We start from the raw sequence: 47,377 nt of genomic DNA, 5'->3' as shown, positions 1-47,377 counted from the left end.
CTCGACCGCCGAGACCGATGCCGCCAACCAGCTCAATGCCACCGGCGGCTTCGCACCGCTCACCTATCAGCTGGCCAGCGGCGGCAATGCCGCCACAGCCGGAACCTACGGCACCATCCAGGTCCACACCGACGGCAGCTATGTCTACACGCTGACCGCACCCGTGCACGGACCGGCAACCGCCGGCACCGATACCGTCAATGCCGCCGAGAGCTTCACCTATCAGGTCACCGACGCAAACGGGAACACCACCACCGGCACCATCAACATCGCCATCGTCGATGACGTACCGACAGCCCATGACGACACATGGGGTTCGACCATCACTGGACCCACCACTCTTACCGGCCTGCTCGGCAACGACGTCTTCGGTGCCGATGGCGTGGATACCGACAACAGTCCGATCAGTGGCCAGGTCACAGTCACCACAAACAGCGCCCACGGCACGGTGGTCTACAACAATGATGGAACGTTCACCTATACGCCAACGGGCGTCTACGTTGGATCGGACTCGTTCACCTACACGATCAAGGACGGCGACGGCGACACGTCGACGGCAACGGTAACGCTGAATGTCCAGACCAATACGGTCCCGTCAGGCGGCGGCACCGCCTCGCTTACATTGAACGAGGCCGCGCTCGACACGACGCAGGATGCCTCGTTGCCGGCGGATCTTCATGCTGGTATCGTGACCGGCACCAACCCAGGCAGCCGTGGCGAGACGGCGCAGGCAAACAGCGGGATCACCTTCACCTCATCAGGCGAAGCGATTTCCGTTGCCTTCGCCGACCCGACCGACGCTTCAAAGTGGGTGGCACCGACGGTTTCGGGTCTGGCTTCCGGTTACACGCTGTCCTGGAGTTTGGTCGGCGGGGAATTGGTCGGACACTTAATCCAGACGGTTGGCAGCGTGGACCTTGGCGCATTCGTCTATCTGGCCTTGTCGAATACAAACGCAGCCGCCAACAGCTCACTCACTCCGGTGGTGACCGCAACGTTGACCGATCAGCTCCAGCATGCCGCGGGCTCCGGCAACATCGCCATTAACGGCCTCCAGGTGGTGGCAACCGACACCAGCGGCGATCACGTTTCCGGCGCGGTCAACCTGACGGTTCTGGACGACGCTCCGCTGCCGTTCAAGCCGGATACAATCTTCGTGGACAATGCCAGCCACGCAACGCTCACGGAACAAATCAATTTCGGCCCGAGCGCCGGCGCGGATGGAATCGGCAGCGTCGTGTTCAATGTGACGGATGGTGGTGCCGTCACGGACACGACGGGCTTGAACATTTTCCTCAATGGCGAGCAGGTCTTCTTCCATGTCACCGATGCGCATACGGTGGAGGGACGGACGTCTGCCGCGAACGGAAGCGACCTTGCCTTCACGGCGACACTCGATCCAGTGACGGATACCTGGACATACGCTCAGACCGGGTCGCTGTTTGCAGGTAGTCAGTTTAGCAGCGCCAGTTTTTCCAATCCTGGCGGCAGCAACAACGGGGCAATCGTTCTGAATGGGCCAGATGCCACACAGAACGACCTTCTGGTCACAGCTAACGGAGGCAATAGCGTAAATACGAACAACAGTGAGTTTGGCGTTGCCGACGGCAATAGCATCAAAAGCGGCGAGACGATCCGATTCGATTTCGTCCACAACGCGACGACAGACGGTACCGTCGCCGGAAGCAACTTCACCGACCACTACGAAGTTAGCAGCTTCACAAGCACCGTTGACGCCGGTGGCGGCGGCGTCGCCACGCTTATGATACGGGGCGTGAACGCAGACGAAGACCACATATATGTCGGTGACGGCAACGAGGGTACAGCCCACTTCCTTACAGTAACAGTGGCAAACAATTCCGGAGGCTCCGCACCTGTCGTTAGTTACAACGCAGATGGTACCATTACCCTGACAAACGTCGGCAACGGCGACACATTTACGGTGACGGCGAGCAGCGACGCGTTCAGCGCAATGGAGATTTCGGGGCTAAGTGGGACCAACACGTTCAAGTTGACTTCGCCGCTGTTCACGACGGCCAATGCCGCGACACCGTTTGACATTTCGATGCCTGTCACCGCGAAGGATGGCGACGGTGACTCGATCACAAGCACGCTGACGGCACATCTTTCGCCCGATGCAAGCACCTGGCACGGTACAGCTGGTGCCGATACGCACGCGACAACGACAACCGAGTCTTCCCTGTTTGGCGAAGACGGCAACGACATCCTTACCGGTATCAATGGACACGATGCCATCCTGTCCGGAGGACGGGGTATCGATACACTCACAGGTATGGACGGAAACGACACGCTTTATGGCGGCTCTGGCAACGACACGCTCATCGGCGGCTCCGGCAACGACACGCTCGTCGGCGGTTCGGGCCAGGACACCATGACCGGCGGCACGGGCGCCGACACGTTCAAGCTCGACGGGCTCGACATAAAGGATCTCATCGTCGACTACAACGGCGGCCAAGGCGACAAGATCGACCTGACAGCCCTGTTCGATACGGCGCCAGGGGACAATATTGCTGACTTCGTGAAATACGATTCGACGTCGCACACGCTCAGCGTCGATGCCAATGGTGCAGCCGGCGGTGCCAATTTCGTGGACGTTGCCGTCTTGCAGAACGCGCCTGCAGCCGGCACCATTAATCTGCTTTACGACGACACGGCACACGTACAACACCCCATCACGATCTAACGCCATGGCACACGGTTGCATAACTATGTTATACATTGAGAATATAGAGGGGAGCTCATCATGAAACGTTCTGCAAGACTGCTGGCTTCGGTGGCGGGGCTGTTGTTGACGGCCGGGTCGGCCGGCTATGCCGCCGATATCATCGAAGGCCCGACGGCCGATTATTGCCGCACCGTTGGAACGTCCAATCTCGTGCTGACCGACAACACGGTCGACCTCACGAAACAGGTCGTGAAGCTGATGGACGAGTCGGTCGCCGTCGCCAACAGCCCGGAGTGGATCCATTCATCCCGGCCGGTCTTCGTCTGGGCATCGGAAGCCAAGGTCGCCTGCGGCATGGCTTACGGCTACCTGAAGACCAACTACAAGGACGAAGACACGCTCAACAAGTGCGAGTGTTTTCACGATCGCATGGTCGAGTACATGAACTGACCGCAGCGAGAGCGCGCCGGCGGGTCCGATGATTGGCGATCGCGCATCGCTCGCCGTGATCGCCGGGGCGATTGCGCTGACCGGTTGGCTGGTGCCGGCGGCGCCAGCCAGGGAATTTGAGCCGTCTTCCGTCGAACAGGCAAAATCAGACATCGCAACGCGGCGGATGCACTGCAGCGCCGCAGCCCAGTGGTCGCGTGAGACCTACAAGGCGTTCGCGACCTGTCAGGCATCGATCTACGGTCTTGAGCCGGCACTGGCGCATGCCGTGATCGAGATCGAAAGCGGCTTCGATCCTGACGCACGCGGGGGTGCTGGAGAAATCGGACTGATGCAAGTCATGCCGGCGACCGCGCGCATGCTCGGTTTTCGCGGTTCGCTCGAGAATCTCAGCGCGCCCGCGACCAATATCGCGTTTGGCGTCGAGTATCTGGCGCTCGCGAACAAGCTCGCCGGCGGCGATCTGTGCACGACCGTGATGAAATATCGCGCTGGCCACAACGAGACCCGGTTCTCGGCACTTTCCGTTCGCTATTGCGAGCGTGCGAGAGCCATACTGGCAAGGGATGGCCTGGAGGTAGCCGGGCCGTTGCCTGTGGCGACATTCGGGTTTTCCGCCCTTTCGCAGGAAAGCATTCCGACGGGGGCAAAGCGTGTCTGTGTGCGCAGGTTTTTCGTGCCCGGCCCACGCTACATGAGATGTGCCGACTATCGAACCGTGGAGCAGGCCAGACGCATCAAAGCGCTCAGGGCCGAGCTGTTCCGTGACTGAGCACTTCGGTCGAATGGGGCCGCCATGATATGTCATGCGGACGAGACCGGGAAAGACATGTCGTCGCCATGCGCGGCAGACAGGGTGGGAGCAGAAAATGGAATTTGACCGGCCGGTCCACGGCCCGCGGACATGGGTGGTCGCTTCCATGCTGGCTATGTCGTTGCTCGGCTGCCAATCGAAAGGCGCGGTGTCCGACGCGCTCGATCCCGCTGCCATCCAGGCCCCCAATCAGCCGGCTGCCGTTGCTGTCGCCAATGCAAGCCTGGCAACGCAGTCGCTCGGCACCGGCCCCACAAAAGTCGCCATGCTGCTGCCCCTCTCCGCCTCCGGACCCGCGGGCGAAAACGGCAGAAAGATGCTCGACGCCGCCAAGCTCGCGATGACTGATCTCGGCAACCCGCTGCTGACGCTTACCATCGAGGACACAAGGGGAGACGCGACCTACTCCCAGCAACTGGCGGTAAAGGCGATAACTTCGGGAGCGAAAGTGGTCATCGGGCCGACCGAACTGGCTGCGGCGCAGCATGTCGCCAAATTGTCGGGCTCAAACCGGCCGGTGGTCCTGGCCCTTGCGGATAATTTTGCCGGTGGCCCGGGCGTCTATGCGGTATGCCTTAGCGAGGCGGACAGCGCGGCCGCGGGAGCTGGCGCGATCGCGGCCAAGGGCGCCAAGAAGTTCGTTCTGCTGGTACCAGCGGGCGCGAGTGCCGATATCATGGAAAAGCGGGTCGCCAACAGCCTCAGCGTGTATGGAGCCGCCCTTGCAATCACCATACCCTATACGAGCGCCGACAGCGCGGCCAAGGCGGTGGCGGACATGGGCTCGCTGGTGGACGTCCCCGATGCCGTGGTCGTTGCCAGCGGCGACAGCAATCCGTCGCCAATCCTGATCGCCCTGAAGGCAAAGGGCATTCCTGGAAAATCGACCTCCGTGATTGGCACGAACCGCTGGCTGGAGCACCCGACCAGTCCACTTTTGGAAGGCGCCTATATCGCGACGCTCGACCAACACGAAACAGGTCCGATTTCGGATCGTTTCAAGGCAACCTTCAACTACCAGGCCGACGTCAATGTCGCTTATGCCTATGACATGGTTGCGCTGACCGCGGGGATCGCGAGCGCTGCCGGACCTAACGGTTTCAACAGGCAGGTTTTCGAGAACCGGAGTGGATTTCGCGGATCGACCGGCTTGTTCAGGTTCCGCGCGGATGGATCCAGCGAACGCTCGATGCCGTTTTACCGGATTGAAAAAGGCGCGCTCAAACCGGTTGCCAAATCGACGTCCAGCTTCTAGCGAATTGGGCGCGGCGGCCTGATGGGACAAGCGGGGCGCCTTCGCATGATGATCGCGGTCGCAAGCGTCGAGCTTCTCGTCGGCATCCTGCTGCTGGTCAAGGCAGCGACCCTGTTCCCTGTCGAACGGACCGTCACCAGCCCGGCCCCGGATGTCGGCGATCAAGTCGCGCAGCACCCGGTTCGATCGATCGTCAATTCAGCCCGCAAGATTGCCCAGGATCTCATCGCACCGCCGCAGGTCGAGGGGACCGACGTGGAGCGGGTGGAACCTCGCTTGCCCCTTGGCGATCTCGGCCTCGCCCCACAACCCAAGCCATCGATGCCCAAGGATTGGCAGGAAACACCGCTGTACCGTCCGGTGGCCACGTCGTCGGCTGGTTTCGAATCCATGGGGCGGAAATTGTTCATCAGCGGAACCCAGAGCATTGACACCGACAGGGTCTGCCTGTTTCACGAGAGTGCCTGGCCTTGCGGGCAGCGGGCGCGCGCGGCTTTCAACAACTGGATGCGCGGGCGGGCGCTGACCTGTTTCGTGCCTCCGGCGGTCGACCGCTTCCCTGTCGCGGCGACATGCAGGCTGGGCAAACAGGATGTCGGCGCCTGGCTCGTATCGAATGGCTGGGCGCTGGCCTTGCCGAGCGGCATCTATGGCAAGGCCGAAGCAGCAGCGAGGACGGCGGAGATGGGAATCTTCGGCCCCCCGTAGGCGGCAGCAATCGGATTCGCCACAAAGGGCCGCATCGTCTGTTCAGAAAGCTGGCGATACGTCTCAAATTGTATTGTTCTTCGAAACCGAAATCGTAACTTGCCGGTCTTATGCTTGGCGTTCGAACGGAGATCGACGATGAGCAATGCAGCAGCTGATGTCCCGGCCCATCACGCATGGAAGAATGTCGCCTGGTTGGCTTTCCTTGGGACCATCGGCAGCCTGTGCGTCTCCCTTACCCTGAACTATCTGCTGTTGTTCAGCGAGACGCTGACGCCTTTCGGGCGTGGCATGATCACCGCAACGCTTTTGCCTTTGGTGATCTGCCTGCCGCTTTTTGTGTTCATAGGCCTGAAACTGGCCGAGATCCGTCGCTATAGGCGGGAACTCAACAGGGCCGCAACCTTCGATGCGCTGACCGGTTGCCTGAACGGCAAGGTTTTCACGTCGCTGATCGAGAGACGGGCAATCAGGTCTTCCCCACCTGGCGAGCGATCGGGCGCCTTCCTGGTCGTTCATCCTGAACATCTGAACGCCATCAATCTGCGCTTCGGCCTGAGTTGGGGCGACGAAGCCTTGCGCCTCATAGCCTCGACCATCCGGTCTTGCGTGCGCTCGCAAGACGTCGTCGGCCGCATAGGCGCGTCCATGTTCGGCGTCTTCCTTCCCGGAACGAGTGAGGCCGAAGCCAGGACGGTTGGCGAGCGTATCCGCGCCAGTGTCTCGCAGGTCTATTTTGCCCCTCAGGGCGCCGAGGAGATCCTGGCCGTCACCGTCGGAGGCGTGGTTTTCGAGCAGGACCTGGACTTCGAGGACATGTTCCGGCCGGCGGAAGAGAGCCTGTCGGGCAAAGGCGGTTTTGCACTGTCGCGCATTCAACCCGCTTCAGCCTGACGCCCTCCAAGACTTGTTCGGTTTTGCCGCGACTTTTGCGATAATCGGGAAAGTCGATGCCAGGATGTGTGGCTTACCGCCCGCGATCCCTTCGCTACGATCCTTGGCTGAGGGCGAACGCGCAGATCCTACTTGGTCACGGCGCTGTCGGCGTCAGCTCGCCTCGCGCATCGCTTCGGCGGCCTGCAAGTCGACGGAGACCAACTGACTGACCCCCTGCTCGGCCATGGTCACGCCGAACAGCCGGTCCATGCGGGCCATGGTGATGGGATTGTGGGTGATGATGACGAAACGTGTCTCGGTGGTCTTGGCCATCTCGTCCATGAGATCGCAAAAGCGCTCGACATTGTGATCGTCGAGCGGCGCATCGACTTCGTCGAGCACGCAGATCGGCGCCGGATTGGTCAGGAACACGGCAAAGATCAGCGACATCGCCGTCAGCGCCTGCTCGCCGCCCGACAGCAGCGTCATGGTCTGCGGCTTCTTGCCGGGCGGACGGGCCAGGATTTCAAGTCCCGCCTCCAGCGGATCCTCGGATTCGATCAGTTGCAATTCCGCCGTGCCGCCACCGAACAGATGCGAGAACAACCGCTGGAAATGGCTGTTCACCACATCGAAGGCGGCCAGCAGCCGCTCGCGGCCTTCACGGTTGAGGCTCTGGATCGCTTGCCTGAGCTTGCGGATCGCTTCGATGATGTCCTCGCGCTCGGACACGATCGTCTCCAGGCGATCGGAAAGCTCCTTCTGCTCTTCCTCGGCGCGCAAATTGACGGCGCCGAGCCGTTCGCGCTCGATTTTCAGCCGATCCAACTGACGTTCGATCTCGGGCATCTCGGGCATCGGGTCGCCGGCTTCCAGGCCGGTGTGGCGGATGACCAGATGCGGCGGCGTGTTCAGCGTTTCCTGGATGCGCGCCTCGACCTCCAGCCGGCGTTCGTCCGCCGCCGTCAGCCGTTCCTCGGCGCGGGCGCGGGTTTCGCGCGCTTCGGCCAGCGACTGGATGGCTGATGTGGCCGCCTTGTCCAGTTCGGCCTGCCTGTTCTCCGCTTCCTGCAGCCGGTCGGCGGCCGCCTTGCGCAAGGTCTCGGCCTCGGTGAGCTGCGACAGCAGCGCACGGCGTTTGGCGTCGATCTCATCGGGCGCATCGGCCAGCCGTTCGCGCTCGGCCTCGGCCTCGGCCTTGCGTTCGCCGAGCGAGGCGATCTGTGTCGAGGCGTTTTCGGCACGCACCAGCCAGTTGCTGCGCTCGGCGCCGATGGCGTCCAGCCGTCGGGTGCGGGCCTCGGCTTCGCGCCGCAACCCCTCATGGACGGCACGCGCGTCGGCAAGCGTGGCGCGGTCGCGAGAGACATTGGCCGAGGACTGTTCGAGCTGCAATTGCAGGTCGCCGAGATCCGGCGCGTCCTGCAGCAGCATCTCGGCCTCGACGAAAGTCGCCGATGTCTCCTCGTGGCTGTCGACGATGCGGGCGCGCGCTTCGTCCAGCGCGGCACGCCGGCTCGACAGTTCACCGCCGGCCTTTTCGGCCTCGGCCAGCGCATTGCGGGCGGCGTCCAGCCGGTGCTGGGCTTCGCGTCCGGCCTGGCGTGTGGTTCGCTCCGCTTCGCTTGCCTGGCGCAGCGCCTGCTCGGCCTGTGCCAGCGTCTCCTCGGCCTGGCGCAGGACGAGCGTCGCCTGCACCGCTTGGGCATCGAGTTCGGCAAGCCGGTTCTTCTGCGCCAGCCTTTGTGCCGCGGCGGTCGGTGCATCGGCGCTGGCGGTCAGACCGTCCCAGCGCCACAGCGCGCCCTCGCGGCTGACCAGGCGCTGGCCGGGAGCCAGAAGCCCCTGCAACCGGCGGCCATCAGCGGCCTCGACGATGCCGATCTGCGCCAGGCGGCGGGCAAGTTGTGCCGGCGCGCGAACCACGCTGGCAAGGCTCTTGATCCCTTCCGGAAGCGCGGCGTCGCCGGGCTGGATTTCGCTTTCGCCCCAATGCGCCGGTGCGCTACGGTCGAGCGGCACGTCGAGGTCTTCGCCCAAGGCCGCGCCCAGGGCCGTCTCGAAGCCGCGCTCGACGCTGATCTGCTCCAGCACGGAAGGGAAGAGATCGCCGCTGGCCGCGTTCAGGATCTTGGCCAGCGTACGCGCTTCGGTCTCGATCCCAGCCAGTTCCGCCCTGGCGTCCTGAAGCGGGGGCCGAGCGGCACTTTCGGCGCCACGAGCGTCGATGACCGACTGCTCGGCCTGCGCCACCGAGGCCTCGGACTCTTCCAGCAATGCCATCGCCTGTTCGACCAGGATCCGTTTCTCGGCCGGATCGGGCAGGCCGGCCACCTTGGCGAGGATGTCCGATAACTCCCGATCGACATCGGCGAGCTGACGGGCGAAGCGATCGCGCCGCTCGGCGGTTTCGCGCAAAGTCCGTTCGATCTGATGGCGCGAGGCGGCGGCCTCGGCGCGCTCGGCGGTCAGCGCGGCGAGCTTGGCTTCGCTTTGCGCAAGCGTCGAGGCGGCTTGTTCGAATGCCGCGCGGGTAGTGGCCTCTCGCTCCGCGGCGCCGGCGTTTTCGGAGTTCAGCGCGGCCTCTTCCGCGCGCAGGCGCTCGAGTACGTCGGCATTGTCGCGCACCATCCGCTCTTCGCGGGCAATGTCACCGTCGAGTTGCTGCAACCGGCGCTCGAGTTCGGCCTGACGGGTGCGGATGCGGCCGGCTTCTTCCTCGATCTGCGACCTGGCGATCGACAGCCGCTGGAAGGCCGCGGCAGCCGCGGCTTCCGCGTCGCGCAGGTCGGGCAAGCGATGGGCGGAGATGCCCTGCTCCTTGGCCGCGTTCATCTGCGTGGCGGCGCGATCGCCGACGAGCGCCGTGGCCGTCGCCAGCGCCGAACGCGCCTCGCCTTCCTGCGTCTTGGCCAACGTCCAGCGCAGATGCAAGAGCGTTGCTTCGGCCTTGCGAATGTCGGCCGACAGATTCTTGAAGCGGGAAGCCTGGCGCGCTTGGCGCTTCAGGCTTTCGATCTGGCTTTCCAGTTCGCCGACGACATCGTCCAGGCGTTCGAGATTTTGCTCGGCCGCCTTAAGCCGCAGTTCCGCCTCGTGGCGGCGGGTGTGCAGGCCGGAAATGCCGGCCGCCTCTTCGAGCAGCGCGCGGCGCGCCTGCGGCTTGGCCTGGATCAGTTCGCCGATACGGCCCTGCCCGACCATCGAGGGCGAGCGCGCGCCGGTCGACTGGTCGGCGAACAGAAGCTGCACGTCTTTGGCGCGCGCTTCCTTGCCGTTGATGCGGTAGAGCGAGCCGGCCTCGCGCTCGATACGGCGCGACACCTGCAGTTCGTCGGCATCATTGAAGGCTGATGGAGCCGAGCGGTCGCTGTTGTCGAGGAAAAGCGTAACTTCGGCGGTGTTGCGGGCGGGGCGCGTGCCCGAGCCGGAAAAGATCACGTCGTCCATGCCGGACGCGCGCATGTTCTTGTAGGAGCTTTCGCCCATCACCCAGCGCAGCGCCTCGACGAGGTTCGACTTGCCGCACCCGTTCGGCCCGACAATGCCGGTCAGGCCGCGTTCGATGACGAACTCGCCGGGTTCGACGAAGGACTTGAAACCAAGGAGGCGGAGGCGCGAAAACTTCATTCACGCGCCTCATACACCGGTCCCGCAAAACTGTACCGAGGTTTTGAGACAGGGCGCATAGCGCGCGAACAGATAGAGAGGCAAGCAGCGCCGGAGCGCTGCCGCTTCGGCGCTGAGCTGATGTCAGAGCAGAGGGTCGATGATGGCCGACATTTCCTCAATCGACATCGCCCCTTTGTAGGTCTTACCGTTGATGAAGAAGGTCGGTGTCGAGTCGACCTTGAATTCATTGGCGCCACGCTTCTGGACCGATCTCACATCGTCCAGAAGTTTCTGGTCCGTCAAGCAGGCCTCGAAGGACTCCTGTGTAAAACCGGCAAGCTTGGAGATTTGCAGCAGCGCATCCTTGGTGTTGGACACGCCGACCCAGTTCGCCTGCTGCCGGAACAGGACATCGACCATCGGGAAATAGTTGTCCTTGGCGCAGCGCGCCAGCATGAAACCGGCTTCGGCGCTCGGATCGAACGGGAATTCGCGCAGGATGTAACGGGCCTTGCCGGTATCGATGTACTTGGTCTTCAAATCCGGAAAGGTGGTCTCGGCGAAATGCGCGCAGTGCGGGCAGGTCATCGAGGCATATTCGACGATGGTGACCTTGGCGTCATCCTTGCCGAGCTGCTTGTCGGGCAGCGCACCCGGCTTCATCAGTTCGGTCATATCCACCGTGCCTTGCACCTCCGGCACCTGGACCGCGGCGGGCGTGGCCGGCTTTGTGGGCGCCGCCGGGTCCGCGGGCTTCACATCCGCAGCCTTGGCCTGTTCGCCGGAATCGCTGCAGGCGGCGAGCAGGGCCACCGCCGGGATGGCGGCCAGCGAAGTCAGGACGTTTCTGCGAGAGAAGCTTTGGCCAAACGGGGTGCGGCTCATACGAATCACCTGATAAGGGTTGGATTTTGCAATGCAATGGCACGAAAAAGCGAGAGTTGGCGCGAATTAAGGCATCCCTGTCCCCAATCCAATCGCGAAACCTGACGAGGGTGATCACGAATGCGAGAGATTAACGACAAACCTATGACCGTTGCCAGTCATAACTAGGCTTTCCTTGCGCCCAGAATGGTCGCACCCAGCCGTTCCAGCGAGGCGCGCAGCCCGTCATCCTCGATCAAGCCGACAGTATCGGCCAATTTCGCCTTTTCCGCCGCGCTCAGCGGCCTGAGGGCAGGTTTGGGCCGGGCTCTTCCCGAGCTTACCGGCTTCTGCACGATCCTGATCCGGCCTATCGCCCTGAAACCCAGGAAGGCGTTCACCCGGTTGATGATCTCGCCGGTCTCGTGCTGCAGATGAAGCGCGGCCATACCTTCGCAGGCGATGACCAGCACGGCCGGCTCGAACGGATCGTCTTCGTGCAGGCGGCGGGGCCACTGGATCTTTTCGGGCCGCGAGTGGATGGCCAGGCGCGGTCCGGCAATCTCTTCCCAGGACTGGACAAGACCGATCGATATGCCTGCCCGCTTGCGCAGCACCGGGTCGAGGATCTCGGTGGCGAGGTCGCTCACCGGAACGGGATTGCCGAAGGGCCTTTTCCCTGCCATGTGCGTTCTCCAGCCACGACCCAGCAGATACCGGCCAGGCCAACGCAAGATCAATGGCACCAGCAGACCAGACCCGCAAGGCCCCGACCAGCAAGGCCATCTCAGACGATACGGCGTCACGCCTGCTCGCCTGGTACGACGCGCATCATCGCGAATTGCCGTGGCGCGTGACGCCGCGAGAGCATGCACGCGGTGTGCGGGCCGACCCCTACCGCATCTGGCTGTCCGAAGTGATGCTGCAGCAGACCACCGTCGAAGCGGTGAAATCCTATTTCCGCGCCTTTGTCGAGAAATGGCCCGACGTCGAAGCGCTGGCAGCGGCGCCGACCGAGGATGTGATGAAAGCCTGGGCGGGGCTCGGCTATTACTCCCGCGCCCGCAATCTCAAGGCCTGTGCCGATCTGGTGGCGGCACGCGGCGGCCGGTTTCCAGATACCGAGACCGAACTTCGAGAATTGCCGGGGATCGGCGCCTATACGTCGGCGGCCATCACGGCAATCGCCTTCGACCGTCCCGCGGCGGTTGTCGACGGCAATGTCGAACGCGTCATCTCAAGGCTGTTTTCGATCACGACGCCGCTGAGCGAAGCCAAGACCGAGATACGAGCCCATGTCGAGCGCATGGTGCCGGCGACAAGGCCCGGCGACTTCGCCCAGGCGATGATGGACCTCGGCGCCACGATCTGCACGCCGCGCCGGCCGCGCTGCATGCTGTGCCCGCTGCGCGAGGACTGCAGCGCCGTCATTGCAGGCGACCCCGAGAATTTCCCGGTGCGGCCGCCAAAAGCCGACAAACCGCTGCGGCGCGGCGCGGCTTTCGTGGCCACACGTGAGGACGGCGCCATTCTTTTGCGCAAGCGGCCGGAAAAGGGCCTGCTTGGCGGCATGACGGAAGTGCCTACCACCGCCTGGATGGCGCGGGCGGACGGAGCCACCACGCAAGCGGCGGCGCCCTTTCCCGGCAACTGGCTGCGCGCCGGAAAAATCACGCATGTCTTCACCCATTTCGCGCTCGAACTCGAAGTCTTTCGCGCCCACATCAAAGGTGATGCACCGGCAGGGTATTTCTGGTCGCCGGCCCATGAGATTTCAGGCGAGGCGCTGCCCACTGTCATGAAAAAGGCAATCGAGGCTGCGATACCCGGCGCGACGAAAAAGCCGTCGCCATTGAGTGCAAAGAGGCCCCATGACTGAAATCCGCCACATCGTTTTCGACATCGGCCGCGTGCTGATCCATTACGATCCGAACATTCCGTTCAGCCGCCTCATTCCCGATGCCGAAGAGCGAAAGTGGTTCTTCGACAATGTCTGCACGCATGACTGGAACATCGAACAGGATCGCGGCCGGACGTGGGAAGAGGCCGAAGCGCTGCTGATCGCGGAGCATCCCGAGCACGCCGAAAACATCCGCAATTTCCGCCGCCACTGGCACGAGATGGTTCCGCATGCCTATGACGACAGCGTCGCCATCATGCTCGGCCTGATCGACAGCGGCCACGATGTGACGATGCTGACCAACTTTGCCTCCGACACGCTGGCAGAAGCGCGCGAACGTTTCGATTTCCTCGATCGTCCGCGCGGCGTCACCATTTCCGGCGAGATCGGCAAGATAAAGCCGGACCGCGGCATTTACGACCACCACGTGGCCGCGTTCGGCCTCGAACCGTCGGCGACACTGTTCATCGACGACAGCCAGAAAAATGTCGACGGCGCCAAGGCCGCCGGCTGGCAAGCGGTGCTGTTCACCGATGCCAGTACGCTTCAGGCAGATCTTGAACGCTTTGGAATCAAGGCGTGATCTCTATCGCTTGCGGCGATCCGTTGAGAGTTTGAATCAACGAATATGATGCAAGCGGCAGGGGGTCAGCCCCCTGCCCGTTCCATGCCTAGGCGGGCGATGCGACGCAGTTCGTCGATCGGGGTCAATCCGCCGCTGCGCTCATAATGCCAGAAGGTCCAGCCGTTGCAGGCGTCCAGCCCCTGCACCTCGGCGCCGATCTTGTGGATCGAGCCGGCGCTGTCGCCGATCGCCACCGTGCCATCGGCGCGAACCTTGGCGGCCCAGCGCTTCTTGGCGTCGTAGAGCGTGGCGCCGGGCGTCACCAGCCCAGTGTCGATCAGGCTGACGAAGGCGACGCGCGGCTCGGCGCGTTTGCCGGTAAGCACGGTAAGATCCGCTTCGTCGAATGGCCGCACGGCATTGATGCGCTCATTGGCGGCGTCGATATAGGCCTGCTCGCGCTCGATGCCGACGAAGTGGCGGCCGAGGCGCTTGGCCACGGCACCCGTCGTACCGGAGCCGAAGAACGGGTCGAGCACGACGTCACCCGGCTTGGTCGAGGCCATCATGATACGGGCAAGCAGCGCCTCGGGCTTCTGAGTCGGATGCAGCTTGTCGCCATTGTCGTTCTTCAGGCGCTCACCCCCAGTGCAGATCGGGAACAGCCAGTCGGAACGCATCTGGATATCGTCGTTCGACGCCTTCAGCGCTTCATAGTTGAAGGTATAGCCCTTGCCCTTCTGATCGCGGGAGGCCCAGATCATCGTCTCATGCGCGTTCTGGAAGCGGCGGCCGCGGAAATTCGGCATCGGATTGGTCTTGCGCCAGACCACGTCATTGAGGATCCAGAAGCCGAGATCCTGCATCTTGGCGCCGACCCGGAAGATGTTGTGGTAGGAGCCGATGACCCAGATCGTGCCGTTGGGCTTCAGCACGCGGCGCGCCGCCAGCAGCCAGGCGCGGGTGAAGGCGTCATAGGCCTCAAAACTCTCGAACTGGTCCCAGTCGTCATCGACCGCGTCGACCTTGGACTGGTCGGGACGGTGCAGATCGCCGTCCAGCTGCAGATTGTAGGGCGGATCGGCAAAGATGACGTCGATCGACTTTTCCGGCAGGCGGTCAAGGGCCGCGACGCAGTCGCCTTTCAGGATGGTGTCCAGCCATTCGGACTGCTGGGGAGCGTGGGAGAGCTCGTCGAGAAGACGCACGGCTGACATTTTTACACCCAAAGCACGCGTTACTGTTTACTCCCCGTTATGGTTACCGATCAGCGTAAATATTCGGTGAAGGCGCGCGGATGGCCACCAGATTTGCGAAGGTCCGGCCGTTGGTGTATGCCGCGCCGCTTGGGCCCTGAGTGGCCATCCCCTCCATCCTCCATCGTCCGGATCACCATGCCCCAGCCAGATCTTGTCATCTTCGATTGCGACGGCGTGCTCGTCGATTCCGAAATCATCGCCGCGCGGGTCGAGGCCGAATTGATCACCCTGGCCGGATATGAAATCTCGGCGGAGGAGATTGCCGAAACCTATGCCGGCCTGACCTTCAAGGACATCCTGATCCGGATCGAGGAGAAGTCCAAAATCCCGTTTCAGGTGTCGCTGATCGATCGCGCCGAGGAACTGGTCGACCGCAAACTGCGCAGCGACGTGCGTGCCATCGAGGGTGTGCGCGAAGCGGTCGCCTCGGTCACGGCGCAGCGCTGCATCTGCTCCAATTCACGTTCGGAGCGGATCGAGTTCATGCTGGAGAAGGTGCATCTGCTGCCATTCTTCGCCGGGCGCATCTTCTCGGCGATGGAGACGCCGACCGGAAAGACCAAGCCGGCTCCGGACGTGTTCCTGCATGCCGCCGAAAAGCTCGCCGCCAACCCGGCGAACACCTTCGTCATCGAGGATTCCGTGCACGGCGTCACCGGCGCCAAGGCCGCCGGCATGCGCGTGATCGGTTTTACGGGCGCCAGCCACAGCTATCCCGGCCATGCCGATGCCCTGACGGAGGCCGGTGCCGAAACGGTGATCCGCCGCTGGGCGGAGTTGAAAAGCGTGATCGCGGCGCTGTCGGAATGGTCGGAAGACGCTTAGGGCGGCTCGCCGGAAACTCTGCTCGCGAAGATTTTCCAGCGCATCCGCTTAGCCGGTGTCGTTCCCGAAGCGTGTCCCGCGGCTCGCGGTAGAAAGGTCCGAACTCAGAAAAACCCGGAGTGGCCATCGAAGTTTGGTGACGAGCCTACGCGCGCGTCGTCAGAGTCGAGAGTTGGTCAGTGTCATAGCGATTTCGCAGATCGGCGAGCGCTTTTGGATCCGGCGCACCCTGCGCCGCAAGGCTGGCGAGCTCTTCGAAATAATGCTCATGGCCAGGCGGAGAAACGGTCATCAGCACGCGAGCCGGTTTCTCGCTGACATTGGTGATGTTGTGCGGCACCCCCGGCGGGATGAACAGAAAGGTTCCAGGCGTCGCGCGGATCGTCTCGTCGCCGAAATGCCATTCACACTCGCCGTCGAGCAGGTAGAAGGTCTCCTCCTGCACCCGGTGCACATGCCGCCCGGTGGCGAACTGCGGCGGGATCGTCCAATCGAACATGCTGGTGTGCCTGGTATTCTCGCCGGTTACGAGGAAAGCCATGGGATGACCACGCAGCATGACGCCCTTCTTCTCATCGGGCCTGCGGATGAAGGCATTGGCGCTCATATGACCCTCCTTTGGCTGGGCGCATGCTTTTTTCCAAGCATTTAGCCAACATCGGCTGGTCGCGACGGAAAGTCATGAATCCGTTCCCAAAAATTTGCTAAAAGACTCTGATGACCGTAAGGGGCGACCTCTACCAGTTCGGCCCGTTCCGCCTCGATCCGGAGGTGGGCATTCTTTTTTGCTGGGGTGAGCCGACCATACTTGGGCAACGCGCCGTCGCGCTGCTGCGCCTGCTGATCCAGAATGCGGGCGTTCCCGTATCCAAGGACGCGCTGATCGAGGCCGGCTGGGGCGGATTGGCGGTTGCCGATAACAATTTGACGGTTCAGATCGCAGCCTTGCGTCGCGTCCTGGCCGACACAGCGAATGTCGAGAGCTGGATCGAAACATTGCCGCGCCGCGGCTATCGCTATGTCGGCCCGGCTGTCACCATGAATGTTCCTGATACCTCGGCCGCCGTCCGTGCCGCGTCGGCACCGACTTTGCCTGAAAAGCCTTCCATCGCGGTCCTGCCGTTCTCCAACTTGACCGGCGATCCGCAGCAGGAATACTTTGCCGATGGAATGGTGGACGACATCATCACAGGCCTGGCACGCATCAAGTGGTTGTTCGTCATCGCCCGAAATTCGACCTTCACCTACAAGGGTCGCGTCGTGGACGTGAAGCAGGTCGGTCGCGAGCTTGGCGTTCGCTATGTCCTCGAAGGCAGTGTGCGCAAGGCCGGCGGTAATGTGCGCGTTGCCGGACAGATGATCGATGCATCGACCGGCGCGCATGTATGGGCCGAGCGCTACGACCGCAGCTCCGAAGACGTCTTTGCGCTTCAAGACGAGATCGCGCTGTCGGCGGTGGGCGCAATTGCGCCCAGCGTGCGGAAAGCCGAAATCGAACGTGTCAGGCGGAAGCGGCCTGACAGTCTCGATGCCTACGATCTCGTGCTGCAAGCCCAGCCCGACGTCGATTCAGGCATGCCGAGGCAGGTGACCAGAGCGCTGCTGCTTCTTGACCGCGCTATCGCGCTCGAACCGACTTATGCGCTGGCACATGGCAATGCCTCGATGTGCCACCATTGCCTGTTTCTTCGCGCCGGGCTGCAGGAGATCCACCGTGCGTCTTCGATCCGGCACGCCCGGTCTGCCATTGTCCATGGTCAGGACGATGCGCTCGCGCTGACCTGGGCCGGCTTTTCCATCGGAATGGATGCGCACGATCGCGCCGCTGCATTCGCCGCATTGGAAGCCGCCCTCGCCATCAGCCCGTCATCGGCGCTGACCTACATTCTTGGCAGCGTCATCCTCGGATGGAGCGGCGAAGCTGAGCGCGCGATAGAATGGAGCGAGCAGGGTATGCGGCTTAGTCCGTTCGATTCGTGGACTTGGGCGGCATTTGACGCTCAAGCAATGAGCCATTTGCTGCGCGGTCGTTACGAAGAAGCTTGCCGTGCGGCCTACAAGTCCGTTCAAGCCAACCCGGCGCACAGTATCACTTATGTGCAACTGGCCGCCGCGCTGGCCAACCTGGACCGGTTGGATGAAGCGAAGGTGGCCGCCACTCGCGTGCTCGAGCTTCAGCCTGGCTTTCGCTACAGCCGCCAGTTCGCAGGCGTGAACTGCGCGCCGGCACTCGCGGAGGCTCTCGGAAGCGCACTACGGCGCGCAGGACTGCCCGAGTAACTCGACGGACTGCGTGGGGTTGGCCAGCGACGCGGCCGTTGTCCCCTGCATGTGACGATGCGCCTCGGCAAACTTGCCGCGAGCGCCTGGGCTTCGTTCAGTTCGTTGCCGTGGCTTTCTTCCTCTTGCGCTTCGGCTTGTCGGTCGTTGCCTTGGGCGCGGTTTCATCATAACCGGCATAGGCCTGATAGTCTGGCGCCGTCGGCGCCGGTACGACGACATTGGAATCGGTGAAGACAAACTGGGTGGCGACCGAGGGATCGGTCACCTGAACCTGATACTGGTGGATCTGCGAATAAAGTACGTCGGTGCCATGCATGACCGCCGTGCGGATCGGCATGGTGATGGTGCCCGGCGTGAACTTCGGTCCGGGTACGATCTTGCCGGCGACCGCGATTTTCATCGTCAGTTGCCCGTCGGCACGGCTGCAATCGCGGGTCACGTCGCTGATCGACGCCTGATAAATGATCCTCGCCGAATCGTCGGGCGGCGTAGCAGCGGCGGCGTCGGCCGCAGCCTGGGCCGCGGCATCCGCAGCCGCGTCGCCGGTCTTCTTGAGCTTCGGCTTGGGCTTCTGGACCTCATTGACATAGGTATTGAAGAACGCCGTGCCATCGCGCACCGTCACCCTCGGGCAATAGGCGTTCAGCTGGCTGGCCAGCACCTTGGGATCCTGTGGCGGCGGAGGCGCCGTCGGGTCTTTCTTGCCGAAGCCGAGGTTCAGGATGCCATTGTCGCCTGATTGGCAGCCGGCGGCGGCAAGCATAAAGCCCGTGAGCGCAAGACCCGCCAAAAAGCGACTACTTGATATACGAAACGCCATGAAACTGCACTTCCCTCTCGCAAAGCTGGTGACGTATATCAACCGCGCGGCAAAAATGCGACTAGAGCCGGTGCAGAAATTAACCACCTTGTGGTGAACGAAAAAACCAGGCGGCAAACGGATCTGTGACATGCATTATGTGAGTACCCGCGGGGAAGCGCCCGCGCTTGGATTTTCCGACGCCATCCTGGCTGGGCTGGCGCGCGATGGCGGGCTCTATGTGCCGCGCGAATGGCCGCGCTTCTCGGCAGCCGACATCCGCGCCATGCGCGGCCTTGCCTATCCCGACCTCGCCATCCGCGTGTTGACGCCATTTCTGGGCGGCGAGATCGCCGCGCCGGTCTTCGAGCGCCTCGTCCGCGAAGCGTATGCCACCTTCCGCCATGAGGCTGTCTGCCCGTTGGTGCAGACCGGCGCCAACACTTTTGTCCTCGAACTCTTTCATGGGCCGACACTGGCGTTCAAGGACGTGGCGATGCAGTTGCTTGCCCGGTTGATGGACCATGTGCTTGCCGAACGCGGCCAGCATGCGACCATCGTCGGCGCCACGTCGGGCGATACCGGCGGCGCGGCCATCGATGCCTTTGCCGGGCGCAGCCGCACCGACATCTTCATCCTTTTTCCGCATGGCCGCGTCTCGCCGGTGCAGCAGCGGCAGATGACAACGTCGACGGCTGAAAATGTCCATGCGCTGGCGATCGAGGGCAATTTCGACGATTGTCAGGGCCTGCTGAAGGATATGTTCAACGATCACGGCTTCCGCGACCGGGTGTCGCTGTCGGGGGTCAATTCGATCAACTGGGCGCGAATCATGGCCCAGATCGTCTATTATTTCTCCTCGGCGCTGTCGCTCGGCGCGCCGGACAGGCCGGTGTCGTTCACGGTGCCGACCGGCAATTTCGGCGATATCTTCGCCGGCTACGCCGCCAAGAAGATGGGCCTGCCGATCGAACGGCTGGTCATCGCCACCAACGACAACGACATATTGGCACGCACCTTCGCGACCGGCGAATACCGGACCAAGGGGGTCTTTGCGACCACCTCGCCGTCGATGGACATCCAGGTTTCGTCGAATTTCGAACGCCTGCTGTTCGAGGCGTCGAACCGCGACGCGGCGACCGTTCGACGCTACATGGCAGGCCTCAAACAATCGGGCGCCTTCACCATCGAAGCCGCGGAAATCGCTGGGATGCGGTCCGAATTCGATGCCGGCCGCGCTGACATGGACGAGGTCGCCGCCACCATTCGCTCGACGCTGGCAAACAGCAACTACCTGCTCGATCCGCATACGGCGGCAGCCATGCACGCGGCGGCGGACAAGGCTGGCGCGGTGCCGATGGTGGTGCTGGGCACCGCCCATCCGGCGAAATTCCCGGCCGCCGTCGAGGCCGCCAGCGGGGTCTCGCCCGCCCTGCCCGCATGGCTAGGGGGATTGATGACATTCGAGGAAAAATACACGGTACTTCCATCCGACCTCAAAATGGTGGAAGATTACGTCAGCCGCCGCGCGCGGGCGGCGCGTTAAGGAGTACGAGCCATATGGGTGTTGAGGTAAGCCGTCTGTCGAACGGCCTGACAGTCGCCACCGAAACCCTTCCAAGTATCGAATCGGTTGCCTTGGGTGCCTGGGTCAAGTCGGGTGCCCGCAATGAACGCGAGGAAGAGCATGGCATGGCCCATTTGCTCGAGCACATGGCGTTCAAGGGGACGAAGCGGCGAAGCGCCTTCGAGATCGCCTCGGAAATCGAGGACGTCGGCGGCGAGATCAATGCCGCCACCAGCGTCGAGACCACATCCTACTACGCCAGGGTGCTCTCCGACGATGTGCCGCTGGCCGTCGACATCCTGTCCGACATCCTGCAGGAGTCCGAATTCGACCCGCAGGAACTCGAGCGCGAGCAGCATGTCATCCTGCAGGAGATCGGCGCCGCGCACGACACGCCAGACGACATCGTCTTTGACCGTTTCACCGAGACGGCCTTCCGCCACCAGACCATCGGCCGCTCGATCCTGGGCACGCCCGAAACCGTAAAATCTTTCACTTCCAAGCAGTTGCACGATTTCATCGAACGCCAGTATGGCGCCGAGCGGATGGTGATCGTTGCCGCGGGCGACATCAAGCACGACAAGTTCGTGCGCGAGGTCGAAAACCGGCTCGGCGGTTTCCGCAGCAAAGCCGACAGCACCATTCCGCAATACGCGCAATATGTGGGCGGGGATTTCCGCGAGGATCGCGACCTGATGGACGCGCAGATCGTGCTGGGCTTCGAGGGCCGCGCCTACCATGTGCGCGATTTCTACGCATCGCAGGTATTGTCGATGATTCTCGGCGGCGGCATGTCATCGCGTCTGTTCCAGGAAGTTCGCGAGAAACGCGGTCTCTGCTACTCGGTCTATGCCTTTCACTGGGGCTTTTCCGACACGGGCATATTCGGCGTCCATGCCGCCACGGGGCAAAGCGACATCGCCAAACTGGTGCCCGTCATCGTCGACGAGTTGCAGAAGGTCGGCGACAGCATCTTGCAGGAAGAGCTCGACCGTGCACGCGCGCAGTATCGCGCCGGGCTGATCATGTCCGCCGAAAGCCCGGCCAGCCGCGCCTCGCAGATCGCACGGCAACTGCTCCTTTTCGGCAGGCCGATCGCAAAGGAAGAGCTGATGGAGCGGCTGGCGGCGCTGACGGTCGAGCGCCTGACCGATCTGTCGTCGCGGATGTTCTCGACCAAGCCGACGCTTACCGCTGTCGGGCCCGTGGGTACGCTGGCGCCATACGAGGCGATCCTTGATTCGCTTCCGGGCACGCAGGCCACGGCCCGCAGGCTCGCCGTCTAAGTCCCCAGCGCCGTGTTCGCGCTCCCTTTCTTTCGCCGTGACCTGCCGGCACTGAAGGGCAACCTGGTCACGCTGCGCGTGCCGTTCACCAACGACTACCGCGAGTGGTCGACGGTGCGCGGCGAAAGCCGGGCGTTCCTGGAGCCGTGGGAGCCGCGCTGGACCCCGGACGAACTCGATCGCACGGCATGGCGCCTGCGCATCAGCCGCTATCGCGAGGACTATGCGCAGGGAACCGCGATCGCCTTCTTCATCTTCGAGAAGTCGAGCGGCAAGCTCGCGGGCGGCATCACGCTCGGCAACATACGCCACGGCGTCTCGCAAAGTGGCCATGTCGGCTACTGGATCGGCGAGCGCTTCGGCGGCCGCGGCCTGATGACCGACGCGGTCAAGGTGGTGGCCCGCTTCGCCTTCGATACGCTGAGGTTGCACCGGATCGAAGCCGCCTGTATTCCCGACAATATCAGGTCGATCCGCGTGCTTGAAAAAGCCGGATTCCGGCGCGAAGGACTTCTGCGATCCTATCTCAGGATCAACGGCCTCTGGCAGGACCACTACCTCTACGCCCGGATCGCCGACGATCCGCCGGGCGCTGGAACGAAGGACTGATTTTGACGAATTTCCTGCGAAACGGGCCGCTGATCGCCTTTCTGCTGGCGACGATGCTGACGCTGTGCGCCGCTTCGTCGGCCTTTGCCGTCGAACCCATCAAGATTGCGCGCGACGATGTCGCGCTCGACCTTTCGCGCGCTGTCGAGATCTACCGCAACCAGGGTGAGAACTTCCAGGTGTCGACCGCGCCCGGGCCGGACGGCATCGTGCGGCGCATCGAGGTCGAGGCCAACGATGCCCGCTCGACCGGCGACTGGGCGGTTTTCGCGCTCGCCAACACCACCGACCAGCAGCTCGACAGGCTGATCGTCGCGCCGCATTTCCGGCTGGTCAATTCCGGCATCTTCTGGCCGGATCTGGGCTCGACGCGCATCGCAGCCATCACGCCCAGCGAAGGCTTCGCGCTCGACCGCCAGACCAGCCCCGACGCCGACGTGTTCCGGGTGACGTTGAACCCCGGCACGGTGATCACCTTCATCGCCGAGCTTGCCTCGCCGAAGCTGCCGCAGGTCTACCTCTGGGATCCGGAATCCTACAAGGACTCGGTCAATTCCTACACGCTGTTTCGTGGCATCGTCATCGGCATAGCAGGCCTTCTGGCGCTGTTCCTGACCATATTGTTCGTCGTCAAGGGGACGTCGATGTTCCCGGCAACGGCGGCCCTTGCCTGGGCGGTGCTTGCCTATATCTGCGTCGATTTCGGCTTCCTCAACAAGGTCATCGAGATTTCGCCCGGCAACGAGCAAATGTGGCGGGCCGGAACGGAGGTGGCGCTGGCGGCGACCTTCGTGGTCTTCCTGTTCGCCTATCTCAACCTCAACCGATGGCATGGCCATTTCAGCTATGGCGCCCTGGTCTGGATTCTGGGCCTGTTGCTGATCGCCGGCGTCGCCATCGTCGATCCGGCGGTTGCCGCCGGCATCGCCCGCATCTCGTTTGCCGCCACGGCGCTGACCGGGCTCGGCCTGATCATCTTCCTCGGTATTCGTGGTTATGACCGAGCGATCATGCTGGTGCCCAGTTGGGTCATGGTGCTGTTATGGCTGTGCGGGTCGTGGATGGCGATCACCGGCATGCTCGACAACGACATCGCCCAGCCGGCGCTCGGCGGCGGGCTGATCCTGATCATCCTGCTGATCGGCTTCACCGTCATGCAGCACGCCTTTGCAGGCGGTGCGCTGCATCAGGGGCTGTTCTCCGATCTCGAGCGACAGGCGCTGGCCGTCGCCGGGTCGGGCGATACGGTGTGGGACTGGGACGTGCTGCGCGACCGCGTGGTGACCAAACCCGATGTCAGCATCCAGCTCGGCCTTGCCCCCAACAGCCTGGGCGGTGCCGCGCGCAACTGGCTGCCGGTGCTGCATGCCGATGACCGCGACACGTTCCGCACGACGCTCGACGTCGTTCTGGAGCATCGCCGTGGCAAGGTGGCGCAGAATTTCCGCCTGCGCGGCGCCGACGGGCACTATCACTGGTTTGCCTTGCGCGCGCGCCCGGTCATCGGGTCGGACGGCGAGGTGATCCGCTGCGTCGGGACCATGGTCGACGTAACCGAACAGAAGAAATCCGAGGAGCGGCTGCTGCACGACGCCGTGCACGACAATCTGACCGGCCTGCCGAACCGCGAATTGTTCATGAACCGGCTGGAGGCGATCATCTCGATCGCCCGCACCGAAGAGAAGGTGCGGCCGACCGTCTTCGTGATCGACATCGACCGCTTCAAGCAGGTCAATGACGGGCTCGGCATCTCGGCCGGCGACACCATCCTGCTCACCTTAGCGCGGCGCCTGCACCGGCTGTTGAAGCCGAAGGATTCACTGTCGCGCTTCGCCGGCGACCAGTTCGCGCTGATGCTGCTGTCCGAGCAGGATCCCGCCCGCATCGCCGGCGTGGCCGATGCGATCAAGCATGCGATCAACAATCCGATCACCTTTGCCAAGCGCGAGATCGTGCTGACCGCCTCGATCGGCTTGATCACCTGGACCTCGGCGCAGACCTCGGCCGAGGACATGGTCAAGGATGCGGAGCTCGCCATGCATCAGGCCAAGCGTTTCGGCGGCGACAGGATCGAGCCGTTCCGGCCGGCTTTCCGCACAGTCGGCACCGACCGTCTGCAGTTCGAATCCGACCTGCGTCGCGCCATCGAACGGCGCGAATTCACGCTGGCCTATCAGCCGATCGTGCGCCTGGAAGACGGCAGCGTCGCCGGCTTCGAAGCGTTGCTGCGCTGGGACCATCCACGCCGCGGCATGATCCCGCCGGCCGATTTCATCCCGGTCGCCGAAAGCTGCGGGCTGATCGTGCAGCTTGGGCTATTTGCCATGCAGCAAGCAGCCGAGGATCTCGCAGGATGGCAAAAGCAGATCGGCGACGCGCCGCTGTCGGTCTCGGTCAACCTGTCCAGCCGCCAGCTCATCCGCCGCGACCTCGTCAGCGATGTGCGTTCCGTGATCGCGCGCGCCAATTTGAAGCCGCGCTGCTTCCGGCTCGAACTCACCGAATCCCTGGTCATGGACAATCCCGAGCAGACGGCCCACGTACTGACCAAGCTGAAGCAGCTCGGCATCGGCCTGTCGCTGGACGATTTCGGCACCGGCTATTCATCGCTCGCCTATCTGACGCGGTTCCCGTTCGACACCATCAAGATCGACAAGAGCTTCGTCGACGACAGCACGCCAAAACGCGCGGTGCTGCTCAAATCCATGGTCAACATGGCGCATGAGCTCGGCCTGTCGGTGGTCGCCGAAGGCATATCAGACGAGCGCGATGCGCTGGAGTTGCGTCAGATGGGCTGCGAATATGTGCAGAGCTTCATGTTCGGCGCGCCGATGCCGGGCGACCAGGTGCTGAAGACGCTGAAGGAGCAGTATCCGCTGACCCAGGCCTGAGAGAATCTCAGGCGTGGCCGGCAGCCAGGCTGAGATGGGCGAGATCGATGCCGATCGAGGCGAGAATCCGGTCGTATTTGCGCTCGATATCGGCGTCGAACAGCAATTCCGGCGTCGCCGGGCAAGTCAGCCAGCCATTTTCGGCGATCTCGGTTTCCAGTTGGCCGGCGCCCCAACCCGAATAGCCGAGCGCCATCAGCGCGCGGCGCGGCCCTCGCCCTGACGATATCGCCCGCAATATGTCGACGGTCGCGGTCAGGCAGATGTCGTCGGAAACGGTGAGCGAGGAGTCCACGCGGTAGTCGCCCGAATGCAGGACGAAGCCCCGACTGCGGTCGACAGGCCCGCCATTGCGCACGACGAAATCGCGCGCCTGCGCCGGAAGGCGGATCGCCTCCAGCTCGTTCATGATGCCGAGCTGCACCAAAAGGTCCGGAAACAGCATCTGCTGCGTCTGGTTGATGATCAGGCCCATCGCGCCTTCGTCGCTGTGGGCGCAGATGTAGATGACCGAGCGCGTGAAACGATCGTCCTTCATGCCGGGCATGGCAATCAGGAATTGATCGTCGAGAAAGCCGCGTCCGGCGGCTGTCTTCTTGTGGCGCAACAAATCCATGCCAGGGAGCGTAACGCGTTTCCCGGGCGCCGAAAAGATGCGCAGTACCGGATTCGACCAAAGCCCACATTGCGGGGCCGGCCTTGGCTTGCCCGCGAAGGTCACGCAAATATGATATCAGCAAGGGCCATGAAATCATTGCGCGGCCACGAAGGGACGATCAAATCATCGCCATGCAAAGCTTGAAAATCCTGTTGCTCGGTACTGCCATCGGATTGGCGGCCGCCCTCCCCGCCACCGCCTCCTCATCCGCCTGGTACAACAGCGAAGGCGGCAAGGTGCGGCTGGTGACCAGCGGCAAGCCGGACGACGCCGGCCGCATCCAGGGTGTTCTCGATATCGCGCTCAAACCCGGCTGGAAGACTTACTGGCGCGACCCGGGTGACGCAGGTGTGCCGCCGCAGCTGGACATTTCGGCCAGCACCAATATTGCCGATGCGACACTGTCGTTTCCCGCACCGCAGCGCCACGACGATGGTTATGGCAAATGGGCCGGCTACAACTATCCGGTTTCGCTGCCGGTGACGTTCACGCTGGCGACTCCGGGCCAGCCGGCCGTCATCGATGCCGACATTTTTCTCGGCATTTGTGAAACCATCTGCATCCCGGTGCAGACACGGCTGAGCGTCGACCCAGCTTCCGATCCCGACAATGCCGACGACGCGGCATTGGTAAAGGCGAGTTTCACGGCATTGCCGTCACCTGCAAAACCCGATTTTGGCGTCAAGGTGCTGCCGGGCGATCACGAGACGCTGGTTGTCGAGGCGAGCTTCCCTGGCGATCCGCAGGCAGCGGATTTCTTCGTCGCCGGCGAGCGCGATTATATGTTCGGCACCTCCTCCCGCGCGGAAAAGGACGGCAAGTTGATCTTCACCGTGCCGATCCTCGATCGCCCCTCGACGACGCCGACGGACGGCGGGCTCCACTATACGCTGACGAGTTCGGCGGGCGCGGTCGAAGGGCTGCTGCCTTTCCCTTGAAGCGCGTCGTATTGAAACGAACCCGTACGATGCGCTCCAAGGTCATCTCCTTGTACATGTCGTTAGCCCAAAACCGCTGCGCACTTTTGGGCGACATATACTGAAGCTACTGCCGCGATGGTTGCGGGAAGCCGCCGAGTTCGCTAGGCAAGCACGCGTCCTTCCCCATTCCCCAAGCGAGGAACTCATGACCATCTCCGTTGGCGACAAGCTGCCCGAGGCGACCTTCAAGACCATGACGGCCGACGGCGCGAAGCCGATCACGTCGGCCGAGATTTTTCCGGGCAAGAAAGTGGTGCTGTTCGGCGTTCCCGGCGCCTTCACGCCGACCTGCAGCAATAACCATCTGCCCGGCTATCTCGAGAACCATGACGCGATCCTGGCGCGTGGCGTCGACACCATCGCAGTCGTTTCAGTCAACGACGTCCACGTCATGGGCGCCTGGGCGCGCTTCACCGGCGGCGACGGCAAGATCCTGTTCCTCGCCGACGGCAATGGCGATTTCGCCAAGGCGGTCGGTCTTGACGCGGATTACTCCGGTGGCGGCATGGGCCTGCGCTCGAAGCGGTTCTCGATGATTATCGACGACGGCAAGGTCACCGCGCTCAATGTCGAGACCAAACCCGGTGTCGATGAGTCCGGCGCGGCTCATATTCTCGGCCAGCTCTGAGCTTCGACGGCCGGTCAGGCGAGGCCGCAACGGCTGGCCTCGCCCGACATGCGGCTGCGCTCCAGAACTGCCGATTTTCGGGGGATCAGCGATGTTTGATATCTTCTGGCGCGCTATCGCGATCGGCGTCGGCGCTACCGTCCTGATGGATATCTGGGCCTTCTTCCTGCACAAGGCGTTTGGCCAGCCACGGCCGAACTGGCGGCCGGTCGGGCGCTGGGTCTGGCACCTCGGCGACAAGGTGTTTCATGACGATATCGGTGATGCGGCGCCCTACGCCCATGAGAAGGCGCTGGGCTGGGCTTTCCATTACTTCGTCGGCATCGTCTACGGCATCATCCTGGTGGTGCTGGCGGGCGCAGGCTGGCTGGCCTCCCCGACCTTCCCGCCGGCCTTCATCCTCGGCATCGTCACCGTCGGCGCCGGGTGGTTCCTGCTGGCGCCAGGCATGGGCGCCGGCTGGGCGGCTTCAAAGCGGCCGAACCCGATGCAGATCCGCGCCCTCAATCTGGTCTCGCACACGGTGTTCGCGCTTGGGCTTTGGGTTACGGCGCTGCTGATCCGCTAAAATCAGGGCTGTTCCAGCCTGTCGATCGGCTGCCATCCATGGATAACGTGGCGCGCACCGATATTGTAAGCAAAATAATTGCCGCCGCCCGCCGGCTGATCCGCTTCGCGGCAGATCTGCCTGCCACTCAGCGACAGCAGCAGGAGTGTTCCCACGCCTCCATGGCCCACAACAGCAATGTTGCCGGCGCCGCCGGCATCGAGTACGGCCTCGACCTCGCTCACGATGCGCTGCTGCGCGTCGATGGCCCGCTCCCAGCCACGGATGCTTTCGTGCGGATTGGCGAAGAACTGATCGGCGACCGCCTCGAACTCCGGAGGCGGCAGGAAACCCGTCGCCGACCGGTCGTTCTCATGCATCCGCGGCCTCACCTCTACGGCAAGATTTAGATGCCGCCCGAGCACTTCGGCGGTTTCGATGGCCTTGCGTTCGCCCGACGACACCACATGTCCGATCGATGCGATCCACGGCTGGTTCAGCATTGCGTGCGCCTTGGCCCGGCCAATGTCGGACAGGTCCCAATCCGGTACCGGAATGGTGGCGTCGATCTGAACCTGAGGATGGGTGATGTAGTAGGCGATTGGCATGACAGAAACTCTCCGGCCGGTCAGCCGCCGCGAACAGAAGCTCAATAGCTCTGGGTCGAACGCCGTGCTTTCGTGACCAGCGGCTGCTTTGCCTGGATATCGGGCTTCGGTGCCGACACCGCCGGCCTGAAAGGTCCCTTCTTGAACGGCGCCATGCCTTCCCTTGCCAGTTCGTCCGCACGCTCGTTCTCAGTATGGCCGGCATGGCCCTTCACCCAGTTCCAGGTGACCTTGTGGCGCCGGTTGGCCTCGTCCAGCGCCTGCCAGAGCTCGCCGTTCTTGACCGGCTTCTTGTCTGCGGTCTTCCAGCCATTCCTCTTCCAGCCATGGATCCATTTGGAAATGCCGTCCATGACGTATTTGCTGTCGGTATGAAGCTCGACCGTGCAAGGCTCCTTCAACGCGTTCAGCGCTGAAATGGCCGCCAGCAATTCCATGCGGTTGTTGGTGGTCTCGGCCTCGCCGCCGAAAAGCTCCTTGGTGGTGCCGTTGAAGCGCAGGATGGCGCCCCAGCCGCCGGGGCCGGGATTGCCTGAACAGGCGCCATCGGTAAAGATTTCAACCTGCTTGCTCATGCCAATCCATATTCCGAAGGAGATCTGATCGCCCGATGGAACCGCATCCTTCTGATGTATTCGGTCGGGTCGCGTTTCATTACCAGCCCGCCATCGGGGACGGTCAGCCAATCGTAAAGCCGGGTCAGCATGAAGCGCAGCGCCGAGCCGCGCGCCAGCATCGGCAGCGCCGCCTTCTCCTCCGCGCTCAGGGGGCGCACGCTCTGATAACCGGCAAGCAATGCCTTGCCCTTGGTGAGATTGAAGGAAAAATCCTTCTCGAAGCACCAGGCATTGAGGCAGGTGGCGACATCGTAGGCGTAGAGATCGTCACAGGCGAAGTAGAAATCGATCAGCCCCGATAGCTTCTCGCCCAGGAAAAAGACATTGTCCGGGAAAAGATCGGCATGGATGATGCCCTCGGGAAGGCCCTTGGGCCAGTTCTGCCCGAAATCGGCGAAGTCGGCATCGACCTCGGCCGCAAGGCCTGGCTCGACCTCGTCGGCGCGCTCGCGAGACGCATCCCAAAGCTTGCGCCAGCCATCGAGAGCGAGCGCGTTCGGGCGCCTCATGGAAAAATCGGCGCCGGCCAGATGCAGCGCGGCGAGCGCCTTGCCAACCTCGGCGCAATGCGTCGCGGCCGGTCGCCGCAGCGAAAGCCCTTCGAGGAAGGTGATGATGACCGCCGGCCGGCCGGCCAACGTGCCGATGACGCTGCCGTCATGCGCGGTCACCGGCAGCGGGCAGGACACCCCCTTGTTTGCGAGGTGGCCCATCAATCCGAGGAAGAAAGGCAGATCCTTCTTCTCGACCCGCTTTTCATAGAGCGTCAGGATGTAGGAGCCGCTGGAGGTGTGCAGCAGGAAGTTCGAATTCTCGGTGCCCTCGGCGATGCCCTTGTAGGACAGGAGATCGCCGACCGGGTAGTGCCTCAGGAAAGCGCCGAGTTCGCCCTCCGCAACGTCTGTATAGACCGCCATGGTCGTTCACGCGGCTCCGTTGACGAAGGCCATGTCGGCCGGCGTCAGTTCGACATCGCGCAATACCCGCATGACCGGAAAATCCTCTGTTTCGGTGGCCGTGACGGCTAGGTCGATGGTCACATCGAAACGCTGGCGGAACGCGTCGATGATCTCGTCGACGATGATCTCGGGGGCCGATGCCCCGGCCGACAGGCCGAGCGTCGAAATGCCGCCTATCTCATTCCACGGAATTTCAGCGGCGCGCTGCACGAGAAGCGACATGGCGGCGCCGGCGCGTTCCGCAACTTCGACGAGGCGGCGCGAATTCGAGGAATTGGGAGCGCCGACGATCAGATAGAGGTCAGCGCCCGGGGCGGTGTCCTTGACCGCCTCCTGGCGGTTGGTGGTGGCGTAGCAGATCGATTCCGCCGCCGGCGCCTGCAAGTCCGGAAAGCGCTCCTGTAGCGCGCGGATGATGCCGGCGGTATCCTCGACCGAGAGCGTGGTCTGGGTGACGAAACCGAGTGCCTTGGGATCGGCCGGCACAAGCCGGGCGGCATCGGCTTCGGTCTCGATCAGCGTTACCGCGCCTTCCGGCAACTGCCCCATGGTGCCGATCACCTCGGGGTGCCCGGCATGGCCGATCAGCAGAACGTGACGGCCAAGCCGCTGGTGGCGCATCGCCTGTTTGTGGACCTTGGAGACCAGTGGACAGGTTGCGTCGAGATAGAACAGGTTGCGCGCCTGCGCGTCCGCCGGCACTGACTTGGGCACGCCGTGCGCCGAAAAGACGACCGGCGACTGCCGGTGTTCGGCCGGAATTTCGGAAAGTTCCTCGATGAAGACGGCGCCGAGGCTTTGCAGCCCCTCGACGACATAGCGGTTGTGCACGATCTCGTGGCGGACATAGACCGGCGCGCCATATTTCTTCAGTGCCAGCACGACAATCTGGATGGCACGGTCGACGCCCGCGCAAAAACCGCGCGGCTGGCAGAGCCGGATCGTCAGAGGAGGCTTGGCGATTGTGTGAAGCATTAAATCCTGCCGGTTCGTCAGCGCCGAAATGAGGTGCCCACCCCTGCCCTGTCAAGGGTATCGCTCGTATTCAGTCCTCTTTCGCCGGCCGGCGAAGCCGTAGGATGAGTACGGCGGCAAGCGCCGCGGCAAGCCCGTACCAGGTGACAGCATATTGCAGATGGCTGTTCGGCAGATCGATGATGGTGACGCCCCCGACCGGCAGGCCGCCTGGATTTGGCGTCTTGTCGGCATCGATGAAGATCGGCACCAGCGTGAAGCCGGCCGGCAGGCCGGCGCTCGCGGCCATGACGTCGCGGTCCTTCCAGTAGAAGATGTTCTTGGCCACGTCATTGTCGGGAAGCATCATGGAGGGTTTTGCCGGCAGCGGATTGCGGGCGAGCCCGGTGACCGTGACCTTGCCCGCCACCTGTCCCTTGGCGCGCTTGGCGGCGTCCTTCAGGTCGTAGGGCACAAAGCCACGGTTGATCAGGACGAAACGGCCATCGTCGAGGGCCAGCGGCGTGTAGACGTTGAAGCCGGCATCCCCTTCCCAGGTCGCGTAGAAATGTCGTTCGCCGGAATGCAGGAAAGTGCCGGTGACAGTGACCGACGTGTAGTCGACGTCGCCGGTCGAGGCGAATTCCTTCTCGACCTCGGCCAGCGGCAGCGGCGCCGAATGCGTGCGCTGGTCGATCGTCTGCAGCAGGCCTTCCTTCCAGTGCAGGCGCTGGACCTGCCATGTGCCGAGCGCCAGCAGGACCAAGAACAGCACAAGGCCAAGGGCGAACAACAGTGCCGAACTCGGCCGCGAACGGCCGCCGGACTTGACGGAAGCCTCGCTCATTCGCCGCGGTCCAGCCGGCCCTCGGCCGCTTTGTTGCGGTATTGAAGGGTGAGCAGCACGCCCTTGATCAACCGGAGCGCCGTCAGGCACAGCACCAGGGCCAGCGGTATCCATATCAGCAGATGCAGCCAGAGCGGCGGACTCAGCGTCACCTCGACCCAGAGCGCCAGGCCGACGATGATGAAGCCGATGATCAGGATGACGAAGACCGCCGGCCCGTCGCCGGCATCGGCGTAGGAATAGTCGAGGCCGCAATTGACGCAGCGCTTGCCGACGGTGAGAAAGCCGGAAAACAGCCGCCCCTCGCCGCAACGCGGGCAACGGCCGTGCAGGCCGGCCGAGATCGGATCGATCGGAGGCCAGATCGCCCTATCTTCACTCATGGTTGTCTTCATTCATGGTCATTGCCCGATATCGATCGGTGTCCCATCGGCCACCATTGCCCAGATTTCGTCCATGTCGGAGTCCGTAACCCCAATGCAGCCATCGGTCCAGTCGACCAATTGAAGCAGCCAGCCCCACCAGCCGAAGCCGTTCGGCTGGCCGTGGATCATGATCATGCCGCCGGGATCGACATTGCGTGCCTTCGCGGCCGCCAGATCCTTGGCATCGGGATAAGAGGCATGGATCGACTTGTGCGCGATGCTGTTGGGATTGCGCCAGTCGAGGATATAACGCCCCTCGGGCGTGCGCTGATCGCCCTCCTGGTGCTTGTGGCCGAAGGGATCCCCACCAAGCGAAACGCGAAAATTACCGAGATCAGCCGCATCTTCCATCGATCGACGATCATTGCGCCGAAAAGAAGAAGGCGGCCACGTCGCCGCGGCCGCCTTCCCTAATCGAATCCCAAAGGCGGGATCAGTGACCTTCGATCACCGCGCCGACCGATCCCCAGACGTAGATCGAGGCAAACAGGAACAGCCAGACCACGTCGACGAAGTGCCAGTACCAGGCGGCCGCCTCGAAGCCGAAATGCTGCTTGGGGGTGAAGTCGCCCTTCATCGCGCGGATCAGGCAGACCAGCAGGAAGATGGTGCCGATGATGACATGGAAGCCATGGAAGCCGGTCGCCATGAAAAAGGTGGCGCCATAGATGGAATCCTTGAAGCCGAACGGCGCGTGCATGTACTCGTACGCCTGCACCATGGTGAACAGCATGCCGAGGCCGACGGTCAGCACCAGGCCGTTGACCAGCCCCTTGCGGTCGCCATGGAGGAGCGAGTGATGCGCCCAGGTGACCGTGGTGCCCGACAGCAGCAGGATGACGGTGTTGTAAAGCGGCAGATGGAAGGGATCGAGAACCTCCATGCCCTTAGGCGGCCAGACACCACCGGTAAACGTATGGCGCGCGTAGTTCTGCACCTCCCCGGCAAAAAGGCTGGCATCGAAATAGGCCCAGAACCAGGCGACGAAGAACATCACCTCCGAGGCGATGAACATGATCATGCCGTAGCGCAGGTGGAGCGACACGACGCGCGTGTGGTGGCCCTCATGCGCTTCCTTGATCGTGTCAGACCACCAGGCGAACATGGTGTACAGGACGATCACGATGCCGATGAAGAACAGCCACGGATTGGCGATGTTGAAGCCGAAGATCGGGAAGGAGCCGCCCTTCAGGTATTCCATGAGGCAGACACCGCCAAAAGCGGTGACAAGCGCCCCGACCGATCCCACGAAAGGCCACGGGCTAGGGTCGACGAGATGGTAGTCATGGTGTGGTTTTGCGTGCGCGTCTGCCATATCAACCCCCGAGATTTCCTTCGGTATCTGAAACTGTCTTGCTTTTGCCCTTGGCCGGCTCCGAGGAGGCGACCGGCTTGTTCTTCTCGACCGGGAACATCGTATAGGACAGGGTGATCGTCTTGATGTCCTTCAGTTCCGGCACATTCACGATGTCGGGGTCCACATAGAACAGGACCGGCATGTCCAGCGTCTCGCCGGGCTTCAGCGTCGTGTCGGTAAAGCAGAAGCATTCGACCTTGTTGAAGTACGGACCGGCCAGTTCCGGCTGCACGTTGAAGGTAGCGCGGCCTGTGACGGGGCGATTGAATTTGTTGGTCGCCTGATAATGCGCCTGCACGGTCTGCCCGATCTTCATAGTCATCGAGCGCTGGACCGGCTGGAACTCCCAAGGCACGCCGGCAATGTTGGCGTCGAAGCGGACGGTGACCTCGCGGTCAAGCACGCGGCCGGCATACTGCCTCTCGACACGCTGCGTGGTACCACCGTAACCGGTCGCCTGGCAGAACATCTTGTAGAGCGGCACGGCGGCATAGGCCATGCCGATCATGCCGGTGAAGAAGGCGAGGCAGACGGCTGCGACGACGCGGTTGCCGGTCTTTCCTACCGTCTTTTTGGGCATCTCGACGCTCATCACATCTTGCCCGACAAGTTGTGGCCGAACTTCACGATCGTGGCGATGTAGAAGATCACGACCAGCAGAGCCAGCGCTACGCCTATCGCAATGGAACGGCTGCGCTGGGCCTTCTTCTGGCGATCGGTCAAGGTGACCATCTCGAGTTCTTTCTCGACCATAGTCATGCCCCACCCATGGCAAGCGCGCGTTCGACGACACAGTCGGCCAGATAGGCGGCGAAGATGGCGAAGAGATAGAGCAGCGAATAGGCAAACAGGGCCTTGGCCGGCTTCATGGCGCGGTCGTCGTCGGCCATGCCAAGCACTTTCCAGGCATACCAGACGAAACCAACGCCCAGCAGCAGAGCGGCCACGCCATAGAATGGCGTCGTGTAGCCGAGCAGCCAGGGCAGCACGCCGACCGGGGCCAGCACCAGTGCGTAGGCGAAAATCTGACGGCGGGTCGGCGCATGGCCGGCAACGTTCGGCATCATCGGGATGCCGGCGCGGCCATAGTCCTCGGACTTGAACAGCGCGAGCGCCCAGAAATGCGGCGGCGTCCACAGGAAAATGATCAGGAACAGGATGATGCTTTCGAGGCTGACCGATCCGGTCGCCGCGGCCCAGCCGATAACCGGCGGGATGGCGCCCGCGGCACCGCCGATGACAATGTTCTGCGGCGTCGAGCGTTTCAGCCACATCGTGTATACGACGGCATAGAAGAAGATGGTGAAGGCCAGCAGCGTCGCGGCCAGCCAGTTGACCAGCACGCCGAGCGTCATCACCGACAGGACCGAAAGGACCAGGCCGAAGCTGAGCGCCTCGTGCGGCTGGATACGACCGGACGGGATTGGGCGGCTGGCGGTCCTGGTCATCACCGCGTCGATGTCGGCGTCGTACCACATGTTGAGAGCACCCGAGGCGCCGGCCCCAATCGCAATAGCCAGGATAGCTATCACCGCCAGCAGCGGGTTGATGGTCACCGGTGCCGCGACCAGCCCGACAAAGGCGGTGAACACCACCAGCGACATGACGCGCGGCTTCAGGAGGGCGAAGAAATCGCCCGCCGTCGCTTCCGACATGCGGAAGCCCGCTTCGTCAATGCTGGTTTTGTCGACTAGGGCCATGCGTACTCAAGTCCATTATTCCGTTGGCCAAAACCGCCGGCGGACCGGCGGTTTTGCATTCGAGGGGAGCCGCCTTACCTGATCTTCGGCAGCTGCTCCCACTGGTGGAAGGGCGGCGGCGAAGGCAGCTGCCATTCGAGAGTCGTTGCGCCCTCGCCCCATGGGTTCGCTCCGGCCACCCGCTTCTTCTGGAACGCTTCGAACACGCAGTAGAGGAAGATCAGGACGCCGACGGCCGAGATATAAGAACCGATGGACGATACATAGTTCCAGCCCGCAAATGCGTCGGGATAGTCGATGGTGCGGCGCGGCATGCCGGCGAGGCCGAGGAAATGCTGCGGGAAGAAGATCAGATTGACGCCGACGAAGGTGACCCAGAAGTGGGTGTTCGCGATGACAGGCGAATACATGTAGCCGGTCATCTTCGGGAACCAGTAGTACCAGCCCGCGAAGATGGCGAACACCGCGCCCAGCGACAGCACGTAGTGGAAGTGGGCAATGACGAAATAGGTGTCATGCAGCGACCGGTCGAGGCCGGCATTGGCCAGCTGGACGCCGGTGACACCGCCGATGGTGAACAGGAAGATGAAGCCCAGCGCCCACAGCATCGGCGTCTTGAACGAGATCGACCCGCCCCACATCGTTGCGATCCAGGAGAAGATCTTCACGCCCGTCGGCACCGCGATGACCATGGTGGCGAAGACGAAATAGCGCTGCGTGTCGAGCGACAGGCCGGTCGTGTACATGTGGTGCGCCCAGACGATGAAGCCGACGGCGCCGATCGCGACCATCGCGTAAGCCATGCCGAGATAACCGAACACCGGCTTGCGCGAAAAGGTCGAGATGACGTGGCTGATGATGCCGAAGCCGGGCAGGATCAGGATGTAGACTTCCGGGTGACCGAAAAACCAGAACAGATGCTGGAACAGGATCGGGTCACCACCGCCATCAGGCGCGAAGAACGTCGTGCCGAAGTTGCGGTCGGTGAGCAGCATGGTGATGCCACCGGCCAGAACCGGCAAGGACAACAGCAGCAGGAATGCGGTGATCAGCACCGACCATGCAAACAGCGGCATCTTGTGCAGGGTCATGCCGGGCGCGCGCATATTGAAGATGGTGGTGATAAAGTTGATGGCGCCGAGGATCGACGAGGCGCCGGCGATGTGGATCGACAGGATCGCCAGATCCATGGCCGGTCCGGGCTGGCCCGAAGTCGACAGTGGCGGATAGAGCGTCCAGCCGCCGCCCACGCCAAAGGCGCCAGGCGCACTCGGAACGAACATCGAGGTGAGCAGCAGGATGAACGCCGGCGGCAGCAGCCAGAACGAAATGTTGTTCATGCGCGGGAACGCCATGTCGGGAGCGCCAATCATGATCGGCACCATCCAGTTGGCAAAACCGCCGATAAGCGCCGGCATGACCATGAAGAAGATCATGATCAGGGCGTGCGCGGTGGCGAAGGCATTATACATGCTCTTGCCGCCGTCGATCGCGGCGTCACCATTCATGCCGTAGACCATCTGCGCCAGGCCGCTGAAGATCTGGATGCCAGGCTCCTGCAGCTCCATGCGGATGGCGACCGAAAGCGCGGCGCCGATGATGCCGGCCATGATCGCGAAGATCAGGTAGAGCGTACCGATGTCCTTGTGGTTGGTCGAATAAACCCACCGCACCCAGCCATGATACGGCTTATGGTCGTGCCCGTCGTGAGCTGCAGCGTCTGCCATGTTCCGCTCCGTTCCCTAAATCTTGCTAACCCGCGACATCAATTGCCGGCGGCCGCTACCTTGTTCTGGCCGTCGACCTCGGCCATGAGCGTCTTGTTGGCGCCCGGCAGATTGGTCTTGGCTGCCGCCAGCCAGGTCTTGAACTGCGCATCCGAGACGACACGGATGGCGATCGGCATGAAGGCGTGGTCCTTGCCGCAGAGCTGCGAGCACTGACCATAATACAGGCCTTCCTTCTCCGCCTTGAACCAGGTCTCGTTGGTGCGGCCCGGAACGGCGTCGATCTTGATGCCGAAGGACGGCATGGCGAAGGAGTGGATCACGTCGGTCGCGGTGACGAGCACGCGGGTCATCGTGTTGACCGGCACCACCAGCTCATTGTCGACAGCGAGCAGGCGCGGATAGGCCTTGCGGTCCTCCTTGCCGGCGGCGGCGCGGTCACCGTCCTGGAGGATCGCGGAGTTGAAGGCGAGCGTGTTGTCGGTCTGGTATTCGTAATCCCAGTTCCACTGGTTGCCGGTCGCCTTGACCGTCAGCTTGGCCTCTTCCGGCGGAGTGTACTGCGCGGTCAAGAGCTGGAACGAGGGAATGGCGAGACAGAGCAGGACGACGACTGGGCCGACGGTCCAGATCACCTCGATCAGCGTGTTATGGCTGGTGTTGGAGGGAACCGGGTTGGCGCTCGCGCGGAACCTCACGATGCAGTAGGCGAGGAGAAGCAGCACCAGAATGGTGATCGGAACGATGAACCACATCGTGTAGTTTCCGAACCACTCGATCTGCCGCATCATGTCGGTCGCCGGCGCCTGGAAGGTGGTCTCCCACTCCACGGGCTGATCGGCATGGGCGGATGTGCCTGCAAAAATCGTGACAGCGGCACAAGCACTCAGAAACTTGGCACTTGCTAGAAACCTGGCGCTAGCTAGGAAATTTCTCATCGCCCTCTTCGTCTCCCAGTTCCTCGCGGCGATGCCAACGAGAATAACGAACAATGCCGGGACGGGAATCCCGACAGTCTCAAGCTGGTTCAAACCATACTCTTTTTCCCTCCGCAAGAAAGGAGCGGTCGAAACCGTGCGGCATTTTTGCGCGCAAGCTGACATAGCTCTTCCAGGGCAATGGCCATGGTAGTGAATCGAGTATGTTCGGCAGTCTGTCCGCCCCATGCTGGCGGCGCCCGCAAAGCGTCGTAATTCAGGCGAATTTGGCAGGGAAAAGCGCTGTATTGCCAGTTTCGGGACAGTCCGGCCGCGGTCTCGTCCTTTACTTGGTATTGGCGCGGCTTAAAGTGCCGTGATTCGCAATGGAGCCGTCATGAACTCTTGGCTTTCGAGACTGAGGCATACGCGACCGGGACTTTCGAGAACCCCGGCGAACGCCGTGTTTCTCGCCGTTCTGTCCGCGGCCGGACTGTTCGTCGCCGGTCAGGCCAATGCCGCCCAGCCGAGCGGCACGGTGCGCTCGACGCATGGCGCCTGGTCGATCATCTGCGACACGCCGGCCGGCGCCACCGCGGAACAATGCGTGATGATGCAGAACGTCGTCGCCGAGGACCGTCCGGAGATGGGGCTTTCGGTCGTCGTGCTGCGCACCGCCGACAACAAGGCCGAGATCCTGCGCGTGCTGGCGCCGCTCGGCGTGCTGTTGCCGAACGGGCTCGGCCTCAACGTCGACGGCAAGGACATCGGCCGCGCCTATTTCGTGCGCTGCTTCCAGGACGGCTGCTACGCCGAGGTCATTCTCGAAAAGCCGCTGCTCGACACGCTGAAGACCGGCACGTCGGCAACGTTCATCGTCTTCCAGACGCCTGAGGAAGGCATCGGCATCCCCGTCGACCTCAAGGGTTTCGCCGACGGCTTTGCCGCCCTGCCCTGATCGCGGCTCTGCGCTGAACCAGACCTGGACGCGGCTTTTGCCGCCCCAGAAGCATGGCTTGCATCAACCCGACGATGTCATTCGTCGGCACTGATCTTCATTGCCGATTGTGCGGGCGCGGCTTCACGCCTACATCGGGGAAAAGCAATCATCCCACGGACGGACGCGCCATGAACAGCCTGATCGGCCAATTCGACATTTCAGACGACCGCATCAAGCAGATCGTCGCCGACACCATCAAGGGTGCAGACGACGGCGAGCTTTTCCTCGAATACAGCGAAAGCGAAGCGCTGATGTTCGACAACGGCCGGCTCAAGACCGCTAATTTCAACACCGACCAGGGCTTTGGCCTGCGTGCGGTCGCCGGTGAAGCCAGTGGCTACGCCCATTCCAGCGACCTGTCCGAGGCATCGCTGCTGCGCGCGGCCGAAGCCGTGTCGACCGTCAAGGGTGGCTATTCCGGTACGCTTGCCGCAGCCCCCGCCCGCACCAACCGCCATCTCTATGGCGACGAGAACCCGATCCCCTCGCCTTCCTTCGAGGCCAAGGGGAAGCTGCTCCAGGAAATCGACGCCTGGCTGCGCGCCGAGGATCCACGCGTGCGCCAGGTGACGGCCTCGATCGCCGCATCCTGGCAGCATGTCGAGATAGTGCGCGCCGACGGCCAGGTGGTGCGCGATATCAGGCCGCTGGTCCGCGTCAACATCTCGGTCGTCGTCGGCGATGGCGACCGCCAGGAGAGCGGCTCCTATGGTATGGGCGGACGCAAGGCGTTCGGCGACTTCCTGATCGAGGATAGCTGGAAGCACGCCGCGAGCGAGGCGCTCCGGCAGGCGCTGGTCAATTTGGCGGCGATCCCGGCACCGGCCGGCACTTTCGACATCGTGCTGTCCAGCGGCTGGCCGGGCGTGATGCTTCACGAAGCCGTCGGGCACGGACTGGAAGGCGACTTCAACCGCAAGAAGACCTCGGCCTTCGCCGGCCTGATGGGCCAGCAGGTCGCCGCCAAGGGCGTCACCGTCGTTGACGACGGCACCATCCCCGAACGGCGCGGGTCGCTCACCGTCGACGATGAGGGCACACCTTCGGCCCGCAACGTTTTGATCGAGGACGGCAAGCTGGTCGGCTACATGCAGGATCGGCAGAACGCGCGGCTGATGGGCATGAAAGCCACCGGCAATGGCCGGCGTGAAGGCTATGCGCACCAGCCGATGCCGCGCATGACCAACACCTACATGACCTCAGGCGACATGGAGCCGGACGAGATCATCGCTTCCGTCAAGAACGGCATCTATGCCGTCTCCTTCGGCGGCGGCCAGGTCGACATCACGTCGGGCAAATTCGTGTTCGGCTGCACCGAGGCCTATATGATCGAGAACGGCAAGGTGACGCAGCCGATCAAGGGCGCCATGCTGATCGGCAACGGGCCTGACGCCATGCACCGCGTCACGATGGTCGGCAACGACATGAAGCTCGACAATGGCATCGGCATGTGCGGCAAGGCCGGCCAGGGCGTACCCGTCGGCGTCGGCCAGCCGCATCTGAGGATGAACCAGATGACAGTCGGCGGCACGAGGGTCTGAGGCGTCGGGGCGTTCTGGAATCATCGCCTGCCAGCGATATTTTCCGGGCGTGCAGCCATCGCGTTCTGGCAGGCCAAAAACATTGGAGGATATGGACCCGGGTGTACATGCCGAAGCGCAGCAGGGCCATGCTCGCGATTGATGCCAACCTACGGCGCGGCAACCTCTGCCTTATGCGAAACACAATCGTGTTAGGATATTATTAATTGTTCAAAAGCCCGAACTGGCGTTTGCCCATTAGCTTGTCGCCAGTCTTCTCGTTGCGGTGGTGTTGGCAGTGCTGCGTTTCCCTCACGTCCTGACCTCTTCCTTCCTCTTTGGCGTCGTTTCGTTGGTTGGTGTTTCGTCGCTCTGTGTCAGCCCGGCGGCTGCGCAGTCGACATGGTTCAAGCGAACATCAACGCAACCCGCGGCCGGTGCAAACTCAGTCGCGGTCGGGGGACGCACCAGCGTTCCGTATGGCTGGGTCGATTTCTGCCATCGCCGGCCGAAAGAGTGCAAGGTGCCGGCCCTGCCCGCCACGAGCGTCAAGCTGACAGCGCAGAACCTGAGCATCCTCAAACGGATAAACCAAAAGGCGAACCGCTCCATCAAGCCCGTCAGCAACTACGATCACTGGGGCACGACGATGGACCACTGGGACTATCCGGTGGACGGCAAGGGCGACTGCAAGATCTACGCGCTCTACAAGCGCAAGCTTCTTCGGGAGGCGGGATTTCCCCGGCAGGCGCTGCTGATGACGGTGGTGCGCGACCTGAACAATGAGGGTCACACCATCCTGACGGTGAAGACCGACAAGGGCGATCTCATCCTGGACAATATGGTCGACGAAATCCGCCCCTGGAATGCAACCGGCTATTATTTCCTGAAACGCCAATCGCAACAGAACCCGAACATCTGGGTTTCGCTCAACCAGCGAGGCGGCACGCCAAAAACCTGACGGATGCCGCCAAGCTCGTAGTTTGAGCGGCCGGAGCGAACCGTCTCGACGGGCTGACGCGCCACAAAGCAGCGATCCACTCTCTCGCAAGGGTCACGGGCGGGTTGTGCGCCCGGCGAACAGGAAGGTGACCCCCGCCGCGACAGCTTACTGGTTGCAGGCCGGTTCGCCTTGCTGTCCGCAAGACGGCTTCTTCTTGACCTGCTGTGGGGGCTGCTCCTGCGGGAGACGCCGCTCTTGCATCTGCTGTCTCGGCTGCGCGCGGAATTCCGGCTTCGGCTCCGATCTCTGCGGCCGGAGCACCTGCTCGTTAGGCCTTTCCGGTCTCAACTGACGCTGCGCATTCTCGTTCGGCCTGATCTTGAGGTTGCGCTGGACGTTAACCTCCGGGCCGGCGGCGCCCTGTTCGCTGTTCTGCAGCCGGCGCAACGTCCTGCCCCTGTCGTTCCTGCTGACGGAGCCCTGATTCTGGTCGGAGAACACGGCCGGATTGTTCCTCCTGAACCGTTTTTGCACGCCCGATCCGTTGTCGGTTGGCTCATCGCTGACGGTCGGCAGTCTGCGGAACTTCCTGCTCTTGTCGTTTCCGCTGGCCGGGCCTTGATCCTGGTTGGAGAACACCTCCGGATTGTTCTTCCTGAGCCGCTCCTGCACGCCAGGCCGATTTTCGGCCGGCGCACCGTTGACGGTCGGCACCTTGCGCAACTTCCTGCCCTTGTCCTTTCCACTGGCCAGGCCCTGATCGTTCGGTTCGACAGCGGACTGGCCGGCGGACAAGTCCCTGCGCGTCAGCTTTTTCGGTTTGCCGGTGTTCTGGTCGGAGAAGGCGTTCGGATTGTTTTTCCTGAACCTCTCCTCGGCACTCAGCCTGTTCTCGGCCGGAGCACCGTTGACGGTCGGCAGCTTGCGGAACTTCTTGCCCTTCTGCTGAGCCGTGCCCTGCTCTCCGGCAACAGCAGCACCGGCATTTCCGGTCGCCTCTTGGTTGCCGCCTACGATGCCTTGCTTGCCAAGCTGCTTCCTGGACCTGTCGCTGGGCAAATTCTCGCCGTTCAGCGCCGGCTTGCCGTTGACGAGCGGCAGCTTTTTACCGTTGGCTCCTGGCAGGGCGTGGTCGGTTTCAAGCTTGCCGGTCGACAAGTTCTTCGACAGCGGAGTCGCGGCACCAGGCTGCTGGCCCTGTATCACACGCTGGCCAGGCTTCTGCGGCAAGCCACCCTGTTGCTGACTGGACGGGGCCTGACCGGACATGGCCGCTCTCTTTTTCAGCAGCGGCGGCAGCGCGACCCTGGCCGCCAGTGCAGCCGAGCCGGCCCCAACCGTGCCTCCGGCCGTCTTCTGGCCTGTAGCGGGGCCACCCTGAGCATTGTGATTGATGGTCTCGTTTTTGATCGTCGTGTTGATGTTGTTGATGACGGTCGTGTTGTGGATGTTGTTGAAGATGATGTCGTTCGGCGGCGGCACGATGTGACGCGGCGGGTTGATGAACGCAGGTATCGGCACGAACACCGGCGTTGGCAGGACGAAGACGTCGACCGGCGGCGGCGGCGCCACCAGCACGACGAAATCCGGCGGCGGCGGCGGCAGGAAGATCACCGCGATCGGCGGTGGCGGCTCGAAGTCGAAATCGGGATCGTCGAAATAGAGCACCGGCCTGTCGACGTAGACGATTTCCTCCTCCGGCGGCGGCGGCAAATCATACTCATAGACGGTGAATTCCTCCGGCGGCTCCAGGGCTGCATCGAAATGTTCGAGCCGCCGGCGCGCGTCCCAAGCATGGGGACCATGCGGATAGCGCCGCAGATAAGACCAATAGGCTTCCGGCGTGTCCTGCAGCCAGGTCTCGCGCCACGTCATCGCCTCGCGCCGCGCGGCGATGATGGCGCGCACGCGCTTGGCCATCGGATCGTGTGGATAAGCGCCGAGGAAATCTTCGTAGCCGCGCATCGTGTCGCGGTCGAGAGCCGCGACATAGGCGTCATGAGCGTTGAAGTCGCGGATCGCCCTGGTCCGATTGGACCGGGATTCGGCCTCGGAAACCTTGGGTGGGGGCGCGTCCGCGGCACGGTCGAAGAAGACGAACGGCGTGGTGATTTTCGAGGCGTTCCACGGCACTTCCGCACCTTGCGTCACCTCGTTGACGCGCAGTCGTGTGCGGTCGAACACGTCGTCAAGCGACATTCCGCCCTCGCGTATCATCTCGGCCAGCGCCTGGGCATAAGCGCCGTAGGGGCCTTTGCCTTCGGGCGCGACCGTTCCGGGAGCGGCGTTGAAGGCAATCAGCATGTTCGGATCGGGATCGACCAACGCAAGGCCGCCGGCCAGCGGCTCTTTCCACTTCGGGAAGGGATTTGGCCGCGCCGCGTCGAGCACGACGATGTTGACCTTCGTCGGCAATCCGGCCAGCGACTTGGTGACATCGGAGAGCCGCATCGCCTGAAGCGGCACGTCGGCTGGACTGGCAATCTGGGCATCGATCGGCAAGTAGTAATTCTCGCCTTCGAACTGCACGCCGTGGCCGGCGAGATAGACGAAGACAATCGCGTCGGGACCGGCGGCGGAGACCTTGCCGAGGAAATCACGCAATGCGCCGCGCAGCGATTCCTGATCGACATCGCGCGCCCCGACCACATCGAACCCGGCCGCCTGCAAGGTCTGCGCGATCAGGCCCGCATCATTGGCGGCGGTGGCGAGCTCGCCGGACTGATACGCGCCGTTGCCGATGACGAACGCCAGGCGCTTTTCACCTTGGGCGAGGGCCCCCGTCGCGGAGCTGACCGCGAAAAAGATAAGAGCGACGATGAGGCCGATGAATTTCTGAAGCGTCTGCATGTCCGCTATCGCCATCGATTCATATTAGTAACGACGAATAGGTCGAAATGTTTCCCAAAGATGCGAAATTGGAAGTCCGCACAAAGGCGGCTTTAGGGCGCAATTTCGTCGAAAGAACAGAGGCTTCAGAAATTTCCTGCGAACCGGCGGTCGTGACCTACCGCCGCCGCTTCGGCTTCCCCAGCAACGCGACGGCCTCGACATGGGGCGACCACAGGAACTGGTCGATCGGCGTCACGCTTTTCAAGGTGTAGCCGCCGTCGATGAGGATGCGCAGGTCGCGAGCCAGCGTTACCGGGTTGCAGGACACCGCGGCAATGAATGGAACATCCGAGCGGGCGATCTGCTTCGACTGGTCCTCGGCACCGGCGCGCGGCGGATCGAAGACCAAGCCGTCGAAGGCGTTCAACTCCTTGAACGTCAGTGGCCGGCGAAACAGGTCGCGACGCTCGCCCGTCACCCGCTTGATGCCTGTCGCGAAGCGGGATCCCCGGTCGAGCGCCGAAAGTGCGGCCGCATCGCCTTCGACCGCGTGCACTTCCGACGTCGCGGCCAACCGCAAGGCGAAGCTGCCGCAACCGGCAAAAAGGTCGGCGACCCTTTTTGCACGCTTCAGATGTCCGCCGACGATCTCGGCCATGGCCTGTTCGGCTGCCTCGGTCGCCTGCAGGAAGGCGCCCGGCGGTAGCGCAACCGCGACGCTGCCGAACATGACGACCGGCTTCCTTGGCTCAATGACGATCTCGTCATCGATGGACAGTCTGGCAAAGCCCTGCGCAATGACAAAATTGGAGGCGATACGGCGCTGGTGTTCGCCGAGCTTGCCGGACTCATGCACCGCGATGTCGAGGCCGGAACCCGTAACGGTTATCGCCATCCGGAATGATTTGGTGGTGGCGCATATCAATTCGGCCAGCGCCCTCAGCTGGCCGAGTGCCGCGACGATCTCGGGCAGTGAGATCGGGCATTCGGATATGGAGATGATCTCCGGCGACAGATGGCGATTGAAGCCGAGCAACATGCCTGTTTCGGTGCGCCGGGCGGCAAGCACCACACGGCGGCGCGACTGCGGTGCGCAGGCGACCAACTCTCCGATTTCGCACTCGATGCCCTTGCCCTTCAATGCGTGCACCACCTTTTCACGCTTCCACTGTCGGTAGGCTTCGGCTTCCAGATGCTGGAGGGCACAACCGCCGCATTCGGTGAAGTGGCGGCAGGCGGGTTCGATGCGCAGCGGCGAGGCCTCCAGCACCGCCATCAGCGCCGCACGATCCCTTTCGCGCGCGGCGGTGACGGTCTCGCCCGGCAGCGTGAAGGGAATGAACAGATCGCCGCTTTCGGCTTCGGCGATACCGTCGCCCTGCGATCCGAGCTTTCGTATTGTGAAGCGTGCGCTCATCGGTCCTTGACCCCACCGAGCAGGAATTCGCGATTGCCGTCGCCACCTTCGATCGGCGACAGATGCAGGCCGAGCGAACGCCAGCCAGGAACGGCATCCAGCCAATCCTGCAGCAGGCCCGCGACCCGGGCGGCATCGAAAGGATCCTTCAACAGACCCCCTTTGCCGATCGCCTCGCGGCCCGCCTCGAATTGCGGTTTGACCAGAAAGACCGCGCCGGCACCGGACTTGGCAAGAGCAAGTGCCGGCGGCAGCGCAAGTTTCAGCGAGATGAAACTGACGTCGGAAACGATGAAATCCGGACTGCGACCGGCAAGATCGGCGGCCGTGAGATCGCGTGCGTTCAGGCCTTCGATCACGGTTACGCGCGGATCAGCGCCGACATCAGGATGCATCTGGCCGTGCCCGACATCGATTGCCGTGACATGGGAGGCGCCGCGTTCGAGCAACACCTGGGTGAACCCGCCTGTCGAGGCGCCGATGTCGAGGGCTTCGCGGCCAGCGGGGTCGAGGCCGAAATGGTCCAGTCCGCCGATAAGTTTGAGCGCCGCGCGCGAGACATAGCCTTGCGCCGGATCATCGATGACAACAAGGCATTGCGGCGAAACGTTCTGACCGGGCTTGCGGGCAATGGCGCCGTCAACCGTCACCGTGCCGCGCTCGACCGCGTCGCGGGCACGCGAGCGGCTGGCGAACAGCCCGCGCTGGACGAGCAGGTCGTCGAGCCGCTGGCGTGTGCTGGCTGGCAGAGGCGAATTCATCGGCCTTCTCTGACGAAAGCCTGCGGTGAAGGCAAGAACATTACACCGAACAAGGTGACGTCGTGCGAGAGCGGCTGGTGCAGCGAGCCAAGCCGCGGCTTGCGCGCATCGCATCGGGTCCGGCAGAATATCAGTCGAGGAGGACCACTGTTGTCGCAACACGGAGGACGAATGCTGATGGGAACCTGCCACTGTGGCGCGGCCCACTGGACCCTGGAAGGCGATCCCGGCCCGGTGACGGCCTGCAACTGCACGCTTTGCCGCCGCTATGGCGCGCTCTGGGCCTATGATTATGTCAACGAACGCATTCGCGTTTCAGGGCGGACGGCCAGCTATACGCGCGCCGGCAAGGACGCGCCGTCACTTGAAATCCTGTTCTGCCCGATATGCGCCTGCGTGCTGGCATGGCGCGGCTTGCGCGCCAGCGATTCTGGCCGAATACGGATCGCAGTCAATGTGCGGCTGGCACCACCCGAAGCCGTCGCCGACTTGCCGATCGACCATTTCGATGGCCTCGACACTTACGACGATCTGCCCCGCGATGGCCGCTGTGTGCGCGACATGTGGTTTTAAAAGATGGTCCGTAAAACCTGGCGCTCGACAGCGGGAGACAGACCATCGTCCCGGTTCCCCGACGCCTGTTCACGTGGATGTTCGGTGACAACAGCGGACGGAGGTGCGGGGTCCGGCAGCACCACAAGCTGCGGCACCTGCTTGTAGGAAAAGCCGCC

Annotated in this window: 44 protein-coding genes and 1 pseudogene (1 of these 45 running past the window's edge); 21 read left to right on the top strand and 24 right to left on the bottom strand. The window is 62.9% G+C overall.

What is annotated here, in order from left to right:
* The 6 genes from M653_RS1000000138075 to M653_RS0105365 form a co-directional block, all read left to right on the top strand.
* A partial coding sequence (locus tag M653_RS1000000138075) for an Ig-like domain-containing protein (RefSeq protein WP_027142390.1) occupies positions 1-2,704 on the top strand: 2,704 nt, incomplete at its 5' end.
* A 60-nt stretch (positions 2,705-2,764) separates the two neighbouring features.
* Positions 2,765-3,136, top strand: coding sequence for a hypothetical protein (locus M653_RS0105385; protein ID WP_027142389.1), 372 nt, complete (start codon positions 2,765-2,767; stop codon positions 3,134-3,136).
* A 28-nt stretch (positions 3,137-3,164) separates the two neighbouring features.
* Positions 3,165-3,908, top strand: a complete 744-nt coding sequence (locus M653_RS0105380; protein ID WP_027142388.1) for a transglycosylase SLT domain-containing protein — start codon at positions 3,165-3,167, stop codon at positions 3,906-3,908.
* A 97-nt stretch (positions 3,909-4,005) separates the two neighbouring features.
* Entirely contained in the window at positions 4,006-5,205 is a 1,200-nt protein-coding gene (locus M653_RS0105375) for an ABC transporter substrate-binding protein (protein WP_027142387.1), read from the top strand.
* A gap of 45 nt (positions 5,206-5,250) precedes the next feature.
* Positions 5,251-5,913: a thermonuclease family protein gene (locus tag M653_RS0105370; protein WP_084636436.1), complete on the top strand. Its 663-nt coding sequence runs from the start codon at positions 5,251-5,253 to the stop codon at positions 5,911-5,913.
* A gap of 138 nt (positions 5,914-6,051) precedes the next feature.
* Positions 6,052-6,807: a GGDEF domain-containing protein gene (locus M653_RS0105365; protein WP_027142385.1), complete on the top strand. Its 756-nt coding sequence runs from the start codon at positions 6,052-6,054 to the stop codon at positions 6,805-6,807.
* A 153-nt stretch (positions 6,808-6,960) separates the two neighbouring features.
* On the opposite strand, the gene smc is transcribed toward M653_RS0105365, so the two are convergent.
* The 3 genes from smc to M653_RS0105350 form a co-directional block, all read right to left on the bottom strand.
* Positions 6,961-10,419 carry a chromosome segregation protein SMC gene (gene smc / locus M653_RS0105360; protein WP_027142384.1) on the bottom strand — a complete coding sequence of 1,153 codons (3,459 nt, stop codon included), beginning with the start codon at positions 10,417-10,419 and terminating at the stop codon, positions 6,961-6,963.
* 123 nt (positions 10,420-10,542) lie between these two features.
* Positions 10,543-11,286: a DsbA family protein gene (locus tag M653_RS0105355; RefSeq protein WP_027142383.1), complete on the bottom strand. Its 744-nt coding sequence runs from the start codon at positions 11,284-11,286 to the stop codon at positions 10,543-10,545.
* A gap of 164 nt (positions 11,287-11,450) precedes the next feature.
* A complete protein-coding gene (locus M653_RS0105350; RefSeq protein ID WP_027142382.1) occupies positions 11,451-11,951 on the bottom strand; it encodes a DUF721 domain-containing protein in 501 nt (166 codons plus the stop codon).
* Positions 11,952-12,004: 53 nt separating this feature from the next.
* Between M653_RS0105350 and mutY the strand changes: the two genes are divergently transcribed.
* Entirely contained in the window at positions 12,005-13,144 is a 1,140-nt protein-coding gene (gene mutY / locus M653_RS0105345) for an A/G-specific adenine glycosylase (protein WP_027142381.1), read from the top strand.
* Complete coding sequence (locus M653_RS0105340; RefSeq protein WP_027142380.1) at positions 13,137-13,748, top strand: HAD family phosphatase; 612 nt, start codon at positions 13,137-13,139, stop codon at positions 13,746-13,748. Before mutY ends, M653_RS0105340 begins: the two co-directional genes overlap by 8 nt.
* A 65-nt stretch (positions 13,749-13,813) precedes the next feature.
* Here M653_RS0105340 and M653_RS0105335 read toward each other — a convergent pair whose 3' ends face one another.
* The gene (locus M653_RS0105335) at positions 13,814-14,947 is read right to left on the bottom strand and encodes a site-specific DNA-methyltransferase (RefSeq protein ID WP_027142379.1); all 1,134 of its coding nucleotides are present in this window, start codon (positions 14,945-14,947) and stop codon (positions 13,814-13,816) included.
* A 177-nt stretch (positions 14,948-15,124) separates the two neighbouring features.
* Here M653_RS0105335 and M653_RS0105330 point away from each other — a divergent pair, with 177 nt between their 5' ends.
* On the top strand, positions 15,125-15,814 hold the full coding sequence (locus tag M653_RS0105330; protein WP_027142378.1) for an HAD family phosphatase: 690 nt from the start codon (positions 15,125-15,127) through the stop codon (positions 15,812-15,814).
* Positions 15,815-15,959: 145 nt separating this feature from the next.
* Here M653_RS0105330 and M653_RS0105325 read toward each other — a convergent pair whose 3' ends face one another.
* Positions 15,960-16,421 carry a cupin domain-containing protein gene (locus M653_RS0105325; RefSeq protein WP_027142377.1) on the bottom strand — a complete coding sequence of 154 codons (462 nt, stop codon included), beginning with the start codon at positions 16,419-16,421 and terminating at the stop codon, positions 15,960-15,962.
* Between the two features lie 110 nt (positions 16,422-16,531).
* Here M653_RS0105325 and M653_RS0105320 point away from each other — a divergent pair, with 110 nt between their 5' ends.
* Positions 16,532-18,094, top strand: a complete 1,563-nt coding sequence (locus M653_RS0105320; protein WP_027142376.1) for a winged helix-turn-helix domain-containing tetratricopeptide repeat protein — start codon at positions 16,532-16,534, stop codon at positions 18,092-18,094.
* A 97-nt stretch (positions 18,095-18,191) separates the two neighbouring features.
* On the opposite strand, the gene M653_RS0105315 is transcribed toward M653_RS0105320, so the two are convergent.
* The gene (locus M653_RS0105315; RefSeq protein ID WP_027142375.1) at positions 18,192-18,917 is read right to left on the bottom strand and encodes a hypothetical protein; all 726 of its coding nucleotides are present in this window, start codon (positions 18,915-18,917) and stop codon (positions 18,192-18,194) included.
* A 130-nt stretch (positions 18,918-19,047) separates the two neighbouring features.
* Between M653_RS0105315 and thrC the strand changes: the two genes are divergently transcribed.
* Genes thrC through M653_RS0105295 form a run of 4 tightly spaced genes read left to right on the top strand, consistent with a single transcriptional unit; the run spans position 19,048 to position 25,249 of the window.
* The gene (gene thrC / locus M653_RS0105310; protein ID WP_027142374.1) at positions 19,048-20,442 is read left to right on the top strand and encodes a threonine synthase; all 1,395 of its coding nucleotides are present in this window, start codon (positions 19,048-19,050) and stop codon (positions 20,440-20,442) included.
* 14 nt (positions 20,443-20,456) lie between these two features.
* Positions 20,457-21,749: a pitrilysin family protein gene (locus tag M653_RS0105305; RefSeq protein WP_027142373.1), complete on the top strand. Its 1,293-nt coding sequence runs from the start codon at positions 20,457-20,459 to the stop codon at positions 21,747-21,749.
* A gap of 12 nt (positions 21,750-21,761) precedes the next feature.
* Positions 21,762-22,358 (top strand): GNAT family protein, encoded by a 597-nt coding sequence (locus M653_RS0105300; protein ID WP_027142372.1) that lies wholly within the window; start codon positions 21,762-21,764, stop codon positions 22,356-22,358.
* 2 nt (positions 22,359-22,360) lie between these two features.
* A complete protein-coding gene (locus M653_RS0105295) occupies positions 22,361-25,249 on the top strand; it encodes an EAL domain-containing protein (protein WP_027142371.1) in 2,889 nt (962 codons plus the stop codon).
* Positions 25,250-25,256: 7 nt separating this feature from the next.
* Here the strand turns inward: M653_RS0105295 and M653_RS0105290 are convergent, their stop codons facing one another.
* Positions 25,257-25,865, bottom strand: a complete 609-nt coding sequence (locus M653_RS0105290) for a YqgE/AlgH family protein (RefSeq protein WP_027142370.1) — start codon at positions 25,863-25,865, stop codon at positions 25,257-25,259.
* Positions 25,866-26,038: 173 nt separating this feature from the next.
* Here M653_RS0105290 and M653_RS0105285 point away from each other — a divergent pair, with 173 nt between their 5' ends.
* The 3 genes from M653_RS0105285 to M653_RS0105275 all read left to right on the top strand — a co-directional run bounded on the left by M653_RS0105285 (position 26,039) and on the right by M653_RS0105275 (position 28,083).
* The gene (locus M653_RS0105285; protein ID WP_027142369.1) at positions 26,039-26,845 is read left to right on the top strand and encodes a protein-disulfide reductase DsbD domain-containing protein; all 807 of its coding nucleotides are present in this window, start codon (positions 26,039-26,041) and stop codon (positions 26,843-26,845) included.
* A 187-nt stretch (positions 26,846-27,032) separates the two neighbouring features.
* Positions 27,033-27,515 (top strand): peroxiredoxin, encoded by a 483-nt coding sequence (locus M653_RS0105280; RefSeq protein ID WP_027142368.1) that lies wholly within the window; start codon positions 27,033-27,035, stop codon positions 27,513-27,515.
* Between the two features lie 91 nt (positions 27,516-27,606).
* Entirely contained in the window at positions 27,607-28,083 is a 477-nt protein-coding gene (locus M653_RS0105275; protein WP_027142367.1) for a DUF2938 domain-containing protein, read from the top strand.
* Between the two features lie 2 nt (positions 28,084-28,085).
* Here M653_RS0105275 and M653_RS0105270 read toward each other — a convergent pair whose 3' ends face one another.
* The 13 genes from M653_RS0105270 to coxB all read right to left on the bottom strand — a co-directional run bounded on the left by M653_RS0105270 (position 28,086) and on the right by coxB (position 38,311).
* Positions 28,086-28,670 (bottom strand): histidine phosphatase family protein, encoded by a 585-nt coding sequence (locus M653_RS0105270; RefSeq protein WP_027142366.1) that lies wholly within the window; start codon positions 28,668-28,670, stop codon positions 28,086-28,088.
* 41 nt (positions 28,671-28,711) lie between these two features.
* Entirely contained in the window at positions 28,712-29,245 is a 534-nt protein-coding gene (rnhA, locus tag M653_RS0105265) for a ribonuclease HI (RefSeq protein ID WP_027142365.1), read from the bottom strand.
* The gene (locus tag M653_RS0105260; protein WP_027142364.1) at positions 29,242-30,204 is read right to left on the bottom strand and encodes a homoserine kinase; all 963 of its coding nucleotides are present in this window, start codon (positions 30,202-30,204) and stop codon (positions 29,242-29,244) included. Before M653_RS0105260 ends, rnhA begins: the two co-directional genes overlap by 4 nt.
* A 6-nt stretch (positions 30,205-30,210) precedes the next feature.
* On the bottom strand, positions 30,211-31,221 hold the full coding sequence (gene ispH, locus M653_RS0105255) for a 4-hydroxy-3-methylbut-2-enyl diphosphate reductase (RefSeq protein ID WP_027142363.1): 1,011 nt from the start codon (positions 31,219-31,221) through the stop codon (positions 30,211-30,213).
* A 70-nt stretch (positions 31,222-31,291) separates the two neighbouring features.
* The gene (locus M653_RS0105250) at positions 31,292-32,047 is read right to left on the bottom strand and encodes an SURF1 family protein (RefSeq protein WP_027142362.1); all 756 of its coding nucleotides are present in this window, start codon (positions 32,045-32,047) and stop codon (positions 31,292-31,294) included.
* Positions 32,044-32,430, bottom strand: coding sequence for a DUF983 domain-containing protein (locus tag M653_RS0105245; RefSeq protein WP_027142361.1), 387 nt, complete (start codon positions 32,428-32,430; stop codon positions 32,044-32,046). The genes M653_RS0105250 and M653_RS0105245 overlap by 4 nt, the downstream gene beginning before the upstream one ends.
* Before the next feature lie 18 nt (positions 32,431-32,448).
* A complete protein-coding gene (locus tag M653_RS01000000132100; RefSeq protein WP_084636431.1) occupies positions 32,449-32,823 on the bottom strand; it encodes a L,D-transpeptidase family protein in 375 nt (124 codons plus the stop codon).
* A gap of 82 nt (positions 32,824-32,905) precedes the next feature.
* Positions 32,906-33,787: a cytochrome c oxidase subunit 3 gene (locus M653_RS0105235; protein ID WP_027142360.1), complete on the bottom strand. Its 882-nt coding sequence runs from the start codon at positions 33,785-33,787 to the stop codon at positions 32,906-32,908.
* Position 33,788: 1 nt separating this feature from the next.
* Positions 33,789-34,421, bottom strand: coding sequence for a cytochrome c oxidase assembly protein (locus M653_RS0105230; protein ID WP_027142359.1), 633 nt, complete (start codon positions 34,419-34,421; stop codon positions 33,789-33,791).
* A complete protein-coding gene (locus M653_RS0105225; RefSeq protein WP_084636429.1) occupies positions 34,421-34,582 on the bottom strand; it encodes a hypothetical protein in 162 nt (53 codons plus the stop codon). The genes M653_RS0105230 and M653_RS0105225 overlap by 1 nt, the downstream gene beginning before the upstream one ends.
* 2 nt (positions 34,583-34,584) lie before the next feature.
* On the bottom strand, positions 34,585-35,529 hold the full coding sequence (locus M653_RS0105220) for a heme o synthase (protein WP_027142357.1): 945 nt from the start codon (positions 35,527-35,529) through the stop codon (positions 34,585-34,587).
* Positions 35,530-35,603: 74 nt separating this feature from the next.
* A complete protein-coding gene (ctaD, locus tag M653_RS0105215) occupies positions 35,604-37,256 on the bottom strand; it encodes a cytochrome c oxidase subunit I (RefSeq protein WP_027142356.1) in 1,653 nt (550 codons plus the stop codon).
* A 38-nt stretch (positions 37,257-37,294) separates the two neighbouring features.
* A complete protein-coding gene (coxB, locus tag M653_RS0105210; protein WP_032935016.1) occupies positions 37,295-38,311 on the bottom strand; it encodes a cytochrome c oxidase subunit II in 1,017 nt (338 codons plus the stop codon).
* Positions 38,312-38,570: 259 nt separating this feature from the next.
* Here coxB and M653_RS0105205 point away from each other — a divergent pair, with 259 nt between their 5' ends.
* The 3 genes and pseudogenes from M653_RS0105205 to M653_RS0105195 form a co-directional block, all read left to right on the top strand.
* Entirely contained in the window at positions 38,571-39,131 is a 561-nt protein-coding gene (locus tag M653_RS0105205; RefSeq protein WP_027142354.1) for an invasion associated locus B family protein, read from the top strand.
* A 170-nt stretch (positions 39,132-39,301) separates the two neighbouring features.
* Positions 39,302-40,714, top strand: a complete 1,413-nt coding sequence (tldD, locus tag M653_RS0105200) for a metalloprotease TldD (RefSeq protein WP_027142353.1) — start codon at positions 39,302-39,304, stop codon at positions 40,712-40,714.
* 265 nt (positions 40,715-40,979) lie between these two features.
* Positions 40,980-41,573 (top strand): annotated as a pseudogene (locus M653_RS0105195) (transglutaminase-like cysteine peptidase); the annotation flags it as partial.
* A gap of 228 nt (positions 41,574-41,801) precedes the next feature.
* On the opposite strand, the gene M653_RS0105190 reads toward M653_RS0105195, so the two are convergent.
* The 3 genes from M653_RS0105190 to M653_RS0105180 form a co-directional block, all read right to left on the bottom strand.
* Positions 41,802-44,486: a caspase domain-containing protein gene (locus tag M653_RS0105190; protein ID WP_032935027.1), complete on the bottom strand. Its 2,685-nt coding sequence runs from the start codon at positions 44,484-44,486 to the stop codon at positions 41,802-41,804.
* Positions 44,487-44,643: 157 nt separating this feature from the next.
* Complete coding sequence (locus tag M653_RS0105185) at positions 44,644-45,885, bottom strand: class I SAM-dependent RNA methyltransferase (RefSeq protein WP_027142350.1); 1,242 nt, start codon at positions 45,883-45,885, stop codon at positions 44,644-44,646.
* On the bottom strand, positions 45,882-46,646 hold the full coding sequence (locus tag M653_RS0105180; protein WP_027142349.1) for a TlyA family RNA methyltransferase: 765 nt from the start codon (positions 46,644-46,646) through the stop codon (positions 45,882-45,884). Before M653_RS0105180 ends, M653_RS0105185 begins: the two co-directional genes overlap by 4 nt.
* A gap of 171 nt (positions 46,647-46,817) precedes the next feature.
* Between M653_RS0105180 and M653_RS0105175 the strand changes: the two genes are divergently transcribed.
* Complete coding sequence (locus M653_RS0105175) at positions 46,818-47,219, top strand: GFA family protein (protein WP_027142348.1); 402 nt, start codon at positions 46,818-46,820, stop codon at positions 47,217-47,219.
* On the opposite strand, the gene M653_RS1000000137210 is transcribed toward M653_RS0105175, so the two are convergent.
* Positions 47,216-47,377 carry the 3' portion of a hypothetical protein gene (locus tag M653_RS1000000137210; protein ID WP_027142347.1) on the bottom strand. Its footprint extends 132 nt past the window's final position, so 162 of the gene's 294 nt are visible here — the last part of the coding sequence; its start codon lies off the right edge, out of view; it ends in the stop codon at positions 47,216-47,218. The two genes, M653_RS0105175 and M653_RS1000000137210, sit on opposite strands and share 4 nt — an antisense overlap.

The sequence above is a fragment of the Mesorhizobium sp. WSM3626 genome, assembly GCF_000513935.1.
GTDB classification, from domain to species: domain Bacteria; phylum Pseudomonadota; class Alphaproteobacteria; order Rhizobiales; family Rhizobiaceae; genus Mesorhizobium; species Mesorhizobium salmacidum.
This window is presented reverse-complemented; position numbering and strand designations above follow the sequence as displayed.

Coding starts and splice junctions, on each gene's coding strand:
- M653_RS0105385 (WP_027142389.1), top strand. CDS start 2,765: ATGAAACGTTCTGCAAGACTGCTGGCTTCGGTGGCGGGGCTGTTGTTG.
- M653_RS0105380 (WP_027142388.1), top strand. CDS start 3,165: ATGATTGGCGATCGCGCATCGCTCGCCGTGATCGCCGGGGCGATTGCG.
- M653_RS0105375 (WP_027142387.1), top strand. CDS start 4,006: ATGGAATTTGACCGGCCGGTCCACGGCCCGCGGACATGGGTGGTCGCT.
- M653_RS0105370 (WP_084636436.1), top strand. CDS start 5,251: ATGATGATCGCGGTCGCAAGCGTCGAGCTTCTCGTCGGCATCCTGCTG.
- M653_RS0105365 (WP_027142385.1), top strand. CDS start 6,052: ATGAGCAATGCAGCAGCTGATGTCCCGGCCCATCACGCATGGAAGAAT.
- smc (WP_027142384.1), bottom strand. CDS start 10,419: ATGAAGTTTTCGCGCCTCCGCCTCCTTGGTTTCAAGTCCTTCGTCGAA.
- M653_RS0105355 (WP_027142383.1), bottom strand. CDS start 11,286: ATGAGCCGCACCCCGTTTGGCCAAAGCTTCTCTCGCAGAAACGTCCTG.
- M653_RS0105350 (WP_027142382.1), bottom strand. CDS start 11,951: ATGGCAGGGAAAAGGCCCTTCGGCAATCCCGTTCCGGTGAGCGACCTC.
- mutY (WP_027142381.1), top strand. CDS start 12,005: ATGGCACCAGCAGACCAGACCCGCAAGGCCCCGACCAGCAAGGCCATC.
- M653_RS0105340 (WP_027142380.1), top strand. CDS start 13,137: ATGACTGAAATCCGCCACATCGTTTTCGACATCGGCCGCGTGCTGATC.
- M653_RS0105335 (WP_027142379.1), bottom strand. CDS start 14,947: ATGTCAGCCGTGCGTCTTCTCGACGAGCTCTCCCACGCTCCCCAGCAG.
- M653_RS0105330 (WP_027142378.1), top strand. CDS start 15,125: ATGCCCCAGCCAGATCTTGTCATCTTCGATTGCGACGGCGTGCTCGTC.
- M653_RS0105325 (WP_027142377.1), bottom strand. CDS start 16,421: ATGAGCGCCAATGCCTTCATCCGCAGGCCCGATGAGAAGAAGGGCGTC.
- M653_RS0105320 (WP_027142376.1), top strand. CDS start 16,532: ATGACCGTAAGGGGCGACCTCTACCAGTTCGGCCCGTTCCGCCTCGAT.
- M653_RS0105315 (WP_027142375.1), bottom strand. CDS start 18,917: ATGGCGTTTCGTATATCAAGTAGTCGCTTTTTGGCGGGTCTTGCGCTC.
- thrC (WP_027142374.1), top strand. CDS start 19,048: ATGCATTATGTGAGTACCCGCGGGGAAGCGCCCGCGCTTGGATTTTCC.
- M653_RS0105305 (WP_027142373.1), top strand. CDS start 20,457: ATGGGTGTTGAGGTAAGCCGTCTGTCGAACGGCCTGACAGTCGCCACC.
- M653_RS0105290 (WP_027142370.1), bottom strand. CDS start 25,865: ATGGATTTGTTGCGCCACAAGAAGACAGCCGCCGGACGCGGCTTTCTC.
- M653_RS0105285 (WP_027142369.1), top strand. CDS start 26,039: ATGCAAAGCTTGAAAATCCTGTTGCTCGGTACTGCCATCGGATTGGCG.
- M653_RS0105280 (WP_027142368.1), top strand. CDS start 27,033: ATGACCATCTCCGTTGGCGACAAGCTGCCCGAGGCGACCTTCAAGACC.
- M653_RS0105275 (WP_027142367.1), top strand. CDS start 27,607: ATGTTTGATATCTTCTGGCGCGCTATCGCGATCGGCGTCGGCGCTACC.
- M653_RS0105270 (WP_027142366.1), bottom strand. CDS start 28,670: ATGCCAATCGCCTACTACATCACCCATCCTCAGGTTCAGATCGACGCC.
- rnhA (WP_027142365.1), bottom strand. CDS start 29,245: ATGAGCAAGCAGGTTGAAATCTTTACCGATGGCGCCTGTTCAGGCAAT.
- M653_RS0105260 (WP_027142364.1), bottom strand. CDS start 30,204: ATGGCGGTCTATACAGACGTTGCGGAGGGCGAACTCGGCGCTTTCCTG.
- ispH (WP_027142363.1), bottom strand. CDS start 31,221: ATGCTTCACACAATCGCCAAGCCTCCTCTGACGATCCGGCTCTGCCAG.
- M653_RS0105250 (WP_027142362.1), bottom strand. CDS start 32,047: ATGAGCGAGGCTTCCGTCAAGTCCGGCGGCCGTTCGCGGCCGAGTTCG.
- M653_RS0105245 (WP_027142361.1), bottom strand. CDS start 32,430: ATGAGTGAAGATAGGGCGATCTGGCCTCCGATCGATCCGATCTCGGCC.
- M653_RS01000000132100 (WP_084636431.1), bottom strand. CDS start 32,823: ATGGAAGATGCGGCTGATCTCGGTAATTTTCGCGTTTCGCTTGGTGGG.
- M653_RS0105235 (WP_027142360.1), bottom strand. CDS start 33,787: ATGGCAGACGCGCACGCAAAACCACACCATGACTACCATCTCGTCGAC.
- M653_RS0105230 (WP_027142359.1), bottom strand. CDS start 34,421: ATGAGCGTCGAGATGCCCAAAAAGACGGTAGGAAAGACCGGCAACCGC.
- M653_RS0105225 (WP_084636429.1), bottom strand. CDS start 34,582: ATGGTCGAGAAAGAACTCGAGATGGTCACCTTGACCGATCGCCAGAAG.
- M653_RS0105220 (WP_027142357.1), bottom strand. CDS start 35,529: ATGGCCCTAGTCGACAAAACCAGCATTGACGAAGCGGGCTTCCGCATG.
- ctaD (WP_027142356.1), bottom strand. CDS start 37,256: ATGGCAGACGCTGCAGCTCACGACGGGCACGACCATAAGCCGTATCAT.
- M653_RS0105205 (WP_027142354.1), top strand. CDS start 38,571: ATGAACTCTTGGCTTTCGAGACTGAGGCATACGCGACCGGGACTTTCG.
- tldD (WP_027142353.1), top strand. CDS start 39,302: ATGAACAGCCTGATCGGCCAATTCGACATTTCAGACGACCGCATCAAG.
- M653_RS0105190 (WP_032935027.1), bottom strand. CDS start 44,486: ATGCAGACGCTTCAGAAATTCATCGGCCTCATCGTCGCTCTTATCTTT.
- M653_RS0105185 (WP_027142350.1), bottom strand. CDS start 45,885: ATGAGCGCACGCTTCACAATACGAAAGCTCGGATCGCAGGGCGACGGT.
- M653_RS0105180 (WP_027142349.1), bottom strand. CDS start 46,646: ATGAATTCGCCTCTGCCAGCCAGCACACGCCAGCGGCTCGACGACCTG.
- M653_RS0105175 (WP_027142348.1), top strand. CDS start 46,818: ATGCTGATGGGAACCTGCCACTGTGGCGCGGCCCACTGGACCCTGGAA.